This window comes from Streptomyces sp. NPDC093094 (assembly GCF_044754345.1).
Lineage (GTDB): Bacteria > Actinomycetota > Actinomycetes > Streptomycetales > Streptomycetaceae > Streptomyces.
Genome location: NZ_JBIVOX010000009.1, coordinates 223648 through 277413 on the forward strand (window position 1 = coordinate 223648; position 53766 = coordinate 277413).

The following is a 53766-nucleotide window of genomic DNA, read 5'->3' on the forward strand; positions in this document are numbered from 1 at the left end:
GGTAACCGATGAGCACTGTTGACATCCTTTCGCCTGCGGGCGAGAAGACCGGTAGCGTCGAGCTCCCCGCGGAGATCTTCGGCGTGGAGAAGATCAGCATCCCGCTGATCCACCAGGTCGTCGTCGCGCAGAACGCGGCCGCCCGCCAGGGCACGCACAAGACCAAGACCCGTGGCGAGGTCCGTGGTGGTGGCCGCAAGCCGTACCGCCAGAAGGGCACCGGCCGCGCCCGTCAGGGTTCGACCCGCGCGCCGCAGTTCGCCGGTGGTGGCGTCGTGCACGGTCCCGTGCCGCGTGACTACTCGCAGCGCACCCCGAAGAAGATGAAGGCCGCGGCCCTGCGCCACGCCCTCACCGACCGGGCGCGCCACAACCGCATCCACGTCGTCACCGGCGTGGTCGAGGGTGCGATCTCCACCAAGGCCGCCAAGACGCTGTTCGGCAAGATCTCGGAGCGCAAGAACCTGCTCCTGGTCGTCGAGCGCGCCGACGAGGCCGCGTGGCTGTCCGCCCGCAACCTGCCCCAGGTGCACATCCTGGAGCCGGGCCAGCTGAACACGTACGACGTGATCGTCTCGGACGACGTGGTCTTCACCCAGGCCGCTTTCGAGTCCTTCGTGTCCGGCCCGAAGGCCAACGACACCGAAGGGACTGAGGTCTGATGGCCATCCGCCACCCCTCTATCGCCTCGAAGGCCGCCAAGGCCGCCAAGGCCGCGCGCGTCGCCAAGGCGCGTCGTCAGGCCGCCGAGGGCAAGAACACGGTCGTCACCCCGGTCAGCAAGTCGTACACGGACCCCCGTGACGTGCTGGTCCGCCCGGTGGTCTCCGAGAAGAGCTACGCGCTCCTGGACGAGAACAAGTACACGTTCATCGTCGACCCGCGCTCCAACAAGACCCAGATCAAGCAGGCCGTCGAGACGGTCTTCGAGGTCAAGGTCACCGGGGTCAACACGATCAACCGCGCCGGCAAGCGCAAGCGCACCAAGACCGGCTTCGGTCAGCGTGCCGCCACCAAGCGCGCGATCGTGACCCTCGCCGAGGGCGACCGTATCGACATCTTCGGCGGTCCGACCGCCTGAGGGCGGTCCGGATCGTCCGATATCGGACGAGGACTGAGAAATGGGAATCCGCAAGTACAAGCCGACTACGCCGGGCCGTCGTGGCGCCAGCGTCGCCGACTTCGTCGAGGTCACGCGGTCCACGCCGGAGAAGTCGCTGGTTCGCCCCCTGCACAGCAAGGGTGGCCGTAACAACTCCGGTCGTGTGACCGTCCGCCACCAGGGTGGTGGCCACAAGCGCGCCTACCGTGTGATCGACTTCCGTCGTCACGACAAGGACGGCGTGCCGGCGAAGGTCGCTCACATCGAGTACGACCCCAACCGCACCGCGCGCATCGCGCTCCTCCACTACGTGGACGGCGAGAAGCGCTACATCCTGGCCCCCAAGGGCCTGAACCAGGGTGACCGGATCGAGAACGGCCCCACGGCCGACATCAAGCCCGGCAACAACCTGGCGCTGCGCAACATCCCGGTCGGTACGACGATCCACTCCGTGGAGCTTCGTCCCGGTGGCGGCGCGAAGTTCGCCCGCTCCGCCGGTGCCTCCGTGCAGCTGCTCGCGAAGGAGGGCTCGATGGCCCACCTCCGCATGCCCTCCGGTGAGATCCGCCTGGTCGACGTGCGCTGCCGCGCCACCGTCGGCGAGGTCGGCAACGCCGAGCAGAGCAACATCAACTGGGGCAAGGCCGGCCGTAAGCGGTGGCTGGGCGTTCGCCCGACCGTCCGTGGTGTGGTCATGAACCCGGTCGACCACCCGCACGGTGGTGGTGAGGGCAAGACCTCCGGTGGTCGCCACCCGGTCAGCCCGTGGGGCAAGAAGGAAGGCCGTACTCGTTCGCCCAAGAAGGCGTCGAACAAGTACATCGTCCGCCGCCGCAAGACGAACAAGAAGCGCTAAGGACGGGTTGAGATGCCTCGTAGCTTGAAGAAGGGGCCCTTCGTCGACGACCACCTGATGAAGAAGGTGGATGTCCAGAACGAAGCCGGCACCAAGAACGTCATCAAGACCTGGTCCCGCCGCTCCATGATCGTGCCGGCCATGCTGGGCCACACGCTGGCGGTGCACAACGGCAAGACCCACATCCCGGTGTTCGTCACCGAGTCGATGGTCGGCCACAAGCTCGGCGAGTTCTCGCCGACGCGCACCTTCCGGGGCCACGTCAAGGACGACCGGAAGTCGAAGCGCCGCTAGCAGCGGATCGCACTCAGACACGTAAGTAACTGAAGGGACAACCATGGAAGCCAGGGCCCAGGCGCGGTACATCCGCGTCACGCCCATGAAGGCCCGCCGCGTGGTGGACCTCATCCGTGGCATGGACGCCACGGAGGCCCAGGCTGTTCTGCGATTCGCTCCGCAGGCAGCCTCCGTGCCGGTCGGCAAGGTGCTCGACAGCGCCATCGCCAACGCCGCGCACAACTACGACCACCCGGACGCCTCCTCGCTGTTCATCAGCGAGGCGTACGTCGACGAGGGCCCGACCCTGAAGCGGTTCCGTCCGCGCGCCCAGGGCCGTGCCTACCGGATCCGCAAGCGGACCAGCCACATCACCGTGGTCGTCAGCAGCAAGGAAGGAACCCGGTAATGGGCCAGAAGGTAAACCCGCATGGGTTCCGGCTCGGTGTCACGACCGACTTCAAGTCGCGTTGGTACGCCGACAAGCTGTACAAGGACTACGTCAAGGAAGACGTCGCCATCCGTCGGATGCTGACGTCCGGCATGGAGCGCGCCGGTATCTCGAAGGTTGAGATCGAGCGCACCCGTGACCGTGTCCGCGTGGACATCCACACCGCGCGTCCGGGCATCGTCATCGGCCGCCGCGGTGCGGAGGCCGACAAGATCCGCGGTCAGCTGGAGAAGCTGACGGGCAAGCAGGTCCAGCTGAACATCCTCGAGGTCAAGAACCCCGAGACGGACGCTCAGCTGGTTGCTCAGGCCGTCGCCGAGCAGCTGTCCTCCCGTGTCTCCTTCCGTCGTGCCATGCGCAAGAGCATGCAGTCGGCGATGAAGGCGGGCGCCAAGGGCATCAAGATCCAGTGCGGTGGCCGCCTCGGCGGCGCCGAGATGTCCCGCTCGGAGTTCTACCGCGAGGGCCGTGTGCCCCTGCACACGCTCCGCGCGAACGTGGACTACGGCTTCTTCGAGGCCAAGACGACCTTCGGCCGCATCGGCGTGAAGGTCTGGATCTACAAGGGCGACGTCAAGAACATCGCCGAGGTCCGCGCCGAGAACGCTGCCGCCCGTGCGGGTAACCGCCCGGCCCGCGGTGGCGCCGACCGCCCGGCCCGTGGTGGCCGTGGTGGCGAGCGACGCGGTCGCAAGCCGCAGCAGGCTCCTGCTGCCGAGGCCCCCCAGGCCGAGGCCGCTGCCGCTCCGGCTGCTGAGAGCACCGGAACGGAGGCCTGACCGTCATGCTGATCCCCCGTAGGGTCAAGCACCGCAAGCAGCACCACCCGAAGCGCAACGGTATGTCCAAGGGTGGAACGCAGGTTGCGTTCGGCGAGTACGGCATCCAGGCGCTGACCCCGGCCTACGTGACGAACCGCCAGATCGAAGCGGCTCGTATCGCGATGACCCGTCACATCAAGCGTGGCGGCAAGGTCTGGATCAACATCTACCCGGACCGTCCCCTCACCAAGAAGCCGGCCGAGACCCGCATGGGTTCCGGTAAGGGTTCGCCGGAGTGGTGGATCGCCAACGTCAAGCCCGGACGTGTGATGTTCGAGCTGTCGTACCCCAACGAGAAGATCGCCCGTGAGGCGCTGACCCGTGCGGCCCACAAGCTGCCGATGAAGTGCCGGATCGTCAAGCGCGAGGCAGGTGAAGCGTGATGTCGGCCGGTACCAAGGCGTCCGAGCTGCGCGAGCTGGGCAACGAGGAGCTTCTGGCGAAGCTCCGCGAGGCCAAGGAAGAGCTGTTCAACCTCCGCTTCCAGGCGGCCACGGGTCAGCTCGAGAACCACGGCCGTCTCAAGGCGGTCCGCAAGGACATCGCCCGGATCTACACCCTCATGCGTGAGCGTGAGCTCGGCATCGAGACGGTGGAGAACGCCTGATGAGCGAGAAGAACGTGACTGAGAACACCGAGGCGCGCGGTTTCCGCAAGACCCGTGAGGGTCTGGTCGTCAGCGACAAGATGGACAAGACCGTCGTCGTCGCCGTCGAGGACCGCGTCAAGCACGCGCTGTACGGCAAGGTCATCCGTCGTACGAACAAGCTCAAGGCGCACGACGAGCAGAACGCCGCGGGTGTCGGCGACCGCGTCCTCCTCATGGAGACCCGGCCGCTGTCCGCGACGAAGCGCTGGCGCGTCGTCGAGATCCTCGAGAAGGCCAAGTAATTCCTGCGGGGTATCCCGCAGGACAGTTCCGCCAGGCTCGGCAGGGGTCCTCGTTCTGAGGCCCCTGCCGGGAACCGGCAGACGATCAGGAGATAGACGTGATCCAGCAGGAGTCGCGACTGCGCGTCGCCGACAACACTGGTGCGAAGGAGATCCTTTGCATCCGTGTGCTCGGTGGCTCCGGTCGCCGCTACGCGGGCATCGGTGACGTCATCGTCGCCACCGTCAAGGACGCGATCCCCGGTGGCAACGTGAAGAAGGGTGACGTCGTCAAGGCGGTCATCGTTCGCACCGTCAAGGAGCGCCGCCGTCCGGACGGCTCGTACATCCGCTTCGACGAGAACGCCGCCGTCATTCTGAAGAACGACGGCGACCCTCGCGGCACCCGCATCTTCGGCCCGGTCGGCCGTGAGCTGCGCGAGAAGAAGTTCATGAAGATCATCTCGCTCGCGCCGGAGGTGCTGTAAGCATGAAGATCAAGAAGGGCGACCTGGTCCAGGTCATCACCGGTAAGGACAAGGGCAAGCAGGGCAAGGTCATTGCCGCTTACCCGCGCGACGAGCGTGTCCTGGTCGAGGGTGTCAACCGGGTCAAGAAGCACACCAAGGCCGGCCCGACCGCCAGCGGTTCGCAGGCCGGCGGCATCGTCACGACCGAGGCCCCGATTCACGTGAGCAACGTTCAGCTCGTCGTGGAGAAGGACGGCAACAAGGTCGTCACGCGTGTCGGTTACCGCTTCGACGACGAGGGCAACAAGATCCGCGTTGCCAAGCGGACGGGTGAGGACATCTGATGGCTACCACCACCACTCCGCGTCTCAAGACGAAGTACCGCGAGGAGATCGCGGGCAAGCTGCGTGAGGAGTTCTCCTACGAGAACGTCATGCAGATCCCCGGCCTCGTCAAGATCGTGGTCAACATGGGTGTCGGCGACGCCGCCCGTGACTCGAAGCTGATCGAGGGCGCGATCCGCGACCTGACCACGATCACCGGTCAGAAGCCGGCCGTCACCAAGGCCCGCAAGTCCATCGCGCAGTTCAAGCTGCGTGAGGGCCAGCCGATCGGTGCCCACGTCACGCTCCGTGGCGACCGCATGTGGGAGTTCCTGGACCGCACCCTGTCGCTCGCGCTGCCGCGCATCCGCGACTTCCGCGGCCTGTCCCCCAAGCAGTTCGACGGCCGTGGCAACTACACCTTCGGTCTCACGGAGCAGGTCATGTTCCACGAGATCGACCAGGACAAGATCGACCGCACCCGGGGTATGGACATCACCGTGGTGACCACGGCGACCAACGACGCTGAGGGCCGCGCGCTCCTTCGTCACCTCGGCTTCCCCTTCAAGGAGGCGTGAGCGAGATGGCGAAGAAGGCTCTGATCGCGAAGGCTGCTCGCAAGCCCAAGTTCGGCGTGCGTGGCTACACGCGCTGCCAGCGCTGCGGCCGTCCCCACTCCGTGTACCGCAAGTTCGGCCTCTGCCGCGTGTGCCTTCGTGAGATGGCTCACCGTGGCGAGCTGCCGGGCGTGACCAAGAGCTCCTGGTAATCCGCTAGTTCGGACTCCCAGGGCTCTCGGTAAGCATCTGGGTCGGCAGGATGCCCACTCCCGCATGCCTTAGGCTTGTGGGGTTGGGCGCCTGCCGCGCCCGTACGACTTACTACGCCGTAGGTCCACCGCGCCGCACCCGTCCCGTCTCGGATCGGGGAGAGGGATGGCGCACCAGGAAACCCCGGCGAGAGAGGCCGAAGGCCAATTCATGACCATGACTGATCCGATCGCAGACATGCTTACGCGTCTGCGGAACGCGAACTCGGCATACCACGACTCCGTGACGATGCCGGCATCGAAGATCAAGTCGCACATCGCGGAGATCCTCCAGCAGGAGGGCTTCATCACGGGCTGGAAGGTCGAGGACGCCGAGGTCGGCAAGAACCTCGTCCTGGAGCTGAAGTTCGGCCCCAACCGTGAGCGCTCCATCGCGGGCATCAAGCGGATCTCCAAGCCCGGTCTCCGGGTTTACGCGAAGTCCACCAACCTGCCGAAGGTGCTCGGCGGCCTCGGCGTGGCGATCATCTCCACGTCGCACGGTCTCCTCACCGACAAGCAGGCCGGCAAGAAGGGCGTGGGTGGGGAAGTCCTCGCCTACGTCTGGTAGCGGAAGGGAACGGAGGAAACAGCTATGTCGCGTATTGGCAAGCTCCCCATCACGGTTCCCGCCGGCGTGGACGTCACCATCGACGGCCGTACGGTTCTGGTCAAGGGCCCCAAGGGCTCGCTGACCCACACCGTCGTGGCGCCGATCGACATCGCCAAGGGCGAGGACGGCACCCTTCAGGTGACCCGCCCCAACGACGAGCGTCAGAACAAGGCCCTGCACGGCCTGTCCCGCACGCTGGTGGCGAACATGATCACCGGCGTGACCCAGGGTTACGTGAAGAAGCTCGAAATCAGCGGTGTCGGTTACCGCGTGACGGCCAAGGGCTCGAACCTCGAGTTCGCGCTCGGCTACAGCCACCCGATCACCGTCGAGGCGCCCGAGGGCATCACCTTCAAGGTGGAGACCCCGACCCGCTTCCAGGTCGAGGGCATCGACAAGCAGAAGGTCGGCGAGGTTGCGGCCAACATCCGCAAGCTGCGCAAGCCTGACCCGTACAAGGCCAAGGGTGTCAAGTACGAGGGCGAAGTCATCCGCCGCAAGGTCGGAAAGGCGGGTAAGTAAGCCATGGCATACGGGCAGAAGATCCTGAAGGGCGACGCCTACAAGCGCGCCGCGATCAAGCGCCGCCACCTGCGGATCCGCAAGCGGATCAACGGTACGGCGGAGCGTCCCCGTCTCGTCGTGACCCGCTCCAACCGCCACATCGTGGCGCAGGTGATCGACGACCTGAAGGGCCACACCCTGGCTTCGGCGTCCACGCTGGACGCCTCCGTCCGCGGTGGCGAGGGCGACAAGTCCGCGCAGGCCAAGCAGGTCGGCGCCCTGGTCGCCGAGCGTGCCAAGGCCGCCGGTGTCGAGGCTGTCGTGTTCGACCGTGGTGGCAACCAGTACGCCGGGCGCATCGCCGCCCTGGCGGACGCCGCCCGCGAGGCCGGGCTCAAGTTCTGAGCCGGTTCCGTAGCTAGCGGAAACAGAGAGAGGTAATTCCAATGGCTGGACCCCAGCGCCGCGGTGGCGGTGCCGGTGGCGGCGAGCGGCGGGACCGGAAGGGCCGTGACGGCGGCGCTGCTGCCGCCGAGAAGACCGCGTACGTTGAGCGCGTTGTCGCGATCAACCGTGTCGCCAAGGTTGTGAAGGGTGGTCGTCGCTTCAGCTTCACCGCGCTGGTCGTGGTGGGCGACGGTGACGGCACCGTGGGTGTCGGTTACGGCAAGGCCAAGGAGGTGCCGGCCGCCATCGCCAAGGGCGTTGAGGAGGCCAAGAAGCACTTCTTCAAGGTCCCCCGCATCCAGGGCACCATCCCGCACCCGATCCAGGGTGAGAAGGCTGCCGGCGTCGTGCTGCTCAAGCCCGCGTCCCCCGGTACCGGCGTCATCGCCGGTGGTCCGGTGCGTGCCGTGCTCGAGTGCGCCGGTATCCACGACATCCTGTCGAAGTCGCTCGGCTCCGACAACGCGATCAACATCGTGCACGCGACCGTGGAGGCCCTCAAGGGTCTGCAGCGTCCCGAGGAGGTCGCGGCCCGCCGCGGTCTGCCGCTCGAGGACGTCGCTCCCGCGGCTCTTCTCCGTGCGCGTGCCGGGGCGGGTGCGTAATCATGGCGCAGCTCAAGATTACGCAGGTCAAGTCCTACATCGGCAGCAAGCAGAACCACCGTGACACCCTGCGTTCCCTTGGTCTCAAGGGCATCAACACGCAGGTCGTCAAGGAGGACCGCCCCGAGTTCCGCGGCATGGTGCACACCGTCCGCCACCTCGTGACGGTCGAGGAGGTCGACTGATCATGGCGGAGAACAACCCGCTCAAGATCCACAACCTCCGTCCCGCCCCGGGCGCCAAGACCGCCAAGACCCGTGTCGGTCGTGGTGAGGCGTCGAAGGGTAAGACGGCCGGTCGTGGTACCAAGGGCACGAAGGCCCGTTACCAGGTTCCGGAGCGCTTCGAGGGTGGCCAGATGCCCCTCCACATGCGTCTTCCGAAGCTGAAGGGCTTCAAGAACCCGTTCAAGACCGAGTTCCAGGTCGTGAACCTCGACAAGCTGGCCGCGCTGTACCCGGAGGGTGGCGAGGTCACCGTCGAGGGTCTCGTCGCCAAGGGTGCCGTTCGCAAGAACAGCCTCGTCAAGGTCCTCGGCCAGGGCGAGATCTCCGTGGCGCTGCAGGTGACGGTCGACGCCGTCTCCGGCTCCGCCAAGGAGAAGATCACCGCCGCCGGCGGTACGGTCACCGAGCTCGTCTGAGTCCGAGAACGCCGGGGGATTCCGGCTGAGGGATCGTCCCGGCGTTCTGCCTTCGGGCCGAGCAGTGCATGAGAAGGGGCCCGCCGATTTCGGCGGGCCCCCTTTCATGTTCGTTCCTACGGCTGCTTCGAGCCGCCGGGCACGGGCCGCGCCGGCGAACAACTCGGCGATGTGCATGTGTTCGGGATCGAAGCGGCCAAGTCACCGTCAAGGGTGATCTTTGTGCCGGGGCCGCGGCCGGGCGGGATCGTGTGTAGCGCATCAAGGGCTCCCACCCGCGCTGCGACAGGCCATCAGGCTTCATGAGAGTGGTCCCGCACTGTTAGAGTCCAGTGGTCCATCCATACCTTGTCGGTCACAGGCGTCTGCCTCCCGCAGCACTGTTGGGTGGCGACTCACCCGCTCCGTCAGCCTTGTCAACAAACTAGCCTCCCCGTTCGCACGCGGGGGGCGCAGGAGGCACCGTGCTCACCGCGTTCGCCCGGGCGTTCAAGACGCCCGACCTGCGCAAGAAGCTGCTTTTCACGCTCGGCATCATCGTGATCTACCGGGTCGGCACCCACGTCCCGATCCCTGGTGTCGACTACCGGGCCGTGCAGGCGTGTGTGGACCAGGCCTCCGGGAACCAGGGCCTGTTCGGTCTGGTGAACATGTTCAGCGGTGGTGCGCTGCTCCAGATCACCATCTTCGCGCTGGGCATCATGCCGTACATCACGGCGAGCATCATTCTGCAGCTGCTGACCGTGGTCATCCCGCGCCTGGAAGCCCTGAAGAAGGAGGGCCAGGCCGGTACGGCGAAGATCACGCAGTACACCCGTTATCTGACGGTCGCGCTCGCCATCCTCCAGGGCACCGGCCTGGTCGCCACCGCGCGCAGCGGCGCCCTCTTCAGCGGCTGCCCGCAGGCCACCTCGATCGTGCCGGACCAGTCGATCTTCACCACCATCACGATGGTCGTCACCATGACCGCCGGCACCGGCGTCGTCATGTGGCTCGGTGAGCTGGTCACCGACCGCGGCATCGGCAACGGCATGTCCATCCTGATGTTCATCTCGATCGCCGCGACCTTCCCCTCCGCCCTGTGGGCGATCAAGGAGCAGGGCGACCTCGCGGACGGCTGGATCGAGTTCGGCACCGTGATTCTCGTCGGCCTCGTGATGGTCGGCCTGGTGGTCTTCGTCGAGCAGGCCCAGCGCCGTATTCCGGTGCAGTACGCGAAGCGGATGATCGGCCGGCGTTCCTACGGCGGAACGTCCACCTACATCCCGCTCAAGGTGAACCAGGCGGGTGTGATTCCCGTCATCTTCGCCTCGTCGCTGCTCTACATCCCGGCTCTGATCGCGCAGTTCTCCAGCAGCACCTCGGGCTGGAAGACCTGGATCGAGAGCACGCTGGTCAGTGGTAACCACCCGGTTTACATCAGTCTGTACTTCTTGCTCATCGTTTTCTTCGCGTTCTTCTATGTGGCGATCTCGTTCAACCCCGAGGAAGTCGCCGACAACATGAAGAAGTATGGTGGCTTCATCCCGGGCATCCGGGCTGGCCGACCGACCGCTGAGTACCTCTCGTACGTGCTCAACCGGATCACCTGGCCGGGTTCGCTGTACTTGGGTCTGATTGCTCTCGTGCCGACGATGGCGTTGGTTGGTTTTGGGGCGAACCAGAACTTCCCGTTCGGCGGAACGAGCATCCTGATCATCGTGGGTGTCGGTCTTGAGACGGTGAAGCAGATCGAGAGCCAGCTCCAGCAGCGCAATTACGAAGGGTTCCTCCGCTGATGCGAATCGTCCTCGTCGGGCCGCCGGGCGCTGGTAAGGGTACGCAGGCCACCCGCCTCGCCGAGAAACTGCGTGTACCGCACATCTCCACGGGCGACCTGTTCCGCGCCAACATCAGCCAGCAGACGGAGCTCGGCAAGCTCGCGAAGTCCTACATGGACGCCGGCAACCTCGTCCCCGACGAGGTGACCATCGCCATGGCCAAGGACCGCATGGAGCAGCCCGACGCCGAGAACGGCTTCCTGCTGGACGGCTTCCCGCGCAATGTCTCGCAGGCCGAGGCGCTCGACGAGCTGCTGACGACCGAGGGCATCAAGCTCGACGCGGTGCTGGACCTGGAGGCCCCCGAGGAGGAGGTCGTCAAGCGGATCGCCGGCCGGCGCATCTGCCGCAACGACTCGGCCCACGTCTTCCACGTGACGTACAAGAAGCCCGCCAAGGAGGGCGTCTGCGACGTCTGCGGCGGCGAGCTGTACCAGCGCGACGACGACTCCGAGGAGACGGTCCGCACGCGGCTGGAGGTCTACCACACGCAGACCGAGCCGATCATCGACTACTACAAGGCCCAGGGCCTTGTCGTGACGATCGAGGCCATGGGCCCGGTCGACGAGGTCACCGAGCGCGCTCTCGCCGCGCTCAAGCGCGAAGACGCGTAGGCGTCCCTGCCCGCTCCTGTCAGCCGCGATCCCTTCTCCAAGGGGTCGCGGCTGATCTGGTGGGGGGCGCGAGCGACCCCTGCGGGCGGACAGCCCGGACACGACCTCGGCTCCCCTCCACGTATCGTGGAAAAGCGCCCACCCGCCGACCCGAAAGGCCCCCGCCACCATGGTGCAGATCAAGTCCCCCGAACAAATCGCCAAGATGCGTGAGGCGGGCCTGGTCGTCGCGGCCATCCACGCGGCGACGCGCGAGGCGGCCGTGCCCGGGGCCACGACGAAGGACCTGGACCAGGTGGCCCGCAAGGTCCTGGAGGAGCACGGCGCGAAGTCGAACTTCCTCGGCTACGGCGGCTTCCCCGCGACGATCTGCACCTCGAAGAACGAGGTCGTCGTCCACGGCATCCCCTCCGAGGACGTCGTCCTGGAGGACGGCGACATCATCTCCATCGACTGCGGCGCGATCGTCGACGGCTGGCACGGCGACGCCGCCTACACGGCCTTCGTGGGCTCCGGTCACGCTCCGGAGCTCGTCGAGCTCTCCCGGGTGACCGAGGAGTCGATGTGGGCCGGTATCGCCGCGATGAAGCCCGGCAGCCGTCTCGTCGACATCTCCAGGGCCATCGAGACGTACATCCGCCGCCAGCCCAAGCCCGGCGGCGGCCGGTACGGGATCATCGAGGACTACGGCGGCCACGGCATCGGCACCGAGATGCACATGGACCCGCATCTGCTGAACTACGTCGACCGCCGCCGCGGCAAGGGCCCGAAGCTGGTTCCCGGCTTCTGCCTGGCCATCGAGCCGATGGTGTCCCTGGGCACCCCGCGCACCGAGGTCCTGGCGGACGACTGGACGGTCATCACGACCGACGGCACGTGGTCCTCCCACTGGGAGCACTCGGTCGCCCTGACGGAAGCGGGGCCGCTGGTGCTGACCGCTCCGGACGGCGGCAGGGCCAAGCTGGCGGAGTACGGCGTCACCGCCGCTCCGGACCCGCTGGCCTGACCCCGCTCCGGGGCGCCTTTGCCCGCTGAGCAGGGGCGAGGCGGCGCAGTGCGGCGTCACGGCGGCCCTGGGCCCGATGGCGTAATGATCTCCGCTGTGGGGCAGACTTTCCCGATTCGTGTTTCTGGATGCCCTGACGTAGACTGACTCGTCGGCTCTCGTGTATCCGCATGTCTGCATGCCTCACGAAAGCCGATCAAGGTAGTCGATTCGAAGGGCGAAGCGTGGCCAAGAAGCAAGGTGCCATCGAGATCGAGGGCACTGTCGTCGAGTCTCTGCCGAACGCCATGTTCAAGGTCGAGCTCCAGAACGGCCACCAGGTCCTGGCACACATCAGCGGCAAGATGCGTATGCACTACATCCGCATCCTCCCTGACGACCGGGTCGTGGTGGAGCTGTCTCCGTACGACCTGACGCGTGGCCGGATCGTCTACCGATACAAGTAGATCTTGCCCGCGCCCCGGGCCTCCCTGGGCGATGGCACTGACCCGGAGAACCTCACCCAATGAAGGTCAAGCCGAGCGTCAAGAAGATCTGCGACAAGTGCAGGGTGATCCGCCGTCACGGCCGGGTCATGATCATCTGCGAGAACCCGCGCCACAAGCAGCGCCAGGGCTGATCGCACTCTGATCGCACCCTCTGCACCTCTATCGCAGAGTTTTCGCGCGACGCGAGCTGAATTTCTGTTCATACGCAGCGCCCAGGCGATTTCTCGTCTGACACCCCCGGCTCGGAGGCCGGGGACCCAGTTCGTACCTGGTACGGCGGCTGGGGTCCGGCCCTGCGGAAGACCTCCGAAGATCACCAGGAGCCATTGAATGGCACGCGTTTCCGGTGTTGACATCCCGCGCGAAAAGCGCGTGGAGGTCGCCCTCACCTACGTGTTCGGCATCGGCCGGACCCTCTCGAAGGAGACGCTGGCTGCGACCGGCGTCGACCCGAACACCCGCGTTCGCGACCTCTCCGAGGAGCAGCTCGTCGCGATCCGCGAGTACGTCGACAACAACATCAAGACCGAGGGTGACCTCCGTCGCGAGATCCAGGCCGACATCCGCCGCAAGGTCGAGATCGGCTGCTACCAGGGTCTGCGTCACCGTCGCGGTCTGCCTGTCCGCGGTCAGCGCACCAGCACCAACGCCCGTACCCGCAAGGGCCCGCGTCGCGCCATCGCCGGCAAGAAGAAGCCGGGCAAGAAGTAGTCCGCAGCGGACACCTGTCCACGGTCTTCGCTGTAGGACCGACCACCTCCCGTAGGAGTTAAAGGATGCCCCCCAAGGGACGTCAGGGCGCTGCCAAGAAGGTGCGCCGCAAGGAAAAGAAGAACGTCGCTCACGGCCACGCGCACATCAAGAGCACGTTCAACAACACGATCGTGTCGATCACGGACCCGTCCGGCAACGTGATCTCCTGGGCCTCCGCCGGCCACGTCGGCTTCAAGGGCTCCCGGAAGTCCACGCCGTTCGCCGCGCAGATGGCCGCCGAGTCGGCTGCCCGCCGCGCCCAGGAGCACGGCATGCGCAAGGTCGACGTGTTCGTCAAGGGCCCGGGTTCCGGCCGTGAGACCGCGATCCGCTCCCTGCAGGCCACGGGCCTCGAGGTCGGCTCCATCCAGGACGTCACCCCGACCCCGCACAACGGCTGCCGCCCGCCGAAGCGCCGTCGCGTCTGACCCCGTTTTTCCCGGGCTTTTCGGGCGGTACGACTCTGTAAGGGGCGTACCGCCCGTACCCTTGTAGTGCCCGCGCCGTGCAAGCGGCGCGGTTCCGTCGGGCGTCAAATAGCGGGCGTCCACGAAAGAAGGATCTGATCACCACATGCTGATCGCTCAGCGTCCCTCGTTGACCGAAGAGGTCGTCGACGAGTTCCGCTCCCGGTTCGTGATCGAGCCGCTGGAGCCGGGCTTCGGTTACACCCTCGGCAACTCCCTCCGCCGTACCCTCCTCTCCTCGATCCCCGGCGCGGCTGTCACGTCGATCCGGATCGACGGCGTGCTGCACGAGTTCACCACCGTGCCGGGCGTCAAGGAGGACGTCACCGACCTGATCCTCAACATCAAGCAGCTGGTCGTCTCCTCGGAGCACGACGAGCCGGTCGTGATGTACCTGCGCAAGCAGGGCCCGGGTCTGGTCACCGCCGCCGACATCGCGCCCCCGGCCGGTGTCGAGGTGCACAACCCCGACCTGGTCCTCGCCACGCTCAACGGCAAGGGCAAGCTGGAGATGGAGCTGACCGTCGAGCGCGGTCGCGGCTACGTCTCCGCCGTGCAGAACAAGCAGGTGGGCCAGGAGATCGGCCGTATCCCGGTCGACTCCATCTACAGCCCCGTGCTGAAGGTCACGTACAAGGTCGAGGCCACGCGTGTCGAGCAGCGCACCGACTTCGACAAGCTGATCGTCGACGTCGAGACCAAGCAGGCGATGCGTCCCCGTGACGCCATGGCCTCCGCCGGAAAGACCCTGGTCGAGCTGTTCGGTCTCGCCCGCGAGCTGAACATCGACGCCGAGGGCATCGACATGGGCCCGTCCCCCACGGACGCCGCCCTTGCCGCCGACCTGGCGCTGCCGATCGAGGAGCTGGAGCTCACGGTCCGCTCCTACAACTGCCTCAAGCGCGAGGGCATCCACTCCGTGGGTGAGCTCGTCGCCCGCTCCGAGGCCGACCTGCTGGACATCCGCAACTTCGGTGCGAAGTCCATCGACGAGGTCAAGGCGAAGCTGGCCGGCATGGGCCTGGCCCTCAAGGACAGCCCGCCCGGATTCGACCCGACCGCCGCCGCCGACGCCTTCGGCGCCGACGACGACGCGGACGCGGGCTTCGTCGAGACCGAGCAGTACTAAGAGCTCGGGCCTTCGGGTCCGTACTCGGGTGCGGGTGCACTGTGCTTTCTCGCGCAGTTCCCCGCGCCCCTTCCGGGGCTTCCCTTCGGGGACGCCCCGGATCTCCGACAGGTAGCCGCCTGCTCGGATACTGACCTCGGTACCTAGTACGGCCGGGGCAGACACACAGGAGAAAGAAATGCCGAAGCCCACCAAGGGTGCCCGTATGGGCGGCAGCGCCGCGCACGAGAAGCTGCTCCTCGCGAACCTGGCGAAGAGCCTCTTCGAGCACGGCCGCATCACCACCACCGAGGCGAAGGCGCGTCGTCTGCGTCCGTACGCCGAGCGTCTGGTCACCAAGGCGAAGAAGGGCGACCTTCACAACCGCCGTCAGGTGCTCCAGGTGATCACGGACAAGAGCATCGTCCACACGCTCTTCACCGAGATCGGCCCGCGCTACGAGAACCGTCCCGGTGGCTACACCCGCATCACCAAGATCGGCAACCGCCGTGGCGACAACGCGCCCATGGCTGTCATCGAGCTGGTCGAGGCGCTGACCGTCGCGCAGCAGGCCACCGGTGAGGCCGAGGCCGCCACCAAGCGTGCGGTCAAGGAGGCCGAGGAGACCAAGGTCGAGCAGACCGAGGCCGCCGAGGCTCCCGCCGAGGAGTCGAAGGACGCGTAAGCGTTCTGCGGGGTGACCGTGCGTTCTCGGCCGCGGCGCCGTCGTGGTTGTGCGCGCAGTTCCCCGCGCCCCTGAAAGACGGGGCGTTGCGGGCCCGCTCCTTTCGAGGAGCGGGCCCGCTTCTGTGTTCCTGAGAGGATCCCCACGTGAGTGATGAAGCAGCGCCCGGTTACGTTCGTGTCCGTCTCGACCTGTCCTACGACGGGAGCGGGTTCTCCGGGTGGGCCAAGCAGGCCGGTGGACGGCGGACCGTGCAGGGGGAGATCGAGGACGCCCTGCGGACGGTGACCCGGTCGCAGGAGACCTATGAGCTGACGGTCGCCGGGCGGACCGATGCCGGAGTGCACGCGCGGGGGCAGGTCGCACATGTCGATCTGCCCGGGGCGGTCTGGCGCGAGCACCACGAGAAGCTGCTGAAGCGGCTCGCCGGGCGGCTCGACAGGGACGTACGGGTGTGGGCGCTGCGGGAGGCGCCCGACGGGTTCAACGCGCGTTTCTCCGCGGTCTGGCGGCGCTACGCGTACCGGGTGACCGACAACCCCGGCGGGGTCGACCCGCTGCTGCGGGGCCATGTCCTGTGGCACGACTGGCCGCTGGACGTCGACGCGATGAACGAGGCGGCCCGGGGGCTGCTGGGGGAGCACGACTTCGCGGCGTACTGCAAGAAGCGGGAGGGGGCCACGACCATCCGCACCCTCCAGGAGCTGAGCCTGGTGCGGGGTGAGGACGGCATCGTCACCGCCACCGTCCGCGCCGACGCCTTCTGCCACAACATGGTCCGCTCGCTGATCGGCGCGCTGCTCTTCGTCGGCGATGGGCACCGCCCCGCGGACTGGCCGGCCAAGGTGCTCGCTGCGGGCGTCCGTGACTCGGCCGTGCATGTCGTACGGCCGCACGGGCTGACCCTGGAGGAGGTCGGGTATCCGGCGGACGAGATGCTGGCGGCACGGAGCCGGGAGGCGCGCAACAAGCGGTCGCTGCCCGGGGCGGGATGCTGCTGACCGCGCAGCGGCCGCAGGGGAGACGAGGGGAACGAGCATGACGTACGACGGGGAGGGTGTCCGCGTCACCGTGGTGATGCCGACCTACGACGAGGCGGCGAACCTGCCGCGGATGGCCGAGGCGGTGCTGGCGCTGCCGCTGCCGGGGCTGCATCTGAAGGTCGTCGACGACTCCAGCCCGGACGGCACGGGGCAGGTCGCCGAGGAGCTCGCCGAGAGGTACAACGCGGACGGCCCGCGGATGAGCGTGCTGCACCGCACCGAGAAGGACGGGCTCGGCCGTGCCTATGTGGCGGGGATGACCGCGGCGCTCGACGAGGGGGCCGAGTACGTCGTCCAGATGGACGCCGACGGGAGCCACCCGGTGGAGGCCGTGGTGCGCATGCTCGACGCGGCCCGCTCCACCGGGGCCGGGCTGGTGGTCGGCAGCCGCTATGTCGAGGGCGGCGCGCTGGACGAGGAGTGGGGGCGGCACCGCGTGCTGCTGTCGCGGTTCGCCAACGGGTACGCCCGGACCGTGCTCGGCACCGACATCAGGGACATCACGGCCGGCTTCAACCTGTGGTCGGCGGCCACGCTGCGTGATGTGGACCTGGCCGCGCTGGACAGCGCGGGCTACAGCTTCCAGGTGGAGCTGAAGTACAAGGCAGTGCGTGCCGGGCACCGGGCCGTGGAGATCCCGATCCGCTTCGAGGAGCGGATGGAGGGCACGTCGAAGATGACGCTGCGCACGCAGCTGGAGTCGGCGGTGATGCCGATCAGGCTGCGGCTGAGGCACCGCTGAGCGGGGCGGCGGCCCGGGTCCCCCCACGACCCGGGCCGCCGTCACGCACGGCGGGCTACTGCTGGGCCGCGGCCGACGCCTGGGCCTCTCCGCGGCGGCGGATCTGGCGGAAGGTGAACTCGGCCAGGTCGTCGCCCTGGGAGAACACCCGGGTGTCCTTGGTGGTGACGTCCTTGCCGTCGGTGAAGCCGGTGACGGTGAAGTAGGCGTAGCGGCCGTAGCTGTTCGTCGTCGAGCGGCAGACGGCGCCGTTGCAGAACGCCTTGATCCCGTTGCCGGGCAGCGGCTTGATCAGGCTCTTGGAGTCGGCCTGGCCCTTGGCCGCCGCCGCCTGCGCCTCGGTGTCGAAGACGGCCACGCCGACGGTCACGGCGACACCGTCCTTGACGTAGGTGACCCGCAGCAGACGCGTGCACCTGTTGGCCGTCAGGACCTTCGGGAGCGTCTTCTGCGCGGCGGTGGCGCAGTTCGTGGTGTCCGCGGTCGGGCCCTTGCGGTAGACGGTCTCGCCCATGGTCAGCTGGGTGCCGGGGAAGAGGATGTCCGGGCTGAGCGGAGCGGTGTCCTTGTTCTTGCCGGAGATGAAGTCCAGCGGGTCCAGCGGCGGCGGGGCGGTCGTCGGCTCGAAGGACGGCGCCGGGGCCGTCGAGCCGGGGATGTCCGCCGTCGAGGGCAGCTGGGCCGTCGGCTGTCCCTCGTTGCTGCCGTTGTCATTGGCCGAGACGACGGCCACGGCGACGGCCGCGCCGACCGCCACGGTGGCGAGCGCACCGCCGACCACCAGCAGCATGCGCCGCCGCTTGTTGCGCGCCTCGGACGCCTCCGCGAGCGCGGCCCAGTCCGGGTTCCGGCCCGTCCCGCTGTCCCACGCCTGCTGCGATTGCGGTTTCCAGGGATCCCACTGGGACTGGGGTCCCCCCTGCCCATAGTTCATGGGGGTGCATCTTAGAGGGGGGCCGCGCGGCTCGGGACCGTGGGCGGAGGCCCGGCGTCCGGCGCGGTCGTACGGGTCGTTTTGACCCGGGCGTGGCGCGATGGGTATCCTGCGTGTTCGTTGTGTATTGGCTTGCTCATTCTCACGGGACGGGCCCTTACACCGGTCCACCGGGCCGATGACCAGCGACCAGCACGCGGTATGCGTCACCGCGGTGCGGTCAGGGCTGTCGTGATCGTTTCGGTGACCTTGTCAGGACCATTCACTCGAAGCGAAGGCTACGAACCGTGCGTACGTACAGCCCCAAGCCCGGCGATGTGACGCGCCAGTGGCACGTCATTGACGCTCAGGACGTCGTCCTGGGCCGTCTCGCCAGCACCGCCGCCTCCATCCTGCGGGGCAAGCACAAGCCGATCTACGCGCCCCACGTCGACACCGGTGACTTCGTCATCATCATCAACGCCGACAAGGTGCACCTGTCCGGCAACAAGCGGACCCAGAAGATGGCGTACCGCCACTCCGGCTACCCGGGTGGTCTGCGCTCCGTCCGCTACGACGAGCTGCTGGCGAAGAACCCCGAGAAGGCCATCGAGAAGGCCGTCAAGGGCATGCTCCCCAAGAACACCCTGGGCCGTCAGATGCTCTCCAAGCTGAAGGTCTACTCGGGCGACCAGCACCCGCACGCTGCCCAGCAGCCGGTGCCGTTCGAGATCACCCAGGTCGCGCAGTAAGTCCGGCCACCCCCTAAGACTGAAGAGAATCTGAGGAGCATCGTGGCCGAGACCACTGCCGAGCAGCCGCTCGAAGAGCTTGACATTGACAGCTACACCACCGAGTCCGAGGTTCCGGTGGAGGGCGAGTACACCTCCGAGTCCCTCGCCTCCCGCTTCGGCGAGGCCCAGCCGGCCGCCGGCCTGGGCCGCCGCAAGAACGCCATCGCCCGCGTCCGGATCGTCCCGGGCACCGGCAAGTGGAAGATCAACGGTCGCACCCTTGAGGACTACTTCCCCAACAAGGTGCACCAGCAGGAAGTCAACGAGCCGTTCAAGGTTCTGGAGCTCGACGGTCGTTACGACGTCATCGCCCGCATCGCCGGTGGCGGTGTCTCCGGCCAGGCCGGCGCCCTGCGTCTCGGTGTCGCCCGCGCCCTGAACGAGGCCGACGTCGACAACAACCGCGGCCCGCTGAAGAAGGCCGGCTTCCTCCGCCGCGACGACCGTGCGGTCGAGCGCAAGAAGGCCGGTCTCAAGAAGGCCCGCAAGGCTCCGCAGTACAGCAAGCGTTAAGCTTCGCTGCCTGCTCGTACGTATCAGGGGCCTTGCCCCGCCTGCGTACTCCGAACGCCCCGGCGGCACGCCACAGTGCCGTCGGGGCGTTCGTTTATCCCAGCGATGGGCGTATAACGACACAAGACGATCGAGGGCTTGTGTTATCTGATGCCCGGGCGTTGAGTGCCCGGGAGAGGAAGTGGAGTGCGCGAGCCGCACCGGCACGGCTTCCCGAACGAACGTTTTTCTCAGGAGGACAAGTGGGACGACTCTTCGGCACGGACGGCGTCCGCGGTGTCGCCAACGCGGATCTGACGGCCGAGATGGCCCTTGGTCTCTCCGTCGCGGCGGCCCACGTACTGGCCGAGGCGGGCACCTTCGAGGGCCACCGGGCGACCGCGGTGGTCGGCCGGGACCCGCGTGCCTCCGGCGAGTTCCTGGAGGCGGCGGTCGTCGCGGGCCTGGCCAGTGCCGGGGTGGACGTGCTGCGGGTCGGCGTGCTGCCGACGCCGGCGGTGGCGTACCTCACCGGAGCGCTCGGCGCCGACCTGGGCGTCATGCTCTCCGCCAGCCACAACGCCATGCCCGACAACGGCATCAAGTTCTTCGCCCGCGGCGGCCACAAGCTCGCCGACGAGCTGGAGGACCGCATCGAGTCCGTCTACGAGGAGCACCGCACCGGCGCGCCGTGGAACCGGCCGACCGGCGCGGGCGTCGGCCGTGTACGGACCTACGACGAGGGCTTCGACAAGTACGTCGCCCACCTCGTCGGTGTGCTGCCCAACCGGCTCGACGGGCTGAAGATCGTCCTCGACGAGGCGCACGGCGCGGCCGCGCGGGTCTCGCCCGAGGCGTTCTCCCGGGCGGGCGCGGAGATCATCACCATCGGCGCCGAGCCCGACGGCCTCAACATCAACGACGGCTGCGGCTCGACGCACCTCGGCAAGCTGAAGGCCGCGGTCGTCGAGCACCGGGCCGACCTCGGCATCGCGCACGACGGCGACGCCGACCGCTGCCTCGCCGTGGACCACACCGGCGAGGAGGTCGACGGCGACCAGATCCTGGCCGTCCTCGCCCTGGCCATGCGGGAGCGCTCGGCGCTGCGTTCCGACACCGTCGTCGCCACCGTGATGTCCAACCTCGGCTTCACGCTGGCCATGGAACGCGAGGGCATCCGCCTGGAGCAGACCGCGGTCGGCGACCGGTACGTGCTGGAGGAGATGAAGGCCCACGGCTACGCCCTCGGCGGCGAGCAGTCCGGGCACGTGATCATCCTCGACCACGCGACGACGGGCGACGGCACGCTCACCGGCCTGATGCTCGCCGCGCGGATCGCCGACACCGGGCGGTCCCTGCGGGAGCTGGCCGGCGTCATGGAGCGGCTGCCGCAGGTCCTCGTCAATGTGCCCGACGTCGACAAGTCGCGGGTCAAGACCTCCGCCGAGCTGGCCGACGCCGTGTCCGAGGCCGAGCGGGAGCTGGGCTCCACCGGACGCGTGCTGCTGCGCCCCTCCGGCACGGAGCCGCTGGTGCGCGTGATGGTCGAGGCGGCCGACATCGAGCAGGCCCGGTCCGTGGCGGGCCGGCTGGCCGACGTCGTGAAGTCCGCGCTGGGCTGATCCTCTTCCGCGGAGTCCGTGCCCCTGAGGGCGTGCCCCCTCGGGGCACGCCCTCAGAGCTTTCTCAGGCTCAGCCGCTGCACCTTGTGGTCCGGGCCCTTGCGCACGACCAGCGTGGCCCGGCCCCGGGTCGGGGCGATGTTCTCCACCAGGTTGGGCTTGTTGATGGTGCGCCACATCGTGCGGGCGTAGTCGAGGGCCTCCTCCTCGGACACCTGCGTGTACCTGCGGAAGTACGAGGACGGGTTCTGGAACGCCGTCTCGCGCAGCCGCTTGAAGCGGTTGAGGTACCAGCGCTCGATGTCCTCGGTGCGCGCGTCGACGTACACGCTGAAGTCGAAGTAGTCCGCGAGGCCGACCCGGGTGCGGCCGTCCTTGCCCGGCAGGGCGGGCTGCAGGACGTTCAGCCCCTCCACGATCAGGATGTCCGGGCGGCGCACGGTCAGCTTCTCGTCGGCGACGATGTCGTAGATCAGGTGGGAGTAGACGGGAGCCGTCACCTCGTCCTTGCCGGCCTTGATGTCGGCGACGAACCGGGTCAGTGCCCGGCGGTCGTACGACTCCGGGAAACCCTTGCGGGACATCAGGCCGCGGTCCTGGAGCTCATGGGTCGGCAGCAGGAAGCCGTCCGTCGTGACCAGCTCCACCCGCGGGTGCTCCGGCCAGCGCGACAGCAGCGCCTGGAGCAGCCGGGCCACCGTCGACTTGCCGACCGCGACGGAACCGGCGACCCCTATGACGAAGGGCGTGCCCGACTGGGAGCCCTGCTCGCCGAGGAAGGTGTTCAGCGCCCCGCGCAGACCGTCCGTCGCGCCGACGTAGAGGTTGAGGAGCCGCGACAGCGGCAGGTAGACGTCCCGCACCTCGTCGAGGTCGATGACATCGCCCAGACCGCGCAGCTTCTCGACCTCCTCGGCGCTGAGCGGCAGCGGCGTCTTGTCGCGCAGCGCGCTCCACTCGGCTCGGGTGAGGTCGACGTAGGGAGTCGCCTCCGGCCTGGGCCGGTGGGCGCTCCGGGGCATCGAGGAGATCGGAGAGATCACAGTCCATTGTTAACGGAGTTTGAACAGCGCGGCGGGTGTGCTCCGTCACGCTTCGAGCGACTCTCGGGCCCGGCGGAGAGCGGAACACGCGCCACGGGGGTCCGAAAGGGGCCGATCATTTCCGAAATCGGGCACGCTCAGGGGTGTTCGCGCACCGGCCGGACCATAAGCTGCGGCACATGTGCGGAATCGTGGGATACGTAGGGCCGCAGCCGGCGCTGGACGTCGTGATGGCCGGACTGAAGCGGCTGGAGTACCGGGGATACGACTCGGCGGGCGTCGCCGTGCTCGCCGACGGCGGTCTGGCCGCCGCCAGAAAGGCCGGCAAGCTGGTCAACCTGGAGAAGGAGCTGGCCGAGCACCCGATGCCGGCCGGTCCGACCGGCATCGGGCACACCCGCTGGGCCACGCACGGCGGCCCGACCGACGCCAACGCCCATCCTCATCTGGACAACGCCGGCCGGGTCGCGGTCGTGCACAACGGCATCATCGAGAACTTCGCCCTGCTGCGCGCCGAACTGGCCGAGCGCGGGCACGTGCTCACCTCGGAGACGGACACCGAGGTGGTCGCCCATCTGTTGGCCGAGGAGTTCTCCGCCACGGCCGACCTCGCCGAGGCCATGCGGCTGGTGTGCCGGCGCCTGGAGGGCGCGTTCACCCTGGTCGCGGTGCACGCGGACGCGCCCGGCGTGGTCGTGGGCGCGCGCCGCAACTCCCCGCTCGTGGTGGGCGTCGGAGAGGGCGAGGCGTTCCTCGCCTCGGACGTCGCCGCGTTCATCGCCCACACCCGCTCGGCGATCGAGCTGGGCCAGGACCAGGTGGTCGAGCTGCGCCGGGACGGCGTCACCGTGACCGGCTTCGACGGCCGTGCGGCGGACGTCCGCGCGTACCACGTCGACTGGGACGCGTCGGCGGCGGAGAAGGGCGGCTACGACTACTTCATGCTCAAGGAGATCGCCGAGCAGCCGAAGGCGGTCGCCGACACCCTGCTGGGCCGGATCGACGCCGCGGGCTCGCTGACCCTGGACGAGGTCCGCATCGGCGCGGCCGAGCTGCGCGAGGTGGACAAGGTCGTCGTCGTCGCCTGCGGCACGGCCTTCCACGCCGGGCTGATCGCCAAGTACGCGATCGAGCACTGGACGCGCATCCCCTGCGAGGTGGAGCTGGCCAGCGAGTTCCGCTACCGCGACCCGATCCTGGACACGCGCACCCTCGTCGTCGCGATCTCGCAGTCGGGCGAGACCATGGACACCCTGATGGCGCTGCGGCACGCCCGTGAGCAGGGGGCCAAGGTGCTGGCCATCTGCAACACCAACGGCTCGACCATCCCGCGCGAGTCCGACGCCGTGCTGTACACGCACGCCGGCCCGGAGGTGGCGGTCGCCTCCACCAAGGCGTTCCTGACCCAGCTGGTGGCCTGCTACCTGGTCGCCCTGTACCTGGGCCAGGTGCGCGGCACCAAGTGGGGCGACGAGATCCGGGCCGTGATCCGCGATCTGTCCCGGATCTCGGGCGAGGTCGAGCGGGTGCTGGAGACCATGGAGCCGGTGCGCGAGCTGGCCCGCTCCCTCGCCGACAAGAACACCGTGCTGTTCCTCGGCCGGCACGTGGGCCACCCGGTGGCCCTGGAGGGCGCGCTGAAACTGAAGGAGCTGGCCTACATGCACGCCGAGGGCTTCGCGGCGGGCGAGCTCAAGCACGGTCCGATCGCGCTGATCGAGGAGGACGTGCCGGTGGTGGTCGTCGTCCCGTCGCCGCGCGGACGGTCCGTCCTGCACGACAAGATCGTGTCCAACATCCAGGAGATCCGCGCCCGGGGCGCCCGCACGATCGTGATCGCCGAGGAGGGCGACGAGGCCGTCGTCCCGTACGCCGACCATCTGATCCGCATCCCGGCGACCCCGACGCTGCTCCAGCCGCTGGTGGCGACGGTCCCGCTCCAGGTCTTCGCCTGCGAACTGGCCACGGCCCGGGGCAACGAGGTCGACCAGCCCCGCAACCTGGCCAAGTCGGTGACGGTGGAGTAGGCCCCGCGGTCAGCTCCGCACGTCCCGCCACGCCTCCGGGAGGGCCTCCGCCACGTGCTGTGCCGTGGTGGGGGCCCCGTCCGCGGCGTACCGGCCCGCCAGACCGTGGAGGTAGGCCGCCGCGCTCCCGGCGTCCCGGGGGGTCAGGCCCGCCGCCAGGAGGGAGCCGGCCAGGCCCGAGAGGACGTCCCCGCTGCCCGCGGTGGCCAGCCAGGAGGTGCCCGTCGGGTTGACCCGGACCGGGCTCCCGTCCGCCGCGTCGGCGACCAGGGTCGTCGAGCCCTTCAGGAGCACGGTCGCGCCGTAGCGGGCCGCCAGTTCCCGTACGGCGGTGAGCCGGGCGGCCTCGACCTCCTCGCGGGTCACCCCGAGCAGCGCCGCGGCCTCGCCCGCGTGCGGGGTCATCAGCGTCGGCGCGGTCCGGGCCCGTACGGCCTCGCGGTCCGCCAGACGCAGGCCGTCCGCGTCGATCAGGACCGGGACGTCCGCCTCCAGGACCTCCGCGACGGGCCCGGCGTCGTCGCCCGCGCCCGGGCCCACGACCCATGCCTGGACCCGGCCGGCCTTCGCGGGGCCCCGGTCGGAGACGAGGGTCTCGGGGAAGCGGGCGATCACCGCGTCCCCGGCGGGGCCGACGTAGCGGACCGCGCCCGCGCCGCCGCCGAGCGCGCCGGACACGGCGAGGACCGCGGCGCCCGGGTACCGCGCGGAACCGGCCGCGATCCCGACCACGCCCCGGCGGTACTTGTCGCTCTCCGGGGCGGGCACCGGCAGCAGCCGTGCCACGTCCGCGTGCTGGAGCGCCTCCAGCGCGGGCTCGGCGGGCAGGACGGGGCCGAGGCCGATGTCGACGAGCCGGACCGTCCCGGCACGGTCGCGCGCCGGGTCGACCAGCAGACCCGGCTTGTGCGTGCCGAACGTGACCGTGAGGTCCGCCCGGACCGCCGGGCCCTGCACCCGGCCGGTGTCGGCGTCGACCCCGCTCGGCAGGTCGACGGCGACGACCGCGGCCCGGGAGCGCCCCGCCGCGACGGCGAGCCGCTCCGCGTCCGGCCGCAGCCCGCCCCTGCCGCCGATCCCGACGATGCCGTCGACCACCAGGTCCGCCCGCCCGATCAGCCGCTCGGCGCCCTCGGTGCCGGTCACCGTGCCGCCGGCCCGGCGCAGGGCCGCCAGCCCGGCCTCGTGGACGCGTCCGGGAATCAGCCGCACCGCCGTGACTCCCGCGCCGCGCCGGGCCAGCCGGGCACCGGCGTACAGGGCGTCGCCGCCGTTGTCGCCGCTGCCGACCAGCAGCACGACCCGGCTGCCGTAGACCCGCCCGAGCAACTCGGCACAGGCTGCGGCCAGTCCGGCCGCGGCCCGTTGCATCAGCGCCCCCTCGGGAAGCCGTGCCATCAGCTCCCGCTCGGCGGCCCGCACCGTCTCCACGCTGTACGCAGTACGCATGCCGACGAGTCTGCCGGGAGCGTCCCGCGATCACCAGCCGCGGAGGGGCCGGGGCCGGGAAAGGTCCGGCACCGGGAAGGGCCGCCCCGTGTCCCGGCCCACCGGCCCGCGGGCCGGCTCAGCCCTCCGCGATCACCACCGCCGAGGCCACTCCCGCGTCATGGCTGAGGGAGACGTGCCAGGAGCGGACGCCCAGTTCGGCCGCGCGGGCCGCGACCGTGCCGGTCACCCGCAGACGGGGGCGGCCGCTGTCCTCGACGTAGACCTCGGCGTCCGTCCAGTACAGGCCCGCGGGTGCGCCCAGGGCCTTGGCCAGGGCCTCCTTCGCCGCGAAACGGGCGGCCAGCGAGGCGTTGCCCCGGCGTTCGCCGCTGGGGAGCAGCAACTCGCTCTCCAGGAAGAGCCGTCGGGCGAGTCCCGGCGTGCGTTCCAGGGACGCGGCGAAACGGTCGATCTCCGCCACGTCGATACCGACCCCGATGATGCTCATGCCGAGCACCCTAGGGCCTGTCTGACCCTTCGCGTCGTCGCCCGAAGGGCGGCCGCGCGCGTCAGGTGCGTGCTCTCGTCGTGCCCGCTCCAGGCCCTCGTACCGGACGCACCCGGGTCCGGGGCCGGTGCGGCGAGAGCGCGTGCACGGCGGCGCGCGGCAGACGGGAACGGTCGGACAGGCCCTGGACGCCGGCCTGCGCGGGGCGGGCCCGCCCCGGCGCGCGTACGTCCGGGTGACCCCGCCGCGCGGCGCCCGGACGACGCGCGGCGGGGCCGGTTTTGCTGACGCTGTGACCAGTGCGCGAGTTGCCCTCAGGACCGTCGCCGTGGCCCTGGCCGCCATGACGCTCCTGCCCGCCGGAACCGCCCTCGCCCGGGACGCCCGCGACCCGGCCCGGGACGCCCTCGCGCAGGCGACGTGCACCGGGCGGACCGGGCCCTATCAGCGCCAGGTCGAGAGGCTGCTGAAGCTGAAGGCCGACGGCAGGCAGTCGGCGGCCGACTGCAGGGCCGTCAGGGCGTACCAGCTGAAGCACGGCATCAAGCCCGCGATCGGCTTCGCGGGGCCGGTGACCTGGACGCACCTGCAGCTCCGTGCCGCGCGCAGGAACCCCAACGCGGCCGGGAAATGCCCCGTGCGGGCGTACCGGGTCGCCTGCGTGGACCTCGGCCGCCAGCTGACGTGGGTGCAGAAGGGCAGGAAGCTCGCCCTCGGGCCGGTGCCGGTGCGCACCGGACGGGCCGGGTACCGCACGCGCGCCGGCTGGCACACCGTCTACTGGCGGCACAGGAACCATGTGTCGACGCTCTACGGCCAGCCGATGCCCTACTCCCAGTTCTTCAGCGGCGGCCAGGCGTTCCACGCGGTCGACGGGACCCTCTTCACCACGGTCGGGTCGAGGGGCTGCGTCAACCTGCGGCCCGGGGACGCCCGGAAGCTGTGGGGCGTGCTGCGCAAGGGAGACCGGGTGTACGTGTGGGGCCGTCGGCCGGGCACCTGAGCCCGTGCCCTCCGGGTGCCGCCCGACCCCTCTGAGACACTGGGCGGGATGAGTGAGACTGCGTTCCTGCCCTCCGCCCCGCTGCGCGCCCGTGCCGAGATCGACCTGGCCGCGCTGCGGGCCAATGTGCGCACCGTGCGCGCGAAGGCGTCCGGCGCGGCCGTCATGGCCGTGGTGAAGTCCGACGCCTACGGTCACGGCGCCGTGCCGTGCGCCCGCGCGGCCCTCGCGGCGGGCGCCGGCTGGCTGGGCACCGCCACCCCCGAGGAGGCCCTCGCGCTGCGGGCCGCCGGGCTGACGGACGTCAGGATCATGTGCTGGCTGTGGACACCGGGCGGGCCCTGGCGCGAGGCGATCGAGGCCGACCTGGACGTGTCGGTGAGCGGCATGTGGGCCCTGCGCGAGGTCTGCGCCGCCGCCCGTGAGGCGGGCCGTCCCGCGCGTGTGCAGCTGAAGGCCGACACCGGGCTCGGACGGGGCGGCTGCCAGCCGGGCGACTGGGCGGAGCTGGTCGCCGAGGCCCTGCGCGCCGAGAGCGAGGGGCTGCTGCGGATCACCGGCCTGTGGTCGCACTTCGCCTGCGCCGACGAGCCCGGCCACCCCTCGATCGCCGCCCAGCTGACCCGCTTCCGGGAGATGCTGGCGCACGCCGAGGAGCAGGGTGTACGCCCCGAGGTGCGGCACATCGCCAACTCGCCGGCCGCGCTCACCCTGCCCGAGAGCCACTTCGACCTGGTCCGCGCCGGGATCGCCCTCTACGGCATCTCGCCCAGCCCCGAGCTGGGCACCCCGGCCGAGCTGGGCCTGCGCCCGGTGATGACGCTGTCGGCCTCCCTGGCCCTGGTCAAGCACGTCCCCGGAGGGCACGGCGTCAGCTACGGCCACCACTACACGACCGCGGGGGAGACGACGCTCGCCCTGGTCCCGGTCGGCTACGCGGACGGTGTCCCGCGGCACGCCTCGGGCGCCGGACCCGTGCTGATCGGCGGCAAGTGGCGCACGGTCGCGGGGCGGATCGCGATGGACCAGTTCGTCGTCGACCTCGGCGGGGACGAGCCCGCCGCCGGCGACGAGGCGGTCCTGTTCGGCCCCGGCGACCGCGGCGAGCCCACCGCCCAGGACTGGGCGCAGGCCGCGGGCACCATCGCCTACGAGATCGTCACCCGGATCGGCAGCCGGGTACCCCGTCTGTATGTGAACGGGCAACAAGAGGGGTAGGCCCCCCGCGGTACGCCGTCGAGCACGGCGGAGCGAGGATGCACCCGGCACACCAGCCACCCACCGAGTGAGGAGCGGTACGTGAGCGAGAGCAGCGCGGAGGCCGTCGCGGCCGTCGCCTCCGCCACGGGGGCGGCCGGGAGCTGGCGCCGGGCCACCGGGATCGCGGGCGTGGCGATAGGCGTCGTCGCCGCGGGCGCGGCGGCCGGTGTCGCCCTGGAGCGGATGACCGTGGGCCGCGGCATGCGCAGGAAGGCACGTCTCGCCCTGGACTCCGCCGGCCCGTACGGGGCGCTGCGCGGCACGCCCGGCAAGGCGTACGCCGACGACGGCACCGAGCTTTACTTCGAGGTCGACGAGGTGGAACCGGAGGGCGGCGCCGCGCCGCGCAGGCGCCGTCTGTTCGGCCGCAAGGCGCCCGCCCCCGTCACGGTCGTCTTCAGTCACGGCTACTGCCTCAGCCAGGACTCCTGGCACTTCCAGCGGGCGGCGCTGCGCGGTGTCGTGCGGACCGTGCACTGGGACCAGCGCAGTCACGGCCGGTCCGGGCGCGGCGTGGCGCAGGCGCAGGACGAGGCGGGGCTGACCATCGACCAGCTGGGCCGGGACCTGAAGGCCGTGATCGACGCGGCCGTGCCGGAGGGGCCCCTCGTGCTGGTCGGTCACTCCATGGGCGGGATGACCGTGATGGCGCTGGCCGACCAGTACCCGGAGCTGGTGCGGGACCGGGTGGTGGCGGTCGCGCTGGTCGGCACGTCGTCGGGGCGGCTCGGGGAGGTCGACTTCGGGCTGCCGGTCGCCGGGGTGAACGCGGTGCGGCGGGTGCTGCCGGGTGTGCTGAAGGCGCTGGGGCAGCGGGCCGAGCTGGTGGAGAAGGGGCGGCGGGCGACGGCGGACCTGTTCGCCGGGATCATCAAGCGCTACTCGTTCGCGTCCCGGGACGTCGACCCGGCCGTCGCCCGGTTCGCCGAGCGGATGATCGAGAGCACACCGATCGACGTGGTCGCCGAGTTCTACCCGGCCTTCACCGACCACGACAAGACGGAGGCGCTCGCGCACTTCGGCGGTCTGCCGGTGCTGGTGCTGGCCGGGGTGCAGGACCTGATCACGCCGAGCGAGCACAGCGAGGTGATCGCGGGCCTGCTGCCGGACGCGGAGCTGGTGCTCGTGCCCGACGCGGGGCACCTGGTGATGCTGGAGCACCCGGAGGCGGTCACCGACCGGCTCGCCGACCTGCTCACCCGTGCGGGGGCCGTCCCGGCAGGGGCTACGGTGGGTGGTTATGGAAGCAGCAGCACCGTACAGCCGCGCTGAGACCCGGCTGACCGTCACCTCCCCCGAGCAGATGCGTGAGCTCGGCCGGCGCCTGGCCAAGGTGCTGAGGGCGGGGGATCTCGTGATGCTCAGCGGGGAGCTGGGTGCGGGGAAGACGACGTTGACACGCGGGCTCGGGGAGGGCCTGGGGGTGCGGGGCGCGGTGACCTCGCCGACGTTCGTGATCGCCCGGGTGCATCCGTCCCTCGGTGACGGGCCGCCGCTGGTGCACGTCGACGCGTACCGCCTGGGCGGCGGGCTGGACGAGATGGAGGACCTCGACCTCGACGTGTCGCTGCCGGAGTCGGTGGTGGTCGTGGAATGGGGCGAGGGAAAGGTCGAGGAGCTGACCGACGACCGGTTGCAGGTGGTCATCCACCGGGCTGTCGGCGACACCACCGACGAGGTGCGGCAGGTGACGCTCACCGGGCTGGGCGAGCGGTGGGCCGCCGTGGACCTGAGTGTGCTCGCGGCCTGACGGGACACGTTTCCGACAACGCGTCGGCAAAGTATTGCCTTGGGGCTCGTCCGCGTGGTCACATGGTAGCCCGTCGGTAGTTAGGTCTACCTAACTACGCCCGCCGCCAGGTCCCCGAGGAGGCGTCCGTGACCGCCACCGAGCGAGACGAGAAGCAGCCGCGAGCGCTGTCCGCCGTTCCCATGAGCGATCTGCTCGCGGCCTGTGCCGCCGCGAGCGCGGTCTCCACGCCGCCCCGTGAGCCGGCGGCGGAGCCGGGCGAGGGGCCGAGAAGGGCCGCCTGACGGCGGCGGACGGCGGCGGCCTTCCGGACCGGTGGACCCGGGCGGGCGCGCCCCTGGCCGGTGCATTGCGGACCGGCGGACCCGGACCGATGCATTGCGGCCGGTGGATCCGGATCGGTGTGCCGCGGGCCGGTGGACCGGGACCGATGCATTGCAGCCGGTGGACCCGGACCGATGCATTGCGGGCCGGTGGGTCCGGATCGGTGTGCCGCGGGCCGGTGGGTCGGGATCGGCGTGCCGTGGGCCGGTGGACCCGGACCGATGCATTGCAGCCGGTGGGTCCGGATCGGTGTGCCGCGGGCCGATGGGTCGGGATCGGCGTGCCGTGGGCCGGTGGACCCGGACCGATGCATTGCGGGCCGGTGGGTCCGGATCGGTGTGCCGCGGGCCGATGGGTCGGGATCGGCGTGCCGTGGGCCGGTGGACCCGGACCGATGCATTGCGGGCCGGTGGGTCCGGATCAGCGGATGACGACGACCTTCCGGCCGATCGTCGCGAAGGCCCACATCGCGTCGCCGTCCCTGGGGGACTCGCGGATGCCGCCCGTCTTCACCCGTACGTCCGCCCGGGGCGTGGCGCCGTCCTTGGCCGCACTGAACCCGACGGCCACGCCTTTGACGCTGGCGAAGCGGACGACGTGCTCGACAGGGGTGCCGTCCGTGCCGGTGACGGAGTTGGAGCGGGAGGTCACGGCGTAGGTGCCGGGCGCCGGGTCGACGCTGCCCGGGGTGACCTCGAAGGTGCGGCGGACCCGGTTGCGGGAGCCGACGAGCCAGACCCGGTCGTCGTCCACCGAGTACACGACACGTTCACCCGAACCGGACCCCGAGGGCAGGGCCGCGGGGTTGCCCCGGTCGCGCGGCGCCCTGGTGAAGGACACGTCCGCCGGGGAGGCCGAGTCCCGCCGGGCCAGCTCCGGCGGGACGTTCGCGGAAGCCTGGTAGGCGAGGAAGCCGACCGTGGCGACGGCCGCCGCGGTCAGTGCGGCCACGAACCCCGAGCTGCTGCTTGTCACGCTCGTCCCCCTCTGCGTCGTACGTCCCGCTTCGTGGCGACGTTAGCAGCCGGTGCCCGCCCGACCGGGTCGGCCGTGCACGCAGCGCGGTGGCCGTAGGCTGTTTGCGTGCTCTTGCTCGCTCTGGATACCGCCACCCCCGCCGTCACCGTCGCCCTGCACGACGGCACGGACGTCATCGCCTCGTCGAGCCAGGTCGACGCGCGCCGGCACGGCGAGCTGCTGCTGCCGGCCGTCGACCGTGTGCTCGCCGACGCCGGGCTGAAGCTCGACGCCGTCACCGGCATCGTCGTCGGCGTCGGCCCCGGCCCCTACACGGGCCTGCGGGTGGGGCTGATGACCGCCGACACCTTCGGACTCGTCCTCGGCGTGCCCGTGCACGGCGTGTGCACGCTGGACGGCCTCGCGTACGCCGCCGACATCGAGAGAGGCCCCTTCGTCGTGGCGACCGACGCCCGGCGCAAGGAGGTCTACTGGGCGACGTACGCCGACTCCCGCACCCGGCTCACCGGTCCGGCCGTCGACCGGCCCGCCGACATCGCCGAGCGGGTCGCCGGTCTGCCCGCGGTCGGCGCGGGCGCCCTGCTCTACCCGGACACCTTCCCCGGCGCCCACGAACCCGGGCACGTGTCGGCCGCGGCCCTGGCCGGTCTCGCCGCCGAGCGGCTCGCGGCCGGTGCGGAGCTGGAGGAGCCCCGGCCGCTGTATCTGCGCCGCCCCGACGCCCAGGTGCCCAAGAACTACAAGGTGGTCACCCCCAAGTGACCGCCCCCGTGACGACTGCGCGACTGCGCGAGATGCGCTGGTGGGACATCGACTCCGTCCTGGGCCTGGAGAAGGACCTCTTCCCCGAGGACGCCTGGTCCCGGGGCATGTTCTGGTCCGAGCTGGCCCATGCGCGCGGGCCGGGCTCGACCCGCCGCTATCTGGTCGCCGAACTGGACGGACGGCTCGTCGGCTACGCGGGCCTGGCCTCCTCCGGCGAACTCGGCGACGTACAGACCATCGCGGTGGCCCGCGACCAGTGGGGCACCGGGCTCGGCGCGCGGCTGCTGACCGAGCTGCTGAGGGCGGCGACCGCCTTCGAGTGCGCCGAGGTCATGCTGGAGTGCCGCGTCGACAACGTCCGCGCGCAGCGGCTCTACGAGCGCTTCGGCTTCGAACCCATCGGCTTCCGGCGCGGCTACTACCAGCCGGGGAACGTGGACGCCCTGGTGATGCGCCTGACCACCGCCCCCGACAGCGGCACCGCCGCGGGACCGACCCCCGAACGAGGAACCGAGATCAATGGCTGACGAACCCCTGGTCCTGGGGATCGAGACCTCCTGCGACGAGACCGGCGTCGGCGTCGTGCGCGGCACCACGCTCCTGGCCGACGCCATCGCCTCCAGCGTCGACGAGCACGCCCGGTTCGGCGGTGTCGTCCCCGAGGTGGCCTCGCGGGCGCACCTGGAGGCGATGGTCCCCACCATCGACCGCGCGCTGAAGGAGGCGGGGGTGAGCGCGAGGGACCTCGACGGCATCGCGGTCACCGCGGGCCCCGGCCTCGCGGGCGCGCTGCTCGTCGGCGTCTCCGCCGCCAAGGCGTACGCGTACGCCCTGGGCAAGCCGCTGTACGGCGTCAACCACCTCGCCTCGCACATCTGCGTGGACCAGCTGGAGCACGGTCCGCTGCCCGAGCCGACCATGGCCCTGCTGGTCAGCGGCGGCCACTCCTCGCTGCTGCTGTCCTCCGACATCACCTCCGACGTCCGCCCGATGGGCGCCACCATCGACGACGCGGCCGGCGAGGCGTTCGACAAGATCGCCCGGGTGCTGAACCTGGGCTTCCCCGGCGGCCCGGTCATCGACCGGTACGCACGCGAGGGCGACCCGCGGGCCATCGCCTTCCCGCGCGGTCTGACGGGGCCGCGCGACCCGGCGTACGACTTCTCCTTCTCCGGTCTGAAGACGGCCGTGGCGCGCTGGATCGAGGCGAAGCGGGCCGCGGGCGAGGAGGTGCCGGTCCGTGACGTGGCGGCCTCCTTCCAGGAGGCGGTCGTGGACGTGCTGACCCGCAAGGCCGTACGCGCCTGCAAGGACGAGGGCGTCGACCATCTGATGATCGGCGGCGGTGTCGCGGCCAACTCCCGGCTGCGGGCCCTCGCCCAGGAGCGCTGTGAGCGGGCCGGGATCCGGCTGCGGGTGCCGCGGCCGAAGCTGTGCACCGACAACGGCGCGATGGTGGCCGCGCTGGGCGCCGAGATGGTCGCCCGCAACCGGGCCGCCTCCGACTGGGACCTGTCGGCGGACTCCTCCCTTCCGGTGACCGACACGCATGTGCCCGGACAGCACCGTCACGACCACGTGCACGAGGTCGGCAAGGGGAACCTGTACCCGTGACGGTCGCCCTGATGTGGGAGGCGCGGGCCGTGCCCGGGCGGGGCGCCGAGCTGCTGGCCTGGGCGCGGGCGCAGGAACTGCCGCTGGCACCCCTGCGCCGGGAGACCTTCACCGCGCCGCAGGACCGGGTGCTGGTGATCACCTGGTGGGACACGGTCCTCGACGCCGAGGTCCCGGAGCTGCCGGAGCCGGGCCCCGACCTGGTGACCCGCACCGTGCACCGCTGGCGCTTCGAGTCGCTGGGCGTGACGTGAGGGCCCGGGGCGTGCCCCGGACCCCTTCGCGGCCCCGGCGGCGGACGGCGCCGGGGTGAACCCGGCCGGGCCCGGCCGGAGCCGTCCGGCCGGGCCTGCGCGAGGCGTGGGGTCCAGGGCGCCGACAGGTGAGGTCAGGGCTGCTCCGTCACCTCCGTCTCGCACAGCAGACGGCGGTCCGTGCCCGGCAGCCGCTCCGGCCCGGTCAGCCGGAAGACCGTCCGGTGGCGCACGTCCGTGGTCGACGCCGCCAGCCGCAGCTCCAGCTCACCCGGTTCGACGATCCGCCGCCCGCGCGCGTCCGTGAAGGACGACAGGTCGGCGTGGAAGCGGAAGACCACCCGGGCCGACGCGCCGGGCGCCAGCTCCACCCGGCGGTAGGCGACCAGCCGGACGTCCGGCCGGGTCACCGACGCCACCGGGTCGTGGAGATAGAGCTGGACGACCTCGGCGCCCGCCCGGTCGCCGGTGTTGCGGACCGTCACCGCGAGGTCGAGGGAGCCGTCCGTCGGGATGTCCGCCGCGTCGGTGAAGTCCTCCCAGGCGAAGGCCGTGTAGGACCGGCCGTGCCCGAAGGGGTACAGCGGTGTCGGGTCGAGGCTGCTGACCTCGCCGGCCAGGCCGAGCGGCGGCTGGAGATAGGTCCAGGGCTGCCCGCCGGGCCCGCGCGGCACGCTGACGGGGAGCCGGCCGGAGGGGTTCACCCGGCCGGAGAGCACCCCCGCGACGGCCGGACCGCCCTCCTCGCCGGGGAAGAACGCCTGCACCGTCGCGGCCAGCCGGCCGTGCCAGCGGCCCAGCGCGTAGGGGCGGCCGGTGAGCAGCACCAGCACCACAGGGACGCCGGCCGCCAGCAGCGCGTCGAGCAACTCGCCCTGGACGCCCGGCAGCCCGAGGTCCGCCACGTCGCAGCCCTCGCCGGAGGTGCCCCGGCCGAACAGGCCCGAGCGGTCGCCGAGCACCGCCACGCACACGTCCGCCTCGGCGGCCCGCGCGACCGCCTCCTCGAAGCCGGAGGTGTCCGGGTCGTCGACGCCGCAGCCCTCGGTGAACGTCACCTTGGCGTCGGGCAGTTCGCCGCGCAGCGCCTCCAGGACGGTCGGGATGCCGATGCCCATGGGGATCTCGGGGTGCTGGACGCCCACGTGGGAGGGGAAGGAGTAGCAGCCGAGCATCGCCAGCGGGTCCGTCGCCCGCGGGCCGACGACCGCGATCCGGGTGTCCGGCGACAGCGGGAGCACACCGTCCGGGTTGGCGAGCAGCACCACCGACGCCTCCGCGAGCCGACGGGCCAGCGCGCGGTTGGCGGGCGGGTCCAGGTCGACCGTCCCGGGCACCTCCGGCTGCCAGTCCTCGTCGAGCAGGCCCAGCTCGCACTTCTGGAGCAGGACCCGGCGGGCGGCGCGGTCCACCAGTTCCTCGGGGATCCCGCCCGTGCGTACGGCCTCCAGCAGCGGGTCGCCGTAGCAGTTCAGCGTCGGCAGTTCCACGTCCACGCCCGCCGCGAGGGCCGCGTGCGCCGCCTCCGCCGGGCCGGCGGCGACCCGGTGCAGGGTGCGCAGGAAGTCGACGCCGAAGTAGTCGGACACGACCGTGCCGGTGAATCCCCAGGTGTCGCGCAGGAGTTCGGTCAGCAGCCGGGCGTCGGCGGTGGCCGGGACCCCGTCCGTCTCGTTGTACGCCGCCATCACCGACCGGGCGCCGCCCTCGCGCAGCGCCGTCTCGAACGGCGGCAGGGTCACGTCGCCGAACTCCCGGACGCCCGCGCGCACCGGCGCGAGGTTGCGCGCGCCCGCGGAGGCGGCGTACCCGGCGAAGTGCTTCAGCGTGGCCACGACACCCGCCGACTCCAGGCCCCGCACATAGGCGGCGGCGACGGTGCCCACCAGATAGGGGTCCTCGCCGATGGTCTCCTCGACCCGGCCCCAGCGCGGATCGCGTACGACGTCCAGGACCGGCGCGAGGCCCTGGTGGACGCCGACCGCGCGCAGGTCGTGCCCGATGTGCCGGCCCATCTCCTCCACCAGGGCGGGGTCGAAGGAGGCGCCCCAGGCGAGCGGCACCGGGTAGGCGGTCGCGCCCCAGGCGGTGAAGCCGGCCAGGCACTCCTCGTGGGCCAGCGCCGGGATGCCGAAGCGGCCCGCGGCGGCGATCTGCCGCTGGGCGGCGGCCAGCGAACGGGCGCCGGCCGCCGCCTCCACGGGGGCCGTGCCGAAGGGCCGGGTGAGCTGGCCGAGGCCGTGGGTGATCAGTTCCGCCCAGTCGTGATCGGCGTTCATCTGGTCCTGGTGCGGGGCGACGCCGTCGCCGTCGGCCCCGGCGCCCACCCAGACTCCGTACAGCTGGGCGGTCTTCTCCCGGAGGGTCATCCGGGAGAGCAGGTCGGCGACGCGGTCGGCCGCGGGCAGGGCGCGGTCACGCCAGGGAGCGGTGGTCATGGAACTCCTGTCAGAGTCGGGGCAAGCCGAGTGGTTCACTTGCCGCCCACGCCCATCAGCCCGCCCACCAGCGCACGCCGGGCCACCAGGTAGACGGCGAAGACGGGGATGCCGGAGAGGACGACCGAGGCGAGCAGGGCGGGGATGTTGACGCCGAACTGGCTGACGTAGGTGAACAGGCCCAGGGTCAGCACCCGCGGGCCGTCGGACTGGGTGAAGATCAGCGGGAAGAGGAAGCCGTTCCACGCCTGGAGCGCCGAGTAGACGACGACCGTGCCGATGCCGCCCTTGGCCAGCGGGATCGTCAGCCGGAACAGCATCCTGAGCGAGCTCGCCCCGTCCAGCGCCATCGCCTCGTACAGCTCCTCCGAGATGTCGCGGAGCGTGCCGACGAGGACCAGCACCGAGACGGGCATCGCGAACGCGGCCGTCGGCAGGATCACCGCGAGCAGACTGTCGTACAGACCGAGCTCGGTGATGAGCAGGTACAGCGGCACGACCACCGCCTGCGCGGGGATCGCCACGCCCGTCAGGAACACCCGGAACGCGGCGCCGGAGAGACGGTCGCGGGTGCGTACGGCGGCGTAGGCGAGCGGTACGCACAGCACGAGGACGATGCCGACGACGGAGGCCGCCACGATCGCCGTGTTGGCCAGCAGATGCCAGAAGCCGCTGTGCAGAACGGTGTTGTAGTTGTCGAGGGTCGGGTCGGCGGGAGGCGTGAGCGGGTTGCCGGTGAGGGCCTTGTCCGGTCCGGTCAGGGACGCGGAGAGCATCGCGTAGACCGGGACCAGCACGATCACCAGCCAGATCAGCGCGCCCGCTCCCGCGACGGGGTTGGCGCGTCCGCTCCGGTGCCGGCGGCGCCGGGCCGGGCGGTGCGCGGGCGGCGGGGTGCGGCCGGTGGTCCTCGCCGGGCGCGGCAGCGTGTCGTTCGACACCTCGTCACATCCCTTCACGGGTGCTGCGCATGCCGCCGAATCCGGTCAGCCTCACCAGCAGCAGGGACAGCCCGGTGGCGGCCAGGACCAGGAAGGAGGCGATGGCGCTGGCGTAGCCGAAGTCGTAGGTCCTGAAGCCCGCCTCGTACATCAGGTACGGCAGGATCGCGGTGTCCGTGCCGGGGCCGCCCCGGGTCAGGATCAGCACCGTCTCGAAGTAGGTCAGGGAGCCCACCACGATCAGCACCGTGGACGTCGTGACGGTGTGGCGCAGCTGCGGCAGGGTGATGGAGAAGAACTGCCGGCAGCGCCCGGCGCCGTCGATGGCCGCGGCCTGGTAGAGGACGGGCGGGATCTGGCGGGCGCCGCCCTGGTAGATGAGGGTGTGCAGCGGGATGAACTGCCAGCCGCCGACGAAGACGATCGCCAGGAACGCCCCGGAGGACGAGCCGAGCGTGTCCTTGCGGATGATGCCGAAGTTCGGGTCGAGCAGGGCGAGGAAGAGCACGGCCACGGCGGTCGACGACAGCAGCAGCGGCACGAAGAACACCGCGGACAGCACGGCCCGGTTGCGCTGCGGCCCGGCCGCCCAGACGCCCAGCAGCAGCGAGACGACGGTCTGGAACAGCCAGCTGGCCGCCGTCAGCAGCACGGTCAGCTTCAGCGACTGTGTCAGCCGCGGGTCGTCCAGCAGCTTGCGCCAGTTGTCCAGGCCGACCGGGCGCGGGTCGCCGAGGCCGTCCCAGGAGGTGAAGGAGAGCCAGAAGGCGAGCACCATCGGGACGAGCGCGAAGAAGGCGAAGAACAGCACGGCGGGCAGCGCCCAGGAGGCGTGCGGCCGGCCGGCCCGCAGGGCCCTGCCCGGGCCCGGGAGGCTCGGCGGGTGTTTCGCGGCGCGGGCGCGGGCGCTCACTTCAGCCCCTTGCACGCCGCCACGAACTCGGCGGGCGTGGACCTGCCCGCGAACAGCTTGCCTGTCTCCGTGAGCATCCGGGTGCCCAGCTCGTCGCCGAGGGCCTGGTCCCAGGAGAGGGCGAAGGCGGGGGCGTCCTCGACCAGCTTGTACTGGAAGAGGGCGTACTCGGGGTTCGGGGCGCTGCCGAGCAGCAGGGCGGCGTTCGACGTGGTGGGCACGTCGCCGTTGGCGACCAGGGCCTTGGCGTACTCCCGGGACGCGCACTCCTTGAGGAAGGCGATCGCGGCGTCCTTGTTGCGGGTGCGGGCGTTGACCGACCAGTAGTTCGTGGGGTTGCCGACCACGTTGCGCGGGGAGCCCTTGCCGTCCTCGATCCGCGGGAAGGCGGCCCAGCCCAGGTCCCGCTTCGCGAAGTCGGGGAACTTGCCGAGCTGGGTCGAGTACTCCCAGGAGCCCATGAGGTGCATGGCGGCCCTGCCCCGGGCGAACACGGCGGGCGCGCCGCCGTTGACGTACGACACCGAGGTGAACTTGGAGCCGAACGCACCGTCGTCGATCAGTTCCCCGACCATCTCGGCGGCCCTGAGCACGGTGGGATCGCCCCAGCCCTCGGCGTCGCCGTCCTGGATGCGCCGGAACACCTCGGGGCCGCCGAGGCGGTCGACCAGGTACTCCAGCCACATCAGCTCCGGCCACACGTCGGCGCCGCCGAGCGCGAAGGGGGTGATGCCGGCCTTCTTCAGCTTGGCGTTGACGTCGAGGAGCTGGTCCCAGGTGGTGGGCGGCTGGAGCCGCTGCTCGGTGAAGACGGACTTGTTGTAGAAGAGGATCACCGGCTGCATGCCGCGCATCGGGATGCCGTAGTGACGGCCCTTGAGGTCGCCCGCCGCGAGCACGGAGGGCAGGAAGCCGTCCTTGAGGCCGGAGTCGGACTCGATGACGTCGGTGAGGTCGGTGAGCCTGCCCGCCTCCTCGTACGCCTTGATCGAGCCGCCGCCCCAGTTGAAGAACACGTCCGGGGCGCTGGGCGAGCCCATGGCCGTGCGCAGCTTGGGCAGGTAGTCGGAGCCGGGCACCTTCTCCAGGCGGACACGGCCGCCGGTCCTCTTCGCGGCGGCCGACTTGTTGAAGCGGTCGACGGCGGCCTGCTGCACCTTGACCGCGTCGTCGCCGTAGACGAACGCGGTGAGCGTGCCGCCGCCGGCGCCCGATCCGCCGTCGTCGCCGCAGGCGGCCAGGGCCGGTACGGCCAGAGCGGCGGCCCCCGCGCCGAGGACCCAGCGCCTGCTGAACGTGCGTCCGCCGTCGGACGACGTGATGGACCCCATGACAGCACCTCTCCCGGAAGAGTCGATCGAACGAACTGAACGAAAGATTCGGTGAGAACTACGAATGTTCCGGGAAGGTATGGCGGCAGAGGGGGTCCGTCAAGACTGCGCGCAGAGATACGATCGCCGGCATGACAGCTTCGGAATCCGCTGAAACCCAGACGGCAGCGCGTTCGGCCCAGACCGCGACCCTCGCCGAGATCGCCCGAGAGGCAGGGGTCTCCGCGCCGACTGTTTCGAAGGTCCTCAACGGCCGGGCCGATGTGGCGCCGGGGACCCGGATGCGGGTGGAGGAACTGCTGCGCACCCACGGCTACCGGCGCCGCCGGGCCGAGGCGACCCGTTCCCCGCTGATCGACCTGGTCTTCCACGAGCTGGAGAGCGCCTGGGCCCTGGAGGTCATCCGGGGTGTCGAGAACGTGGCCCGCGACGCCGGGCTGAGCGTGGTGCTCTCCGAGATCGCCGGGCGGCTCACCCCCGGACGGACCTGGGCCGACCAGGTCGCCGCCCGCCGTCCGCACGGGGTGATCCTGGTCCTGTCCGAGCTGGACGAGTCCCAGCGGGCGCTGCTGACCAGCCGCTCGATCCCGTTCGTGGTGATGGACCCGGCCGGGGACCCCGGCTCCGACGTGCCCTCGATCGGTGCCACCAACTGGCAGGGCGGCCTGGCCGCCACCCGGCACCTGGTGGAACTCGGCCACACCCGGATCGGGGCGATCAGCGGGCCCTCGCGGATGCTGTGCAGCCGCGCCCGGGTCGACGGGTACCGGGCCGCGCTGGAGACCGCGGGGCTGCCGGTCGACCCCTCGCTGGTCGTCACCGGCGACTTCCACCACGAGGCCGGATACCGGCTGGGCCTGGAGCTGCTGCGCCGCCCCGACCGGCCGACCGCGGTCTTCGCGGGCAACGACCTCCAGGCGCTCGGGCTGTACGAGGCCGCGCGCGAGCTGGGGCTGCGCGTTCCGGAGGACCTGAGCGTGGTGGGCTTCGACGATCTGCCGGTGGCCCGCTGGGTGGGGCCGCCGCTGACGACCGTGCGGCAGCCGCTGACCGAGATGGCCGAGGCGGCGGCCCGGCTGGTGCTGGAGCTGGGCCGGGGCGAGGCGGCGGCCCCGGCCGCGACCCGGGTGGAGCTGGCCACGAGCCTGGTGGTGCGCAGCAGCACGGGGGCGCCCGTGGCGGGCTGAGGGGCCCTGGGCGGGACCGGCGTACGGGGCCGGTGGGCCGGGACCGGCCGTGCGGAGTCGGTGGGCCGGGGCCGACCGTGCGGGGTCGGTGGGCCGTGCGGGGTCGGTGGGTCGGGACCGGCCGTGCGGGGTCGGTGGGCCGTGCGGAATCGGTGGGCCGGGGCCGGCGTACAGGTTTGGTGAGCCGTGCGGGGCCGGGGTGGCCGAAAGACGACCTATTGACGGGTGGGGCGGTCGCCTCCACACTCCTCCGAGTCAATCGGTTGCACCACCGAAACTTTCGGAACTTTCGGAGGCACCCGCACATGCGATCCCTGAGATCAGGCTTCTCCCTCGCGTCCGCCCTCACCGGGCTGGCCACGCTCGGCGCGCTGCTCGCCGGTGCGACGGCACCCGCCCGGGCCGCCGACGCCCCGTTGCGCGACCTCGCCGCCGCCAAAGGCAAGATCATCGGCTCGGCGGTGAACCCCGCCAAGCTCACCGGAACCTACGGCGACATCGCCGGCCGTGAGTTCAACTCGGTCACTCCCGACAACGCCATGAAGTGGGAGTCGGTCGAACCCAGCCGCGGCACCTTCAACTGGGCCCCGGCCGACCAGGTCGTCGCCTTCGCCACGGCCCACGGCCAGCAGGTGCGCGGCCACACCCTGGTCTGGCACAGCCAGAACCCGGGCTGGCTGGCCAACGGCACCTGGACCCCGGCCCAGCTGAGCACCGTCCTCCAGGACCACATCACCGCCGAGGTCGGCCGCTACAAGGGCCGGATCGCCGCCTGGGACGTGGTCAACGAGGCATTCAACGAGGACGGCACCTACCGGTCGAGCATCTGGTCGAACGGTCTCGGCCAGGACTACATCGCGAACGCCCTGACCTGGGCACGGGCCGCCGACCCGGGCGCCAAGCTGTACATCAACGACTACAACGTCGAGGGTGTCAACGCGAAGTCCACCGCCCTGTACAACCTGGTCAGGTCCCTCAAGGAGCGCGGCGTCCCGATCGACGGCGTCGGTCTCCAGGCGCATCTGATCCTCGGTCAGGTGCCCTCCAGCCTCCAGCAGAACATCCAGCGCTTCGCCGATCTCGGGGTGGACGTGGCGATCACCGAGCTGGACGTCCGGATGCAGCTGCCGTCGACGGCGGCCAAGCTGACCCAGCAGGCCGCCGACTACAAGGCCGTCATGGACGCCTGTGTGGCCGTCAGCCGCTGCACCGGGGTGACGGTGTGGGGCTTCACCGACTCCGACTCCTGGGTCCCGGACGTGTTCGACGGGTACGGGGCGGCGACCCCCTACGACGAGAGCTTCACGCCGAAACCGGCCTACCGCGCCCTCGCCGGCTCCCTCGGCGGCGGCACCACCGAGCCTCCGGGTGACGGCTGCACGGCGGTCTACAGCGTCGTCAACCAGTGGAACTCCGGCTTCACCGGGCAGGTGCGGATCTCCTGCTCCGGCGGCGCGCTGTCGTCCTGGAGGGCGGGCTGGACCTTCGGGGCCGGACAGCGGATCACCCAGTCCTGGAACGCGAACTGCACCCAGTCCGGGACGGCCGTCACCTGTTCCAACGCCTCGTACAACGGCACGGTTCCCGACGGGAGTTCGGTGACGTTCGGGTTCAACGGCTCGTGGAGCGGGAGCAATCCGGTGCCCGTGGTGACACTGAGCTGAGCGTGGTCCGGGAAATCTTAGATTCTCCGAAGAAAACACGGATCGACGTTCCCGCCCGTAATGGTTCGGACGTACGTTCCTGCCCGTGAGGGGAAAAACGGGGAACGGGACCGACGGGAACGAGAACGACGACGAGGACGGCGGCAAGAGCGACGGCGACAACGACGACGGGGGAGCGGGCCGGCGGTCGGCAGGCTTGAGGACCGCCGGCCTGAGGACCGCCGGCCTGGTCCTGGCGGGCGTGCTGGTGCTGGCCGGTGCCGTGGCGGGCTGGGCGTACCTGCGGCTCGACGGCAACATCAAGAGCGTCGACATCGACCAGGCCCTCGGCGACGACAGACCGCCGCGCCGGACGCCGGCACCGTCCGCCTCGCCGGTGCCCGAGGGGCCGCTGAACATCCTGGTGCTCGGTTCGGACACGCGCAGCGGCGCGGAGAACGCCAGGCTCGGCGGCGGGGACGGCGGGGGCGGCCGGTCCGACGTCACGATGATCGTCCATCTCGACGCGGGCCGGACGTCCGCCACCGTGGTCAGCATCCCGCGCGACACCCTCGTCGACCGCCCCTCCTGCCCGCTGCCGTCCGGCGGCCGGACGCAGCCGCGCCAGGGGGCGATGTTCAACACCGCCTACGAGCTCGGCGGCCCGGTCTGCGCGGTGAAGACCGTCGAACGGCTCACCGACATCCGCATGGACCACTACGTGGAGATCGACTTCGCAGGGTTCGCGGCGCTCGTGGACGCCGTCGGCGGGGTCACCGTCACCACCGAGCAGGACATCGACGACGAGGACAGCCATCTGCGCCTCGACGAGGGCACCCATCTGCTGGACGGGGAGCAGGCCCTCGCGCTGGCCCGCACCCGGCACGGCATCGGCGACGGCAGCGATCTCGGCCGGATCGGCCTCCAGCAGCAGCTGGTCGAGGCCCTGCTGGAGCAGATCTCCTCGGGCGGCCTGTTCACGGACCCGGCCCGGCTCTACCGGATCGCCGACACCGTCACCGGCAGCCTCACCACCGACACCGGCCTCGACTCCCTCGGCGAGCTGACGGACCTCGGCGGAAGCCTGGCGGGCCTGTCGGCGGACCGGGTGGAGACGGTCCTGATGCCGGTGGTGCAGGCGCCCTGGAACCGCAACAGGGTGGTGGCGGACGAACCGGAGGCGGAGGAGCTGTGGGAGTCGCTCCGGTGAGCGCAGCGCCGTGCAGGCGGTGCGGTGGGGGCACCTCCCGCGGTGGGCTGTGGTGCGCTGCCGTGCCGTGCGGGAGGGCGCGGGAAAGTTTTTTCGGCGGGGTGTCGATCCGGGCGTCCGCCGTTCGACGCATGGGTGAGAGCGGGGAGACGGACCCCGCCCGGAACCCGAGGAGCCACCATGCCCCGCTACCTGTCCCTGGTCCGCATCCAGGAGAACACCATCGACATGGCGTCCGCCGACCCCGGCTTCGAGCAGCGGATGGGCGCGCTGTTCGAGGAGATCACCAAGGCGGGCGTCATGCTCGACACCGCCGGGCTCAAGCCGACCGCCGAGTCCACCCGGATCACCTGGTCGGACGGGAACCTGTCGTACACCGACGGCCCCTTCACCGAGACCAAGGAGGTCGTCGGCGGCTACGCCCTGATGCAGTGCAAGGACATGGCCGAGGCGATCGAGTGGGGAAAGCGTTTCCTGGAGGTCCACCCGAAGGAGTGGCTGGTGGGCCTGGAGATCCGAGAGGTCGAGGAGCCGGGAGCCTGAGCGGGAGGCGTGCCGTCTGTGCTGTCATGTGAGGCGTGACGGCACAGGGCACGCACACGGTCGCCGAGACGCTCGACACGGTCTTCCGCATGGAGTCCGCCCGGATCATCGCCGGCGTGGCACGGGTCGTCCGGGACGTCGGCATCGCCGAGGAGATCGCCCAGGACGCGCTCGTCGCCGCACTGGAGCAGTGGCCCCGGGAGGGCGTCCCGGACCGCCCGGGCGCCTGGCTCATGGCCACCGCCAGGCACCGCGCCGTCGACCTCGTACGGCGGCGTGAGACGTACGCCCGCAAGCTCGCCGAGGCGGGCCGCGAACTGACGGGGGAGTCGTACGACCCCGAGCCCTCGGGCCCCGGCGACATCGACGACGACGTGCTGCGGCTGATCTTCACCGCCTGCCATCCGGTGCTGTCCGCGGAGGCCCGCACGGCGCTGACCCTGCGGCTGGTCGGCGGGCTGCGCACGGACGAGATCGCCCGCGCGTTCCTGGTGCCGGAGCCGACGCTCGCCCAGCGGATCGTACGGGCGAAGCGGACGCTGGCGAAGGCGGGCGTGCCGTTCGAGGTGCCGTACGGGCAGGACCGGGCGGTCCGGCTCGGCTCGGTCCTGGAGGTCATCTACCTGATCTTCAACGAGGGGTACGCCGCCACCGCGGGGGACGACCTGCTGCGCCCGGCGCTGTGCGAGGACGCGCTGCGGCTCGCCCGGGTGCTGGCCGCGCTGATGCCGAAGGAGCCCGAGGTGCACGGCCTGGCCGCGCTGCTGGAGTTCCAGGCGTCGCGCACGGCCGCGCGGACCGGGCCGGGCGGGGAACCGGTGCTGCTCGCCGACCAGAACCGGCGGCTGTGGAGCCGGCTGCTGATCCGGCGCGGCTTCGCCGCCCTGGAACGGGCCGTCGAACAGGGCGGCGGCGCCGGTCCGTTCGCCCTCCAGGCCGCGATCGCCGGGTGCCACGCCCGGGCGGCGACGTACGAGGAGACCGACTGGGCCCGGATCGCCGCGTTCTACGGCCTGCTCGCGGCCCGCACGCCGTCGCCGGTGGTCGAGCTCAACCGTGCGGTGGCCGTCTCCATGGCCGAGGGCCCGGCGCAGGCACTCGTGATCGTCGACGCGCTCGCCGCCGAACCCGCCCTGAGCGCCTACCATCTGCTGCCCAGCGTCCGGGGCGACCTGCTGGCCCGCCTCGGCCGGACGGCGCAGGCACGAGCGGAGTTCGAACGGGCCGCGGCGCTGACGCGCAACGACCAGGAGCGCGCACTGCTGCTGCGCCGCGCACGGGAGCTGCCGCCGGAAGGGCCTTAGGCGGGGTGCCCGATCAGCATGGTCGGGGCGCCGGCCACGCGGGTGAGGAAGACCGTGGCCGCGTTCGGGCCCTGCGGCTTGACCTTCCTGCGCAGTTCCTCGGGCTCGACGGCCGAGCCGCGCTTCTTCACCGTCAGGATCCCGACCCCGCGCTCCCGCAGCAGGGCTTTGAGCTTCTTGAGGTTGAAGGGCAGCCGGTCGGTGATCTCGTACGCGGTGGCGTAGGGGGTGGGACGCAGCTCGTCGCACGTGACATAGGCGATGGTCTCGTCGACCAGGCCGCCGTCCAGGGCCTCGGCGACCTCGGCGACCAGGTGGGCGCGGACGACGGCGCCGTCGGGCTCGTAGAGGTAGCGGCCCACGGGGCGGACCCGGGGGTCGGGCAGGCCGGTCCCGTGCAGGGTGCGCGGGCCCGGGAGCAGGGTGGCGCGCACCGAGCCCGGCTCGGTGCCGAACCACAGCACCGCCTCCTTCACATCGCCGCCGTCCGAGATCCACTCGGCTCCGGCCTCGGCGGGGATCGCCTCGTGCGGTACGCCGGGGGCGATCTTCAGCGCCGCGTACCGGGCCTTCCCGGCGGCCTGCACGGCCCAGGACAGCGGCGGCGAGTACGCCTCGGGGTCGAAGATGCGGCCGCGCCCGCCGCGCCGGGCGGGATCGACGAACACGGCGTCGTACGGCGCCGTGTCGATCTCCGTGACATCCGCCTCGCGCACCTCGATCAGCTCGGCCAGCCCGAGTGCTTCGGCGTTGGCGCGGGCGACACGCGCGGTCAGCGGGTCGCGGTCCACCGCGAGGACGCGGATGCCCGCCCGGGCGAGCGCGAGGGCGTCCCCGCCGATCCCGCAGCACAGGTCGGCGACGGAGGTCACGCCCAGTTCCCTGAACCGCTCGGCGCGGTACGCCGCCACGCTCGCCCGGGTCGACTGCTCGACCCCGTGGGGGGTGAAGAACATCCGCCCGGCGTCCTCGGCCGCGAACTTCGCCGCCGCACGCTGCCGCAGCCGCGCCTGGCCGAGCGCCGCCGACACCAGCTCGGCCGGGTGCTCGCGGCGCAGCCGGGTGGCGACGGCCAGTTCCCGGGCGGGGTCGGTGTCGCGCACCTCGTCGAGGAGGGCGCGGCCTTCGGGGGTGAGGAGGGCGTCGAGGTCGTTCACCGGGTCATTGTCGGCCAGTCGGAGGACGGTGCGCCCGCGGTGGCGGTGTCGGCGGGGGTTCGGGGTGGGCTGCTGCGAGGATCCGGCGCCATGGAAGAAGTCGTACAAAACGATAAGAATAGCGCACTTGGGTATCCGTTCCGGCAGGTCCGCGCACGTCAGGCCCGCGCACGTCAGGTCCGCGCGCCGCGGGTCCTCCCGCCGGGGGGCCGCGCACGGCGGGTGCGTGCCGCCCTCGCCGTGCTCGCCGCGGTGGCGGTCGCCTCGGGCTGTGCGCAGGGCACCGGCGGCCGGGCCCGGCCAGCCGCCGGCCAGCAGCCGCCGCTGCAGGCGCCCCCGGCGCGCGCCCTCGACTCCTACGCCGGCCGCCTGAAGGCGGAGCACGCCGCCCTCGTGGCCGCCGCCGGACGCTGGGGGCTGCGCAAGGCGCCGCTGCGGGCCCCCGCGCCGCCCGCGAAGAAGCCCGTCATCACCACCCGCAAGGGCTTCGAGGTCGCCGGGCACACCTCGCTCGGGCTGCCGCCGGTCTTCACGACGATCCCGACCGAGGAGAAGATCGTCTTCCTCACCATCGACGACGGCGCCGAGAAGGACCCGGCCTTCCTGCGCATGATGAACGACCTGAAGATCCCGTACACCGTCTTCCTCAGCGACTACCTGGCCAAGGAGGACTACGGGTACTTCGGGCGGATGCAGGACCGCGGGGTGGGCATCAACAACCACACCCTGCACCACCCCTATCTGCCCGGCCTGTCCTACGCCCGCCAGAAGCGCGAGATCTGCGGCATGCAGGACGTCATCGAGCAGCGCTACGGCAGCCGCCCCGTCCTCTTCCGGCCCCCCTTCGGCAGCTACGACCGGGACACGCTGCGCGCCGCGAAGGCGTGCGGGGTGAAGTACGCGCCGCTCTGGAACGAGGAGGTCTTCGTCGACCGCTGGGACTACCGCGAGTGGGACCGCCGCCTCCGCCCCGGTGACATCGTCCTCAGCCACTTCCGCGGCCGGGACGAATGGAAGGGCAGCATGCCCGACATGATCCGCCGGTTCCTGCAGAAGGTGACGGACGAGGGGTACGCGGTGGCACGCCTGGAGGACTACCTGTGAGGACGCTGGGGCTGGTCGCGGGCACGCTCGCCGCGGCCGCCCTGCTGACGGGCTGCTCCCGGTCCGCCGGCCCGGCCGAGCGGCTGGGCCCCGAGGCGGCCGGACGCGCGGGGGAGCGGACGGCCCATGCCGCGGGCGACTCCCGCGCGCCGCAGCCGCCGTACCGCAGATGGGGCCTCGTGGCGCCCCTCGCCGCCGCGCCCCGGCCCGCCGACCGCCCGGCGCACCCCGCCGGCCGGACGCTGCCGCCCGTCGTCGAACGGGTGCCGACCCGCGACAAGGTGGTCTTCCTGACCTACGACGACGGGGCCGAACGCGATCCGCGGTTCGTCGACCTCGTGCGGGAACTGCGGCTTCCCGTGAGCCTGTTCCTCACCGACAGCGTCGTCGGACCGGGCTACGCCCACTTCGCCCGGCTGCGCGCGGTCGGGGCGAGCGTGCAGAACCACACCCTCGACCACGCCGTCCTGCGCGGACTGCCGTACGCCGGACAGCGCGCGGAGATCTGCGGCCAGCGGGACAAGCTCCGCGCCCGCTTCGGTGTCCGCCCCCGGCTCCTGCGCCCGCCCTACGGCGCCCACGACGCCACCACGCTGCGGGCGGCCGCCGACTGCCAGATGGCCGCGGTCGTGCGCTGGAGCGTCTCCGTCGCCGGCGCCGGGGCCCCGGCGCGTCTCGTCCCCGGCGACATCGTCTCGCTGCCCTCCGGCGAGCTCGCCGCCCCGCCGCTGCGCGACCGCACGGTCGCCGTGCTGCGGCGGATCCAGCGGCAGGGACTGACGGTCGGACGGCTGGAGGACTACCTGTAGGAGCCCGTCCCGGCCGCCGTCCGATCGCGGGTCCGACTGCCGTCCCGGCTGCCGTCCCGGCTGCCGTCCCGACCGGCCGTCCGTACGCCGCGCCGCACGGCAATTGGCACTCCGCTTGACCGAGTGCTAATCGCGGTCATAGTCTCGGCCCTGGCACTCCCCACTGGAGAGTGCCAAACACGCGACGGGCAGGTCCGGCACCCGCGACGACGGATCGACCTGGTCGCCACCTCAGACAGTTAACCCCGTGAGATCTCCGAAGGGGGAGGTCGGATCGTGACGACCGCCAGCTCCAAGGTTGCCATCAAGCCGCTCGAGGACCGCATCGTGGTCCAGCCGCTCGACGCCGAGCAGACCACGGCCTCGGGCCTGGTCATTCCGGACACCGCCAAGGAGAAGCCCCAGGAGGGCGTCGTCCTGGCCGTGGGCCCGGGCCGCTTCGAGGACGGCAACCGTCTGCCGCTCGACGTTCAGGTCGGCGACGTCGTCCTGTACAGCAAGTACGGCGGCACCGAGGTGAAGTACAACAACGAGGAGTACCTCGTTCTCTCGGCTCGCGACGTTCTCGCGATCATCGAGAAGTAAGTCACCTCGCTTCCTGCGAAGCACCTTTGCTTTCCACTGCGCCCCTGGCCCCCGCGACCGACAAGTAGCAGGGCGCCCGGGGCGCAGTGTTTTACCCCAGACTTTCCGAGAGGGCTCCCGCTGCCATGGCGAAGATCCTGAAGTTCGACGAGGACGCCCGTCGCGCTCTCGAGCGCGGCGTCAACAAGCTTGCCGACACGGTCAAGGTGACGATCGGCCCCAAGGGCCGCAACGTCGTCATCGACAAGAAGTTCGGCGCTCCCACCATCACCAACGACGGTGTGACCATCGCCCGTGAGGTCGAGGTCGAGGACCCGTACGAGAACCTCGGCGCCCAGCTGGTGAAGGAGGTGGCGACCAAGACCAACGACATCGCGGGTGACGGTACGACCACCGCCACCGTGCTGGCCCAGGCGCTCGTCCGCGAGGGCCTGAAGAACGTCGCCGCCGGTGCCTCCCCGGCCGCCCTGAAGAAGGGCATCGACGCGGCCGTCGCCGCCGTCTCCGAGGACCTGCTCGCGACCGCCCGTCCGATCGACGAGAAGTCCGACATCGCCGCCGTGGCCGCGCTGTCCGCCCAGGACCAGCAGGTCGGCGAGCTCATCGCCGAGGCGATGGACAAGGTCGGCAAGGACGGTGTCATCACCGTCGAGGAGTCCAACACCTTCGGCCTGGAGCTGGACTTCACCGAGGGCATGGCCTTCGACAAGGGCTACCTGTCGCCGTACTTCGTGACGGACCAGGAGCGCATGGAGGCCGTCCTGGAGGACCCCTACATCCTCATCAACCAGGGCAAGATCTCCTCCATCCAGGACCTGCTGCCGCTGCTGGAGAAGGTCATCCAGGCCGGCGCGTCCAAGCCGCTGCTGATCATCGCCGAGGACGTCGAGGGCGAGGCCCTGTCGACCCTGGTCGTGAACAAGATCCGCGGCACCTTCAACGCCGTCGCGGTGAAGGCCCCCGGCTTCGGCGACCGCCGCAAGGCGATGCTCCAGGACATGGCGGTCCTCACCGGCGCCACGGTCATCTCCGAGGAGGTCGGCCTCAAGCTCGACCAGGCCGGTCTGGACGTGCTGGGCAGCGCCCGCCGCGTGACCGTCTCCAAGGACGACACCACCATCGTCGACGGTGCGGGCAACTCCGAGGACGTCGTCGGCCGCATCGCCCAGATCAAGGCCGAGATCGAGAACACCGACTCCGACTGGGACCGCGAGAAGCTCCAGGAGCGCCTCGCGAAGCTGGCCGGCGGCGTGTGCGTGATCAAGGTCGGCGCCGCCACCGAGGTGGAGCTGAAGGAGAAGAAGCACCGTCTGGAGGACGCCATCTCCGCGACCCGCGCCGCGGTCGAGGAGGGCATCGTCTCCGGTGGTGGCTCCGCTCTGGTCCACGCCGTCAAGGTCCTGGAGGGCAACCTCGGCAAGGAGGGCGACGAGGCCACCGGTGTCTCCGTCGTCCGCCGCGCCGCCGTCGAGCCGCTGCGCTGGATCGCCGAGAACGCCGGCCTGGAGGGCTACGTCATCGTCTCCAAGGTCGCCGAGCTGGAGAAGGGCAGCGGTTACAACGCCGCCACCGGCGAGTACGGCGACCTGGTCAAGCAGGGCGTCATCGACCCGGTGAAGGTCACCCGCTCCGCCCTGGAGAACGCCGCCTCCATCGCCTCCCTCCTCCTGACGACCGAGACCCTGGTCGTCGAGAAGAAGGAAGAGGAGCCGGCCGAGGCGGGCCACGGCGGCCACGGCCACGCCCACTGACGCACCTCGTCGTCCGAAGGCCCGGCACCCCGATGGGGGCGCCGGGCCTTCCGGCTCGCCGGGCGGCCTACTCGCCCAGTTCGTCCAGCGCGCCGAGCTGTGCCATCAGCCCCAGCCGGTCGTACTCCCACCAGCCCTCGACGATCTTCCCGTCGCTCCCGCAGCGGAAGACGGTCGTGCCGGTCATCGTGCACTGCCTCCCGGAGGCCGCGATCCCGAGGAAGTCGCCCGTGTGGGTGCCCTTCCAGAACCAGCGCACGCACACCCGGTCACCCTCGGCGATCAGGTCCTCCACGGTGAACGCGAAGTCGAACGCCCCGCGCCACATCTCCATCTGGCGCCGGATGTTGTCCAGCCCGAGGATGTCCTGCTCATTGGCCGGATCGTGGTCGTGGTAGTGCTCCGCGACGAGGTCGTTGAGCGGCGGAAGCTCGCCCCGCGTGCCCATCGTCTCCAGCAGCCGCCGCACCTGGGACGCGAACAGCTGCTCGTCCCGCACGACGTCCAGGTCCGTGAACGTCGGCATCTCGTCGCAGAGCGCAACCATCTCGCGGAAGATCTTGTCGGTCTCCGGAAGGTTCGAGTTCCGCATCGCCTCCTCGTACGACGGGAACTCCACGATCTCGATGTAGTGCGACGCGTCCGACCGGTCCTTGCCGATCACGTTGTGCGTCGCGGTCCGCTTCCCCTTGGTCTGCTCGACCCATGTGTCCATCAGCTGGTTCATCTCGTCGAACCGGCTCGTCTTGCAGTCGATGATCTGTACGAACGTCATGGCGCCGCCTCCGGCCCCCCTGGGGTCCCGTCCGGACAGCACCATTGTTCCACCGTGCCCCTTCCGCGTCCCCCGGCCGCCGGGGCGGCTGCGGCGCTCCCCGACGCTCCTACTGCGGCCCGTACTTCCGGCCCGTCCGCGAGCTGACACTGCCCAGCAGCCCCCGCGGGACCACCTTCACCACACCCATCAGCGCCTTGTACCGCGCGTCCGGGATCGACAGCGTCTTGCCCCGGGACAGATCGGCCAGCGCCGCGGCGACCAGCTTGTCCGCGTCGAGCCACATCCAGCCGGGGATGTTGTCGGTCCCCATCCCGGCCCTCTCGTGGAACTCCGTGCGCACGAACCCCGGGCACAGCGCCATCAACCGCACGCCGCTGCCCGCCAGATCACGGGCCGCGCCCTGGGTGAACTGCACGACCCACGCCTTGGAGGCGCCGTAGGTGCCGCGCGGGACGAAGGCCGCCACCGAGGCCACGTTCACCACGCCGCCCCGCCCCCGCTCCCGCATCGCCTCCGTCGCCGCCGACGTCAGCCGGAGCACCGCCTCGCAGTGCACCTTGAGCATCCGCAGCTCGTCGTCGAGCGACACATCGAGATAGCGGCCCTTGTTCCCGAAGCCGGCGTTGTTGACCAGCAGGTCCACGGGTTTCTTCCGGTCGGACAGCCTTGCCGCGACGATGTCGATCCCGCCGTCCGTCGCGAGGTCGGCCACCAGCACCTCCGCCTCGATGCCGTGCCGGTCGTGCAGCTCGGTCGCCTGCTCGGCGAGCCGCTCACCGTCCCGTGCCACCAGGACGAGGTCGTGCCCGTCCGCCGCCAGCCGCCGTGCGAACGCGGCACCGATGCCCGCGGTCGATCCCGTAATCAGAGCCGTTGTCATGGCGCAAGGTTATGACCCGGACCGGATGGATCCACTTCCCGCACGCCCTCGGCCCGCCCGCCCCCGCAGGCCCGTCACCCGTGCTCGTGGGGTGTGCGCCCGACCGCCGCGGCCCCTCCCTTCTCCACGACCACGAACTGGCCCATCATGCCTTCGTCCTCGTGGTGCAGCAGGTGGCAGTGGTACATGTACGGCGTCTGCGGATCAGCCGGTCCGGTGAAGCGCAGGGCCGGCTTCATGACCGTCCCATGGGGCAGGAACACCGCGTCCTTGGGGCCCCGGCCCGGCCCCCGGGGTTGTCCCCTAGAGGCACACGCCACGGGAGGAGCGGAGGTGACGGCTCGCCAGCCGGGGTCGGCGAGGCCGCTCGCCCCGCGGGCAGGGCGAGCACCCGGCGCCGGCCCGGCCGCGGCCGAGACCCCGGCCCGGCGGCCGAGACCCCGGCCCGGCCCCGGCCGAGACCCCGGCCCGGCGGCCGAGACCCCGGCCCGGCGGCCGAGACCCCGGCCCGACCCCGGCCGAGACCCCGGCCCGGCGGCCGAGACCCCGGCCCGGCGGCCGAGACCCCGGCCCGGCGGCCGAGACACCGGCCGATGCCGTCGACCGCAGCCCGCTCCGCGGCGGGAGCCGTGCTTCAGTCGGTCCGGTTCGCCATGTATGCGCGTACCTCCGCGAGCAGCTCCGTGTGGAGCGCCTCCCCGGCCGGGAGCAGACGCGGCAGGAGATCCCGCCGGGTCGTCTCCGCACGGAACGCCAGGGCGACCGTCACCTCGTGGTCCGGCCGGTGCACGATCTCGACCGGGTCCCCGGCCCGGATCTCGCCCGGCTCGATCACCCGCAGATACGCGCCGGGCGCCCCGCGCTCGGTGAACCGCTTCACCCAGCGCTTCTCGCCCAGG

66 protein-coding genes (1 of these 66 only partly in view) are annotated in these 53766 nt (G+C 70.9%); 52 read left to right on the forward strand and 14 right to left on the reverse strand.

Going from position 1 to position 53766, the window contains the following annotated elements; all coding sequences use genetic code 11:
* The first annotated feature begins 8 nt into the window (after window positions 1–8).
* From rplD to ACIQGV_RS21330, 30 genes are all read left to right on the forward strand, one after another.
* Window positions 9–662: a 50S ribosomal protein L4 gene (rplD, locus tag ACIQGV_RS21185; RefSeq protein WP_402496599.1), complete on the forward strand. Its 654-nt coding sequence runs from the start codon at window positions 9–11 to the stop codon at window positions 660–662.
* Window positions 662–1081: a 50S ribosomal protein L23 gene (rplW, locus tag ACIQGV_RS21190; protein ID WP_402496600.1), complete on the forward strand. Its 420-nt coding sequence runs from the start codon at window positions 662–664 to the stop codon at window positions 1079–1081. Before rplD ends, rplW begins: the two co-directional genes overlap by 1 nt.
* Before the next feature lie 40 nt (window positions 1082–1121).
* A complete protein-coding gene (gene rplB / locus ACIQGV_RS21195; RefSeq protein WP_402496601.1) occupies window positions 1122–1958 on the forward strand; it encodes a 50S ribosomal protein L2 in 837 nt (278 codons plus the stop codon).
* Between the two features lie 12 nt (window positions 1959–1970).
* Window positions 1971–2252 (forward strand): 30S ribosomal protein S19, encoded by a 282-nt coding sequence (rpsS, locus tag ACIQGV_RS21200; RefSeq protein ID WP_311696773.1) that lies wholly within the window; start codon window positions 1971–1973, stop codon window positions 2250–2252.
* Between the two features lie 43 nt (window positions 2253–2295).
* Window positions 2296–2643 (forward strand): 50S ribosomal protein L22, encoded by a 348-nt coding sequence (gene rplV, locus ACIQGV_RS21205; protein WP_053759515.1) that lies wholly within the window; start codon window positions 2296–2298, stop codon window positions 2641–2643.
* The gene (gene rpsC, locus ACIQGV_RS21210; RefSeq protein ID WP_356692138.1) at window positions 2643–3464 is read left to right on the forward strand and encodes a 30S ribosomal protein S3; all 822 of its coding nucleotides are present in this window, start codon (window positions 2643–2645) and stop codon (window positions 3462–3464) included. Before rplV ends, rpsC begins: the two co-directional genes overlap by 1 nt.
* A gap of 5 nt (window positions 3465–3469) precedes the next feature.
* On the forward strand, window positions 3470–3889 hold the full coding sequence (rplP, locus tag ACIQGV_RS21215) for a 50S ribosomal protein L16 (protein ID WP_009190136.1): 420 nt from the start codon (window positions 3470–3472) through the stop codon (window positions 3887–3889).
* A complete protein-coding gene (gene rpmC / locus ACIQGV_RS21220; protein ID WP_007494763.1) occupies window positions 3889–4113 on the forward strand; it encodes a 50S ribosomal protein L29 in 225 nt (74 codons plus the stop codon). The genes rplP and rpmC overlap by 1 nt, the downstream gene beginning before the upstream one ends.
* The gene (gene rpsQ / locus ACIQGV_RS21225) at window positions 4113–4397 is read left to right on the forward strand and encodes a 30S ribosomal protein S17 (RefSeq protein ID WP_153539280.1); all 285 of its coding nucleotides are present in this window, start codon (window positions 4113–4115) and stop codon (window positions 4395–4397) included. Before rpmC ends, rpsQ begins: the two co-directional genes overlap by 1 nt.
* A gap of 98 nt (window positions 4398–4495) precedes the next feature.
* A complete protein-coding gene (rplN, locus tag ACIQGV_RS21230) occupies window positions 4496–4864 on the forward strand; it encodes a 50S ribosomal protein L14 (RefSeq protein WP_003998823.1) in 369 nt (122 codons plus the stop codon).
* 2 nt (window positions 4865–4866) lie between these two features.
* A complete protein-coding gene (rplX, locus tag ACIQGV_RS21235; protein ID WP_018543913.1) occupies window positions 4867–5190 on the forward strand; it encodes a 50S ribosomal protein L24 in 324 nt (107 codons plus the stop codon).
* On the forward strand, window positions 5190–5747 hold the full coding sequence (gene rplE, locus ACIQGV_RS21240; protein WP_003974255.1) for a 50S ribosomal protein L5: 558 nt from the start codon (window positions 5190–5192) through the stop codon (window positions 5745–5747). Before rplX ends, rplE begins: the two co-directional genes overlap by 1 nt.
* Window positions 5748–5752: 5 nt before the next feature.
* The gene (locus tag ACIQGV_RS21245) at window positions 5753–5938 is read left to right on the forward strand and encodes a type Z 30S ribosomal protein S14 (RefSeq protein WP_003948630.1); all 186 of its coding nucleotides are present in this window, start codon (window positions 5753–5755) and stop codon (window positions 5936–5938) included.
* A gap of 211 nt (window positions 5939–6149) precedes the next feature.
* The gene (rpsH, locus tag ACIQGV_RS21250; RefSeq protein WP_007384075.1) at window positions 6150–6548 is read left to right on the forward strand and encodes a 30S ribosomal protein S8; all 399 of its coding nucleotides are present in this window, start codon (window positions 6150–6152) and stop codon (window positions 6546–6548) included.
* Between the two features lie 24 nt (window positions 6549–6572).
* Window positions 6573–7112, forward strand: coding sequence for a 50S ribosomal protein L6 (gene rplF / locus ACIQGV_RS21255; RefSeq protein WP_402496602.1), 540 nt, complete (start codon window positions 6573–6575; stop codon window positions 7110–7112).
* A gap of 3 nt (window positions 7113–7115) precedes the next feature.
* Window positions 7116–7499, forward strand: coding sequence for a 50S ribosomal protein L18 (gene rplR, locus ACIQGV_RS21260; RefSeq protein ID WP_402496603.1), 384 nt, complete (start codon window positions 7116–7118; stop codon window positions 7497–7499).
* Between the two features lie 41 nt (window positions 7500–7540).
* Window positions 7541–8146: a 30S ribosomal protein S5 gene (gene rpsE / locus ACIQGV_RS21265; protein WP_015658456.1), complete on the forward strand. Its 606-nt coding sequence runs from the start codon at window positions 7541–7543 to the stop codon at window positions 8144–8146.
* A gap of 2 nt (window positions 8147–8148) precedes the next feature.
* A complete protein-coding gene (gene rpmD, locus ACIQGV_RS21270) occupies window positions 8149–8331 on the forward strand; it encodes a 50S ribosomal protein L30 (RefSeq protein ID WP_003974250.1) in 183 nt (60 codons plus the stop codon).
* Window positions 8332–8333: 2 nt separating this feature from the next.
* A complete protein-coding gene (gene rplO, locus ACIQGV_RS21275) occupies window positions 8334–8789 on the forward strand; it encodes a 50S ribosomal protein L15 (protein WP_003974249.1) in 456 nt (151 codons plus the stop codon).
* Window positions 8790–9253: 464 nt separating this feature from the next.
* Window positions 9254–10567 carry a preprotein translocase subunit SecY gene (secY, locus tag ACIQGV_RS21280; RefSeq protein ID WP_402496604.1) on the forward strand — a complete coding sequence of 438 codons (1314 nt, stop codon included), beginning with the start codon at window positions 9254–9256 and terminating at the stop codon, window positions 10565–10567.
* A complete protein-coding gene (locus ACIQGV_RS21285; protein ID WP_402496605.1) occupies window positions 10567–11223 on the forward strand; it encodes an adenylate kinase in 657 nt (218 codons plus the stop codon). The genes secY and ACIQGV_RS21285 overlap by 1 nt, the downstream gene beginning before the upstream one ends.
* Before the next feature lie 169 nt (window positions 11224–11392).
* Window positions 11393–12229, forward strand: a complete 837-nt coding sequence (map, locus tag ACIQGV_RS21290) for a type I methionyl aminopeptidase (RefSeq protein ID WP_402496606.1) — start codon at window positions 11393–11395, stop codon at window positions 12227–12229.
* A gap of 224 nt (window positions 12230–12453) precedes the next feature.
* Complete coding sequence (gene infA, locus ACIQGV_RS21295; RefSeq protein WP_003948620.1) at window positions 12454–12675, forward strand: translation initiation factor IF-1; 222 nt, start codon at window positions 12454–12456, stop codon at window positions 12673–12675.
* 59 nt (window positions 12676–12734) lie between these two features.
* A complete protein-coding gene (gene rpmJ / locus ACIQGV_RS21300; protein ID WP_004984509.1) occupies window positions 12735–12848 on the forward strand; it encodes a 50S ribosomal protein L36 in 114 nt (37 codons plus the stop codon).
* Window positions 12849–13047: 199 nt separating this feature from the next.
* Entirely contained in the window at window positions 13048–13428 is a 381-nt protein-coding gene (gene rpsM / locus ACIQGV_RS21305; protein ID WP_009300593.1) for a 30S ribosomal protein S13, read from the forward strand.
* A 65-nt stretch (window positions 13429–13493) separates the two neighbouring features.
* Entirely contained in the window at window positions 13494–13898 is a 405-nt protein-coding gene (rpsK, locus tag ACIQGV_RS21310) for a 30S ribosomal protein S11 (protein WP_003956432.1), read from the forward strand.
* A gap of 145 nt (window positions 13899–14043) precedes the next feature.
* Window positions 14044–15066 (forward strand): DNA-directed RNA polymerase subunit alpha, encoded by a 1023-nt coding sequence (locus ACIQGV_RS21315; RefSeq protein WP_003966937.1) that lies wholly within the window; start codon window positions 14044–14046, stop codon window positions 15064–15066.
* Window positions 15067–15244: 178 nt separating this feature from the next.
* A complete protein-coding gene (rplQ, locus tag ACIQGV_RS21320) occupies window positions 15245–15730 on the forward strand; it encodes a 50S ribosomal protein L17 (RefSeq protein WP_402496607.1) in 486 nt (161 codons plus the stop codon).
* A 146-nt stretch (window positions 15731–15876) separates the two neighbouring features.
* Complete coding sequence (gene truA, locus ACIQGV_RS21325; RefSeq protein ID WP_402496608.1) at window positions 15877–16731, forward strand: tRNA pseudouridine(38-40) synthase TruA; 855 nt, start codon at window positions 15877–15879, stop codon at window positions 16729–16731.
* A 37-nt stretch (window positions 16732–16768) separates the two neighbouring features.
* On the forward strand, window positions 16769–17515 hold the full coding sequence (locus ACIQGV_RS21330) for a polyprenol monophosphomannose synthase (RefSeq protein ID WP_402496609.1): 747 nt from the start codon (window positions 16769–16771) through the stop codon (window positions 17513–17515).
* A gap of 55 nt (window positions 17516–17570) precedes the next feature.
* Here the strand turns inward: ACIQGV_RS21330 and ACIQGV_RS21335 are convergent, their stop codons facing one another.
* Complete coding sequence (locus tag ACIQGV_RS21335) at window positions 17571–18449, reverse strand: hypothetical protein (RefSeq protein WP_402496610.1); 879 nt, start codon at window positions 18447–18449, stop codon at window positions 17571–17573.
* A gap of 287 nt (window positions 18450–18736) precedes the next feature.
* Here ACIQGV_RS21335 and rplM point away from each other — a divergent pair, with 287 nt between their 5' ends.
* The 3 genes from rplM (at window position 18737) to glmM (ending at window position 21336) form a co-directional block, all read left to right on the forward strand.
* Complete coding sequence (rplM, locus tag ACIQGV_RS21340; protein ID WP_019526965.1) at window positions 18737–19180, forward strand: 50S ribosomal protein L13; 444 nt, start codon at window positions 18737–18739, stop codon at window positions 19178–19180.
* 42 nt (window positions 19181–19222) lie between these two features.
* Complete coding sequence (rpsI, locus tag ACIQGV_RS21345; RefSeq protein WP_402496611.1) at window positions 19223–19735, forward strand: 30S ribosomal protein S9; 513 nt, start codon at window positions 19223–19225, stop codon at window positions 19733–19735.
* 242 nt (window positions 19736–19977) lie between these two features.
* Window positions 19978–21336: a phosphoglucosamine mutase gene (gene glmM, locus ACIQGV_RS21350; RefSeq protein ID WP_402496612.1), complete on the forward strand. Its 1359-nt coding sequence runs from the start codon at window positions 19978–19980 to the stop codon at window positions 21334–21336.
* Window positions 21337–21389: 53 nt separating this feature from the next.
* Here glmM and coaA read toward each other — a convergent pair whose 3' ends face one another.
* Window positions 21390–22358, reverse strand: a complete 969-nt coding sequence (gene coaA / locus ACIQGV_RS21355) for a type I pantothenate kinase (protein WP_402496788.1) — start codon at window positions 22356–22358, stop codon at window positions 21390–21392.
* A gap of 200 nt (window positions 22359–22558) precedes the next feature.
* Between coaA and glmS the strand changes: the two genes are divergently transcribed.
* Entirely contained in the window at window positions 22559–24406 is a 1848-nt protein-coding gene (gene glmS / locus ACIQGV_RS21360; protein ID WP_402496613.1) for a glutamine--fructose-6-phosphate transaminase (isomerizing), read from the forward strand.
* Between the two features lie 9 nt (window positions 24407–24415).
* Here the strand turns inward: glmS and ACIQGV_RS21365 are convergent, their stop codons facing one another.
* A complete protein-coding gene (locus tag ACIQGV_RS21365; RefSeq protein ID WP_402496614.1) occupies window positions 24416–25855 on the reverse strand; it encodes an NAD(P)H-hydrate dehydratase in 1440 nt (479 codons plus the stop codon).
* Between the two features lie 118 nt (window positions 25856–25973).
* On the reverse strand, window positions 25974–26345 hold the full coding sequence (locus ACIQGV_RS21370) for a holo-ACP synthase (protein ID WP_402496615.1): 372 nt from the start codon (window positions 26343–26345) through the stop codon (window positions 25974–25976).
* Window positions 26346–26688: 343 nt separating this feature from the next.
* Between ACIQGV_RS21370 and ACIQGV_RS21375 the strand changes: the two genes are divergently transcribed.
* From ACIQGV_RS21375 to ACIQGV_RS21395, 5 genes are all read left to right on the forward strand, one after another.
* A complete protein-coding gene (locus ACIQGV_RS21375; protein WP_402496789.1) occupies window positions 26689–27348 on the forward strand; it encodes a L,D-transpeptidase family protein in 660 nt (219 codons plus the stop codon).
* A gap of 48 nt (window positions 27349–27396) precedes the next feature.
* Window positions 27397–28566, forward strand: a complete 1170-nt coding sequence (gene alr / locus ACIQGV_RS21380) for an alanine racemase (protein ID WP_402496616.1) — start codon at window positions 27397–27399, stop codon at window positions 28564–28566.
* 81 nt (window positions 28567–28647) lie between these two features.
* The gene (locus ACIQGV_RS21385) at window positions 28648–29880 is read left to right on the forward strand and encodes an alpha/beta fold hydrolase (RefSeq protein WP_402496617.1); all 1233 of its coding nucleotides are present in this window, start codon (window positions 28648–28650) and stop codon (window positions 29878–29880) included.
* Window positions 29849–30358, forward strand: a complete 510-nt coding sequence (gene tsaE, locus ACIQGV_RS21390; RefSeq protein ID WP_402496618.1) for a tRNA (adenosine(37)-N6)-threonylcarbamoyltransferase complex ATPase subunit type 1 TsaE — start codon at window positions 29849–29851, stop codon at window positions 30356–30358. Before ACIQGV_RS21385 ends, tsaE begins: the two co-directional genes overlap by 32 nt.
* Window positions 30359–30486: 128 nt before the next feature.
* On the forward strand, window positions 30487–30642 hold the full coding sequence (locus tag ACIQGV_RS21395) for a hypothetical protein (RefSeq protein ID WP_402496619.1): 156 nt from the start codon (window positions 30487–30489) through the stop codon (window positions 30640–30642).
* Window positions 30643–31102: 460 nt separating this feature from the next.
* On the opposite strand, the gene ACIQGV_RS21400 is transcribed toward ACIQGV_RS21395, so the two are convergent.
* Entirely contained in the window at window positions 31103–31657 is a 555-nt protein-coding gene (locus ACIQGV_RS21400) for a hypothetical protein (protein ID WP_402496620.1), read from the reverse strand.
* 108 nt (window positions 31658–31765) lie between these two features.
* Here ACIQGV_RS21400 and tsaB point away from each other — a divergent pair, with 108 nt between their 5' ends.
* Genes tsaB through ACIQGV_RS21420 form a run of 4 tightly spaced genes read left to right on the forward strand, consistent with a single transcriptional unit; the run spans window position 31766 to window position 34293 of the window.
* The gene (tsaB, locus tag ACIQGV_RS21405) at window positions 31766–32422 is read left to right on the forward strand and encodes a tRNA (adenosine(37)-N6)-threonylcarbamoyltransferase complex dimerization subunit type 1 TsaB (protein WP_402496621.1); all 657 of its coding nucleotides are present in this window, start codon (window positions 31766–31768) and stop codon (window positions 32420–32422) included.
* A gap of 32 nt (window positions 32423–32454) precedes the next feature.
* A complete protein-coding gene (gene rimI / locus ACIQGV_RS21410; RefSeq protein WP_402496790.1) occupies window positions 32455–32952 on the forward strand; it encodes a ribosomal protein S18-alanine N-acetyltransferase in 498 nt (165 codons plus the stop codon).
* A complete protein-coding gene (gene tsaD, locus ACIQGV_RS21415; RefSeq protein ID WP_402496622.1) occupies window positions 32945–34039 on the forward strand; it encodes a tRNA (adenosine(37)-N6)-threonylcarbamoyltransferase complex transferase subunit TsaD in 1095 nt (364 codons plus the stop codon). The genes rimI and tsaD overlap by 8 nt, the downstream gene beginning before the upstream one ends.
* Window positions 34036–34293 carry a hypothetical protein gene (locus tag ACIQGV_RS21420; protein WP_402496623.1) on the forward strand — a complete coding sequence of 86 codons (258 nt, stop codon included), beginning with the start codon at window positions 34036–34038 and terminating at the stop codon, window positions 34291–34293. The genes tsaD and ACIQGV_RS21420 overlap by 4 nt, the downstream gene beginning before the upstream one ends.
* Before the next feature lie 134 nt (window positions 34294–34427).
* Here the strand turns inward: ACIQGV_RS21420 and ACIQGV_RS21425 are convergent, their stop codons facing one another.
* From ACIQGV_RS21425 to ACIQGV_RS21440, 4 genes are read right to left on the reverse strand one after another with little or no spacing between them, the layout of a single operon-like run.
* Entirely contained in the window at window positions 34428–36731 is a 2304-nt protein-coding gene (locus tag ACIQGV_RS21425; RefSeq protein ID WP_402496624.1) for a glycoside hydrolase family 3 N-terminal domain-containing protein, read from the reverse strand.
* 35 nt (window positions 36732–36766) lie between these two features.
* The gene (locus ACIQGV_RS21430) at window positions 36767–37672 is read right to left on the reverse strand and encodes a carbohydrate ABC transporter permease (RefSeq protein ID WP_402496625.1); all 906 of its coding nucleotides are present in this window, start codon (window positions 37670–37672) and stop codon (window positions 36767–36769) included.
* 4 nt (window positions 37673–37676) lie between these two features.
* The gene (locus ACIQGV_RS21435; RefSeq protein WP_402496626.1) at window positions 37677–38585 is read right to left on the reverse strand and encodes a carbohydrate ABC transporter permease; all 909 of its coding nucleotides are present in this window, start codon (window positions 38583–38585) and stop codon (window positions 37677–37679) included.
* A complete protein-coding gene (locus ACIQGV_RS21440; RefSeq protein ID WP_402496627.1) occupies window positions 38582–39916 on the reverse strand; it encodes an ABC transporter substrate-binding protein in 1335 nt (444 codons plus the stop codon). The genes ACIQGV_RS21435 and ACIQGV_RS21440 overlap by 4 nt, the downstream gene beginning before the upstream one ends.
* 131 nt (window positions 39917–40047) lie before the next feature.
* Here ACIQGV_RS21440 and ACIQGV_RS21445 point away from each other — a divergent pair, with 131 nt between their 5' ends.
* The 5 genes from ACIQGV_RS21445 to ACIQGV_RS21465 all read left to right on the forward strand — a co-directional run bounded on the left by ACIQGV_RS21445 (window position 40048) and on the right by ACIQGV_RS21465 (window position 45803).
* Entirely contained in the window at window positions 40048–41103 is a 1056-nt protein-coding gene (locus ACIQGV_RS21445) for a LacI family DNA-binding transcriptional regulator (RefSeq protein WP_402496628.1), read from the forward strand.
* Between the two features lie 305 nt (window positions 41104–41408).
* Window positions 41409–42767, forward strand: coding sequence for an endo-1,4-beta-xylanase (locus ACIQGV_RS21450; RefSeq protein ID WP_402496629.1), 1359 nt, complete (start codon window positions 41409–41411; stop codon window positions 42765–42767).
* Window positions 42768–42963: 196 nt separating this feature from the next.
* The gene (locus ACIQGV_RS21455; RefSeq protein WP_402496791.1) at window positions 42964–43956 is read left to right on the forward strand and encodes an LCP family protein; all 993 of its coding nucleotides are present in this window, start codon (window positions 42964–42966) and stop codon (window positions 43954–43956) included.
* 180 nt (window positions 43957–44136) lie between these two features.
* On the forward strand, window positions 44137–44499 hold the full coding sequence (locus ACIQGV_RS21460) for a YciI family protein (RefSeq protein ID WP_402496630.1): 363 nt from the start codon (window positions 44137–44139) through the stop codon (window positions 44497–44499).
* Between the two features lie 89 nt (window positions 44500–44588).
* Window positions 44589–45803 (forward strand): RNA polymerase sigma factor, encoded by a 1215-nt coding sequence (locus ACIQGV_RS21465; RefSeq protein ID WP_402496792.1) that lies wholly within the window; start codon window positions 44589–44591, stop codon window positions 45801–45803.
* Here ACIQGV_RS21465 and ACIQGV_RS21470 read toward each other — a convergent pair.
* Window positions 45800–46960, reverse strand: coding sequence for a methyltransferase domain-containing protein (locus tag ACIQGV_RS21470; protein ID WP_402496631.1), 1161 nt, complete (start codon window positions 46958–46960; stop codon window positions 45800–45802). The genes ACIQGV_RS21465 and ACIQGV_RS21470 overlap by 4 nt on opposite strands.
* A 222-nt stretch (window positions 46961–47182) precedes the next feature.
* Here ACIQGV_RS21470 and ACIQGV_RS21475 point away from each other — a divergent pair, with 222 nt between their 5' ends.
* From ACIQGV_RS21475 to groL, 4 genes are all read left to right on the forward strand, one after another.
* On the forward strand, window positions 47183–48064 hold the full coding sequence (locus tag ACIQGV_RS21475) for a polysaccharide deacetylase family protein (RefSeq protein WP_402496632.1): 882 nt from the start codon (window positions 47183–47185) through the stop codon (window positions 48062–48064).
* Entirely contained in the window at window positions 48061–48873 is an 813-nt protein-coding gene (locus ACIQGV_RS21480; protein ID WP_402496633.1) for a polysaccharide deacetylase family protein, read from the forward strand. The genes ACIQGV_RS21475 and ACIQGV_RS21480 overlap by 4 nt, the downstream gene beginning before the upstream one ends.
* Before the next feature lie 276 nt (window positions 48874–49149).
* Window positions 49150–49458, forward strand: coding sequence for a co-chaperone GroES (groES, locus tag ACIQGV_RS21485; protein ID WP_086729066.1), 309 nt, complete (start codon window positions 49150–49152; stop codon window positions 49456–49458).
* A 125-nt stretch (window positions 49459–49583) separates the two neighbouring features.
* Window positions 49584–51209 carry a chaperonin GroEL gene (gene groL / locus ACIQGV_RS21490; protein WP_402496634.1) on the forward strand — a complete coding sequence of 542 codons (1626 nt, stop codon included), beginning with the start codon at window positions 49584–49586 and terminating at the stop codon, window positions 51207–51209.
* Between the two features lie 67 nt (window positions 51210–51276).
* On the opposite strand, the gene ACIQGV_RS21495 is transcribed toward groL, so the two are convergent.
* From ACIQGV_RS21495 to ACIQGV_RS21510, 4 genes are all read right to left on the reverse strand, one after another.
* Window positions 51277–51984, reverse strand: coding sequence for an ester cyclase (locus tag ACIQGV_RS21495; protein ID WP_402496635.1), 708 nt, complete (start codon window positions 51982–51984; stop codon window positions 51277–51279).
* Window positions 51985–52093: 109 nt separating this feature from the next.
* A complete protein-coding gene (locus ACIQGV_RS21500; protein ID WP_402496636.1) occupies window positions 52094–52867 on the reverse strand; it encodes an SDR family NAD(P)-dependent oxidoreductase in 774 nt (257 codons plus the stop codon).
* 74 nt (window positions 52868–52941) lie between these two features.
* Window positions 52942–53130, reverse strand: a complete 189-nt coding sequence (locus tag ACIQGV_RS21505) for a multicopper oxidase domain-containing protein (RefSeq protein ID WP_402496637.1) — start codon at window positions 53128–53130, stop codon at window positions 52942–52944.
* Between the two features lie 371 nt (window positions 53131–53501).
* Window positions 53502–53766, reverse strand: partial view of an MOSC domain-containing protein gene (locus tag ACIQGV_RS21510; RefSeq protein ID WP_402496638.1) — the 3' end only. It continues 404 nt past the right edge of the window; only the last 265 of its 669 coding nucleotides appear in the window; the start codon falls outside the window, past its right edge; the stop codon is at window positions 53502–53504.

Bases quoted from the DNA above. Each gene is read 5' to 3' on its own strand.
- map (WP_402496606.1), top strand. From the start codon at position 11,393: ATGGTGCAGATCAAGTCCCCCGAACAAATCGCCAAGATGCGTGAGGCG.
- rplD (WP_402496599.1), top strand. From the start codon at position 9: ATGAGCACTGTTGACATCCTTTCGCCTGCGGGCGAGAAGACCGGTAGC.
- glmS (WP_402496613.1), top strand. From the start codon at position 22,559: ATGTGCGGAATCGTGGGATACGTAGGGCCGCAGCCGGCGCTGGACGTC.
- rplQ (WP_402496607.1), top strand. From the start codon at position 15,245: ATGCCGAAGCCCACCAAGGGTGCCCGTATGGGCGGCAGCGCCGCGCAC.
- rplF (WP_402496602.1), top strand. From the start codon at position 6,573: ATGTCGCGTATTGGCAAGCTCCCCATCACGGTTCCCGCCGGCGTGGAC.
- ACIQGV_RS21445 (WP_402496628.1), top strand. From the start codon at position 40,048: ATGACAGCTTCGGAATCCGCTGAAACCCAGACGGCAGCGCGTTCGGCC.
- rpsK (WP_003956432.1), top strand. From the start codon at position 13,494: ATGCCCCCCAAGGGACGTCAGGGCGCTGCCAAGAAGGTGCGCCGCAAG.
- tsaD (WP_402496622.1), top strand. From the start codon at position 32,945: ATGGCTGACGAACCCCTGGTCCTGGGGATCGAGACCTCCTGCGACGAG.
- ACIQGV_RS21500 (WP_402496636.1), bottom strand. From the start codon at position 52,867: ATGACAACGGCTCTGATTACGGGATCGACCGCGGGCATCGGTGCCGCG.
- rpmJ (WP_004984509.1), top strand. From the start codon at position 12,735: ATGAAGGTCAAGCCGAGCGTCAAGAAGATCTGCGACAAGTGCAGGGTG.
- tsaE (WP_402496618.1), top strand. From the start codon at position 29,849: ATGGAAGCAGCAGCACCGTACAGCCGCGCTGAGACCCGGCTGACCGTC.
- ACIQGV_RS21315 (WP_003966937.1), top strand. From the start codon at position 14,044: ATGCTGATCGCTCAGCGTCCCTCGTTGACCGAAGAGGTCGTCGACGAG.
- rpsS (WP_311696773.1), top strand. From the start codon at position 1,971: ATGCCTCGTAGCTTGAAGAAGGGGCCCTTCGTCGACGACCACCTGATG.
- ACIQGV_RS21245 (WP_003948630.1), top strand. From the start codon at position 5,753: ATGGCGAAGAAGGCTCTGATCGCGAAGGCTGCTCGCAAGCCCAAGTTC.
- rpsM (WP_009300593.1), top strand. From the start codon at position 13,048: ATGGCACGCGTTTCCGGTGTTGACATCCCGCGCGAAAAGCGCGTGGAG.
- ACIQGV_RS21440 (WP_402496627.1), bottom strand. From the start codon at position 39,916: ATGGGGTCCATCACGTCGTCCGACGGCGGACGCACGTTCAGCAGGCGC.
- coaA (WP_402496788.1), bottom strand. From the start codon at position 22,358: ATGCCCCGGAGCGCCCACCGGCCCAGGCCGGAGGCGACTCCCTACGTC.
- ACIQGV_RS21465 (WP_402496792.1), top strand. From the start codon at position 44,589: ATGGAGTCCGCCCGGATCATCGCCGGCGTGGCACGGGTCGTCCGGGAC.
- rpmD (WP_003974250.1), top strand. From the start codon at position 8,149: ATGGCGCAGCTCAAGATTACGCAGGTCAAGTCCTACATCGGCAGCAAG.
- rplB (WP_402496601.1), top strand. From the start codon at position 1,122: ATGGGAATCCGCAAGTACAAGCCGACTACGCCGGGCCGTCGTGGCGCC.
- rplO (WP_003974249.1), top strand. From the start codon at position 8,334: ATGGCGGAGAACAACCCGCTCAAGATCCACAACCTCCGTCCCGCCCCG.
- rplP (WP_009190136.1), top strand. From the start codon at position 3,470: ATGCTGATCCCCCGTAGGGTCAAGCACCGCAAGCAGCACCACCCGAAG.
- rpsQ (WP_153539280.1), top strand. From the start codon at position 4,113: ATGAGCGAGAAGAACGTGACTGAGAACACCGAGGCGCGCGGTTTCCGC.
- rpsC (WP_356692138.1), top strand. From the start codon at position 2,643: ATGGGCCAGAAGGTAAACCCGCATGGGTTCCGGCTCGGTGTCACGACC.
- ACIQGV_RS21285 (WP_402496605.1), top strand. From the start codon at position 10,567: ATGCGAATCGTCCTCGTCGGGCCGCCGGGCGCTGGTAAGGGTACGCAG.
- rplE (WP_003974255.1), top strand. From the start codon at position 5,190: ATGGCTACCACCACCACTCCGCGTCTCAAGACGAAGTACCGCGAGGAG.
- rplR (WP_402496603.1), top strand. From the start codon at position 7,116: ATGGCATACGGGCAGAAGATCCTGAAGGGCGACGCCTACAAGCGCGCC.
- rpmC (WP_007494763.1), top strand. From the start codon at position 3,889: ATGTCGGCCGGTACCAAGGCGTCCGAGCTGCGCGAGCTGGGCAACGAG.
- ACIQGV_RS21460 (WP_402496630.1), top strand. From the start codon at position 44,137: ATGCCCCGCTACCTGTCCCTGGTCCGCATCCAGGAGAACACCATCGAC.
- ACIQGV_RS21370 (WP_402496615.1), bottom strand. From the start codon at position 26,345: ATGAGCATCATCGGGGTCGGTATCGACGTGGCGGAGATCGACCGTTTC.
- ACIQGV_RS21375 (WP_402496789.1), top strand. From the start codon at position 26,689: ATGACGCTCCTGCCCGCCGGAACCGCCCTCGCCCGGGACGCCCGCGAC.
- ACIQGV_RS21495 (WP_402496635.1), bottom strand. From the start codon at position 51,984: ATGACGTTCGTACAGATCATCGACTGCAAGACGAGCCGGTTCGACGAG.
- rplW (WP_402496600.1), top strand. From the start codon at position 662: ATGGCCATCCGCCACCCCTCTATCGCCTCGAAGGCCGCCAAGGCCGCC.
- ACIQGV_RS21450 (WP_402496629.1), top strand. From the start codon at position 41,409: ATGCGATCCCTGAGATCAGGCTTCTCCCTCGCGTCCGCCCTCACCGGG.
- rplX (WP_018543913.1), top strand. From the start codon at position 4,867: ATGAAGATCAAGAAGGGCGACCTGGTCCAGGTCATCACCGGTAAGGAC.
- groL (WP_402496634.1), top strand. From the start codon at position 49,584: ATGGCGAAGATCCTGAAGTTCGACGAGGACGCCCGTCGCGCTCTCGAG.
- ACIQGV_RS21365 (WP_402496614.1), bottom strand. From the start codon at position 25,855: ATGCGTACTGCGTACAGCGTGGAGACGGTGCGGGCCGCCGAGCGGGAG.
- ACIQGV_RS21335 (WP_402496610.1), bottom strand. From the start codon at position 18,449: ATGAACTATGGGCAGGGGGGACCCCAGTCCCAGTGGGATCCCTGGAAA.
- rplV (WP_053759515.1), top strand. From the start codon at position 2,296: ATGGAAGCCAGGGCCCAGGCGCGGTACATCCGCGTCACGCCCATGAAG.
- rpsE (WP_015658456.1), top strand. From the start codon at position 7,541: ATGGCTGGACCCCAGCGCCGCGGTGGCGGTGCCGGTGGCGGCGAGCGG.
- ACIQGV_RS21425 (WP_402496624.1), bottom strand. From the start codon at position 36,731: ATGACCACCGCTCCCTGGCGTGACCGCGCCCTGCCCGCGGCCGACCGC.
- rpsH (WP_007384075.1), top strand. From the start codon at position 6,150: ATGACCATGACTGATCCGATCGCAGACATGCTTACGCGTCTGCGGAAC.
- ACIQGV_RS21330 (WP_402496609.1), top strand. From the start codon at position 16,769: ATGACGTACGACGGGGAGGGTGTCCGCGTCACCGTGGTGATGCCGACC.
- alr (WP_402496616.1), top strand. From the start codon at position 27,397: ATGAGTGAGACTGCGTTCCTGCCCTCCGCCCCGCTGCGCGCCCGTGCC.
- rimI (WP_402496790.1), top strand. From the start codon at position 32,455: ATGCGCTGGTGGGACATCGACTCCGTCCTGGGCCTGGAGAAGGACCTC.